The 57,671-nt window shown below is 35.3% G+C and carries 69 protein-coding genes (1 of these 69 running past the window's edge); 56 read left to right on the forward strand and 13 right to left on the reverse strand.

Going from position 1 to position 57,671, the window contains the following annotated elements; all coding sequences use genetic code 11:
* Positions 1–181 precede the first annotated feature (181 nt).
* Positions 182–2,137, forward strand: coding sequence for a T9SS type A sorting domain-containing protein (locus tag F0000_RS15955; protein ID WP_149625731.1), 1,956 nt, complete (start codon positions 182–184; stop codon positions 2,135–2,137).
* 398 nt (positions 2,138–2,535) lie between these two features.
* Here F0000_RS15955 and F0000_RS15960 read toward each other — a convergent pair whose 3' ends face one another.
* From F0000_RS15960 to F0000_RS15975, 4 genes are read right to left on the reverse strand one after another with little or no spacing between them, the layout of a single operon-like run.
* Positions 2,536–3,939: a TolC family protein gene (locus F0000_RS15960; protein ID WP_149625732.1), complete on the reverse strand. Its 1,404-nt coding sequence runs from the start codon at positions 3,937–3,939 to the stop codon at positions 2,536–2,538.
* The gene (locus tag F0000_RS15965; RefSeq protein WP_149625733.1) at positions 3,936–5,300 is read right to left on the reverse strand and encodes an HlyD family secretion protein; all 1,365 of its coding nucleotides are present in this window, start codon (positions 5,298–5,300) and stop codon (positions 3,936–3,938) included. Before F0000_RS15965 ends, F0000_RS15960 begins: the two co-directional genes overlap by 4 nt.
* Positions 5,301–5,305: 5 nt before the next feature.
* A complete protein-coding gene (locus tag F0000_RS15970; RefSeq protein ID WP_149625734.1) occupies positions 5,306–6,979 on the reverse strand; it encodes a peptidase domain-containing ABC transporter in 1,674 nt (557 codons plus the stop codon).
* Positions 6,979–7,659, reverse strand: coding sequence for a TetR/AcrR family transcriptional regulator (locus tag F0000_RS15975; protein WP_149625735.1), 681 nt, complete (start codon positions 7,657–7,659; stop codon positions 6,979–6,981). Before F0000_RS15975 ends, F0000_RS15970 begins: the two co-directional genes overlap by 1 nt.
* A 529-nt stretch (positions 7,660–8,188) precedes the next feature.
* Here F0000_RS15975 and F0000_RS15980 point away from each other — a divergent pair.
* Positions 8,189–9,244 carry a serine hydrolase gene (locus tag F0000_RS15980; RefSeq protein WP_149625736.1) on the forward strand — a complete coding sequence of 352 codons (1,056 nt, stop codon included), beginning with the start codon at positions 8,189–8,191 and terminating at the stop codon, positions 9,242–9,244.
* Positions 9,245–9,343: 99 nt separating this feature from the next.
* Here F0000_RS15980 and F0000_RS15985 read toward each other — a convergent pair whose 3' ends face one another.
* Together F0000_RS15985 and F0000_RS15990 are read right to left on the reverse strand one after the other, a co-directional pair.
* On the reverse strand, positions 9,344–10,108 hold the full coding sequence (locus F0000_RS15985; protein WP_149625737.1) for an ABC transporter ATP-binding protein: 765 nt from the start codon (positions 10,106–10,108) through the stop codon (positions 9,344–9,346).
* Positions 10,108–10,845, reverse strand: a complete 738-nt coding sequence (locus F0000_RS15990) for an ABC transporter permease (protein WP_149625738.1) — start codon at positions 10,843–10,845, stop codon at positions 10,108–10,110. Before F0000_RS15990 ends, F0000_RS15985 begins: the two co-directional genes overlap by 1 nt.
* Positions 10,846–10,961: 116 nt before the next feature.
* Here F0000_RS15990 and pafA point away from each other — a divergent pair, with 116 nt between their 5' ends.
* A complete protein-coding gene (gene pafA / locus F0000_RS15995; protein ID WP_149625739.1) occupies positions 10,962–12,608 on the forward strand; it encodes an alkaline phosphatase PafA in 1,647 nt (548 codons plus the stop codon).
* Between the two features lie 6 nt (positions 12,609–12,614).
* Here pafA and F0000_RS16000 read toward each other — a convergent pair whose 3' ends face one another.
* The 5 genes from F0000_RS16000 to F0000_RS16020 form a co-directional block, all read right to left on the reverse strand.
* Entirely contained in the window at positions 12,615–13,463 is an 849-nt protein-coding gene (locus F0000_RS16000) for a glycosyltransferase family 2 protein (RefSeq protein WP_149625740.1), read from the reverse strand.
* Positions 13,464–13,484: 21 nt separating this feature from the next.
* Positions 13,485–14,006 (reverse strand): class I SAM-dependent methyltransferase, encoded by a 522-nt coding sequence (locus F0000_RS16005; protein WP_149625741.1) that lies wholly within the window; start codon positions 14,004–14,006, stop codon positions 13,485–13,487.
* 122 nt (positions 14,007–14,128) lie between these two features.
* Positions 14,129–14,830: a hypothetical protein gene (locus F0000_RS16010; RefSeq protein WP_149625742.1), complete on the reverse strand. Its 702-nt coding sequence runs from the start codon at positions 14,828–14,830 to the stop codon at positions 14,129–14,131.
* A 272-nt stretch (positions 14,831–15,102) separates the two neighbouring features.
* On the reverse strand, positions 15,103–15,489 hold the full coding sequence (locus F0000_RS16015; RefSeq protein WP_149625743.1) for a group III truncated hemoglobin: 387 nt from the start codon (positions 15,487–15,489) through the stop codon (positions 15,103–15,105).
* A gap of 84 nt (positions 15,490–15,573) precedes the next feature.
* On the reverse strand, positions 15,574–15,840 hold the full coding sequence (locus F0000_RS16020) for a hypothetical protein (protein WP_149625744.1): 267 nt from the start codon (positions 15,838–15,840) through the stop codon (positions 15,574–15,576).
* A 112-nt stretch (positions 15,841–15,952) separates the two neighbouring features.
* On the opposite strand from F0000_RS16020, the gene F0000_RS16025 reads away from it, so the two are divergent.
* From F0000_RS16025 to F0000_RS16040, 4 genes are all read left to right on the forward strand, one after another.
* The gene (locus tag F0000_RS16025) at positions 15,953–16,318 is read left to right on the forward strand and encodes a hypothetical protein (RefSeq protein WP_149625745.1); all 366 of its coding nucleotides are present in this window, start codon (positions 15,953–15,955) and stop codon (positions 16,316–16,318) included.
* A 1,645-nt stretch (positions 16,319–17,963) separates the two neighbouring features.
* The gene (locus F0000_RS16030; protein ID WP_149625746.1) at positions 17,964–18,149 is read left to right on the forward strand and encodes a hypothetical protein; all 186 of its coding nucleotides are present in this window, start codon (positions 17,964–17,966) and stop codon (positions 18,147–18,149) included.
* Positions 18,121–18,918 (forward strand): hypothetical protein, encoded by a 798-nt coding sequence (locus F0000_RS16035; RefSeq protein WP_149625747.1) that lies wholly within the window; start codon positions 18,121–18,123, stop codon positions 18,916–18,918. The genes F0000_RS16030 and F0000_RS16035 overlap by 29 nt, the downstream gene beginning before the upstream one ends.
* On the forward strand, positions 18,915–19,154 hold the full coding sequence (locus F0000_RS16040; protein WP_149625748.1) for a hypothetical protein: 240 nt from the start codon (positions 18,915–18,917) through the stop codon (positions 19,152–19,154). Before F0000_RS16035 ends, F0000_RS16040 begins: the two co-directional genes overlap by 4 nt.
* On the opposite strand, the gene F0000_RS16045 is transcribed toward F0000_RS16040, so the two are convergent.
* Positions 19,151–19,564, reverse strand: a complete 414-nt coding sequence (locus tag F0000_RS16045; protein ID WP_149625749.1) for a helix-turn-helix transcriptional regulator — start codon at positions 19,562–19,564, stop codon at positions 19,151–19,153. The genes F0000_RS16040 and F0000_RS16045 overlap by 4 nt on opposite strands.
* Positions 19,565–19,731: 167 nt before the next feature.
* On the opposite strand from F0000_RS16045, the gene F0000_RS16050 reads away from it, so the two are divergent.
* The 17 genes from F0000_RS16050 (at position 19,732) to F0000_RS16130 (ending at position 36,368) form a co-directional block, all read left to right on the forward strand.
* Positions 19,732–19,923, forward strand: coding sequence for a hypothetical protein (locus F0000_RS16050; protein ID WP_149625750.1), 192 nt, complete (start codon positions 19,732–19,734; stop codon positions 19,921–19,923).
* A 42-nt stretch (positions 19,924–19,965) separates the two neighbouring features.
* Positions 19,966–20,307 (forward strand): hypothetical protein, encoded by a 342-nt coding sequence (locus F0000_RS16055; RefSeq protein WP_149625751.1) that lies wholly within the window; start codon positions 19,966–19,968, stop codon positions 20,305–20,307.
* Positions 20,308–20,441: 134 nt separating this feature from the next.
* On the forward strand, positions 20,442–20,696 hold the full coding sequence (locus F0000_RS16060) for a hypothetical protein (protein ID WP_149625752.1): 255 nt from the start codon (positions 20,442–20,444) through the stop codon (positions 20,694–20,696).
* Positions 20,697–20,893: 197 nt separating this feature from the next.
* On the forward strand, positions 20,894–21,175 hold the full coding sequence (locus tag F0000_RS16065; protein WP_149625753.1) for a hypothetical protein: 282 nt from the start codon (positions 20,894–20,896) through the stop codon (positions 21,173–21,175).
* Between the two features lie 277 nt (positions 21,176–21,452).
* Positions 21,453–21,947 (forward strand): hypothetical protein, encoded by a 495-nt coding sequence (locus F0000_RS16070; RefSeq protein WP_149625754.1) that lies wholly within the window; start codon positions 21,453–21,455, stop codon positions 21,945–21,947.
* Positions 21,948–21,952: 5 nt separating this feature from the next.
* Positions 21,953–22,201 (forward strand): hypothetical protein, encoded by a 249-nt coding sequence (locus F0000_RS16075; RefSeq protein WP_149625755.1) that lies wholly within the window; start codon positions 21,953–21,955, stop codon positions 22,199–22,201.
* A 385-nt stretch (positions 22,202–22,586) separates the two neighbouring features.
* Complete coding sequence (locus F0000_RS16080) at positions 22,587–24,425, forward strand: type VI secretion system Vgr family protein (RefSeq protein WP_149625756.1); 1,839 nt, start codon at positions 22,587–22,589, stop codon at positions 24,423–24,425.
* A gap of 1 nt (position 24,426) precedes the next feature.
* Positions 24,427–24,912 (forward strand): PAAR domain-containing protein, encoded by a 486-nt coding sequence (locus F0000_RS16085; RefSeq protein ID WP_149625757.1) that lies wholly within the window; start codon positions 24,427–24,429, stop codon positions 24,910–24,912.
* Between the two features lie 10 nt (positions 24,913–24,922).
* Positions 24,923–28,993 (forward strand): hypothetical protein, encoded by a 4,071-nt coding sequence (locus F0000_RS16090; protein ID WP_149625758.1) that lies wholly within the window; start codon positions 24,923–24,925, stop codon positions 28,991–28,993.
* A gap of 3 nt (positions 28,994–28,996) precedes the next feature.
* On the forward strand, positions 28,997–29,455 hold the full coding sequence (locus F0000_RS16095) for a hypothetical protein (RefSeq protein ID WP_149625759.1): 459 nt from the start codon (positions 28,997–28,999) through the stop codon (positions 29,453–29,455).
* An 11-nt stretch (positions 29,456–29,466) separates the two neighbouring features.
* Complete coding sequence (locus tag F0000_RS16100; protein WP_149625760.1) at positions 29,467–29,961, forward strand: hypothetical protein; 495 nt, start codon at positions 29,467–29,469, stop codon at positions 29,959–29,961.
* A 273-nt stretch (positions 29,962–30,234) separates the two neighbouring features.
* Complete coding sequence (locus tag F0000_RS16105; RefSeq protein ID WP_149625761.1) at positions 30,235–30,822, forward strand: hypothetical protein; 588 nt, start codon at positions 30,235–30,237, stop codon at positions 30,820–30,822.
* Positions 30,823–30,890: 68 nt separating this feature from the next.
* A complete protein-coding gene (locus F0000_RS16110; RefSeq protein ID WP_149625762.1) occupies positions 30,891–31,151 on the forward strand; it encodes a hypothetical protein in 261 nt (86 codons plus the stop codon).
* 289 nt (positions 31,152–31,440) lie between these two features.
* Positions 31,441–33,009, forward strand: coding sequence for a hypothetical protein (locus F0000_RS16115; RefSeq protein ID WP_149625763.1), 1,569 nt, complete (start codon positions 31,441–31,443; stop codon positions 33,007–33,009).
* 1,179 nt (positions 33,010–34,188) lie between these two features.
* Entirely contained in the window at positions 34,189–34,485 is a 297-nt protein-coding gene (locus F0000_RS16120; RefSeq protein ID WP_149625764.1) for a helix-turn-helix domain-containing protein, read from the forward strand.
* Positions 34,486–34,573: 88 nt separating this feature from the next.
* Positions 34,574–35,524 (forward strand): DUF1376 domain-containing protein, encoded by a 951-nt coding sequence (locus F0000_RS16125; protein ID WP_149625765.1) that lies wholly within the window; start codon positions 34,574–34,576, stop codon positions 35,522–35,524.
* Positions 35,525–35,528: 4 nt separating this feature from the next.
* Positions 35,529–36,368: a hypothetical protein gene (locus tag F0000_RS16130; RefSeq protein ID WP_149625766.1), complete on the forward strand. Its 840-nt coding sequence runs from the start codon at positions 35,529–35,531 to the stop codon at positions 36,366–36,368.
* 142 nt (positions 36,369–36,510) lie between these two features.
* On the opposite strand, the gene F0000_RS16135 is transcribed toward F0000_RS16130, so the two are convergent.
* Complete coding sequence (locus tag F0000_RS16135; RefSeq protein ID WP_149625767.1) at positions 36,511–36,681, reverse strand: helix-turn-helix domain-containing protein; 171 nt, start codon at positions 36,679–36,681, stop codon at positions 36,511–36,513.
* 197 nt (positions 36,682–36,878) lie between these two features.
* Here F0000_RS16135 and F0000_RS16140 point away from each other — a divergent pair, with 197 nt between their 5' ends.
* The 32 genes from F0000_RS16140 to F0000_RS16285 all read left to right on the forward strand — a co-directional run.
* Entirely contained in the window at positions 36,879–37,340 is a 462-nt protein-coding gene (locus F0000_RS16140) for an LEA type 2 family protein (RefSeq protein WP_149625768.1), read from the forward strand.
* Between the two features lie 50 nt (positions 37,341–37,390).
* On the forward strand, positions 37,391–38,320 hold the full coding sequence (locus F0000_RS16145; protein ID WP_149625769.1) for a hypothetical protein: 930 nt from the start codon (positions 37,391–37,393) through the stop codon (positions 38,318–38,320).
* Positions 38,317–39,570 (forward strand): hypothetical protein, encoded by a 1,254-nt coding sequence (locus tag F0000_RS16150; protein ID WP_149625770.1) that lies wholly within the window; start codon positions 38,317–38,319, stop codon positions 39,568–39,570. The genes F0000_RS16145 and F0000_RS16150 overlap by 4 nt, the downstream gene beginning before the upstream one ends.
* A gap of 20 nt (positions 39,571–39,590) precedes the next feature.
* A complete protein-coding gene (locus F0000_RS16155) occupies positions 39,591–40,187 on the forward strand; it encodes a hypothetical protein (protein WP_149625771.1) in 597 nt (198 codons plus the stop codon).
* 114 nt (positions 40,188–40,301) lie between these two features.
* Positions 40,302–40,925, forward strand: coding sequence for a hypothetical protein (locus F0000_RS16160; RefSeq protein ID WP_255452769.1), 624 nt, complete (start codon positions 40,302–40,304; stop codon positions 40,923–40,925).
* A 50-nt stretch (positions 40,926–40,975) separates the two neighbouring features.
* Complete coding sequence (locus F0000_RS16165; protein WP_149625773.1) at positions 40,976–41,380, forward strand: hypothetical protein; 405 nt, start codon at positions 40,976–40,978, stop codon at positions 41,378–41,380.
* Positions 41,381–41,424: 44 nt separating this feature from the next.
* Positions 41,425–41,949, forward strand: coding sequence for a hypothetical protein (locus F0000_RS16170; protein WP_149625774.1), 525 nt, complete (start codon positions 41,425–41,427; stop codon positions 41,947–41,949).
* Between the two features lie 11 nt (positions 41,950–41,960).
* On the forward strand, positions 41,961–42,239 hold the full coding sequence (locus tag F0000_RS16175) for a hypothetical protein (RefSeq protein ID WP_149625775.1): 279 nt from the start codon (positions 41,961–41,963) through the stop codon (positions 42,237–42,239).
* Positions 42,240–42,324: 85 nt separating this feature from the next.
* Positions 42,325–42,660 carry a hypothetical protein gene (locus F0000_RS16180; protein WP_149625776.1) on the forward strand — a complete coding sequence of 112 codons (336 nt, stop codon included), beginning with the start codon at positions 42,325–42,327 and terminating at the stop codon, positions 42,658–42,660.
* Positions 42,644–43,480, forward strand: coding sequence for a hypothetical protein (locus F0000_RS16185; RefSeq protein WP_149625777.1), 837 nt, complete (start codon positions 42,644–42,646; stop codon positions 43,478–43,480). Before F0000_RS16180 ends, F0000_RS16185 begins: the two co-directional genes overlap by 17 nt.
* 113 nt (positions 43,481–43,593) lie before the next feature.
* Positions 43,594–43,776: a hypothetical protein gene (locus tag F0000_RS16190; protein WP_149625778.1), complete on the forward strand. Its 183-nt coding sequence runs from the start codon at positions 43,594–43,596 to the stop codon at positions 43,774–43,776.
* Positions 43,777–43,779: 3 nt separating this feature from the next.
* Positions 43,780–44,205 carry an annexin gene (locus F0000_RS16195; RefSeq protein ID WP_149625779.1) on the forward strand — a complete coding sequence of 142 codons (426 nt, stop codon included), beginning with the start codon at positions 43,780–43,782 and terminating at the stop codon, positions 44,203–44,205.
* Positions 44,206–44,210: 5 nt separating this feature from the next.
* Entirely contained in the window at positions 44,211–45,236 is a 1,026-nt protein-coding gene (locus F0000_RS16200; protein ID WP_149625780.1) for a peptidoglycan-binding protein, read from the forward strand.
* Between the two features lie 46 nt (positions 45,237–45,282).
* The gene (locus tag F0000_RS16205; protein ID WP_149625781.1) at positions 45,283–45,675 is read left to right on the forward strand and encodes a hypothetical protein; all 393 of its coding nucleotides are present in this window, start codon (positions 45,283–45,285) and stop codon (positions 45,673–45,675) included.
* Positions 45,672–45,866, forward strand: a complete 195-nt coding sequence (locus tag F0000_RS27800) for a hypothetical protein (protein ID WP_188112148.1) — start codon at positions 45,672–45,674, stop codon at positions 45,864–45,866. Before F0000_RS16205 ends, F0000_RS27800 begins: the two co-directional genes overlap by 4 nt.
* Positions 45,867–46,452: 586 nt before the next feature.
* Positions 46,453–48,255: a reverse transcriptase/maturase family protein gene (locus F0000_RS16215; RefSeq protein WP_223148911.1), complete on the forward strand. Its 1,803-nt coding sequence runs from the start codon at positions 46,453–46,455 to the stop codon at positions 48,253–48,255.
* On the forward strand, positions 48,252–48,623 hold the full coding sequence (locus tag F0000_RS16220; protein ID WP_188112149.1) for a CHAP domain-containing protein: 372 nt from the start codon (positions 48,252–48,254) through the stop codon (positions 48,621–48,623). Before F0000_RS16215 ends, F0000_RS16220 begins: the two co-directional genes overlap by 4 nt.
* A gap of 44 nt (positions 48,624–48,667) precedes the next feature.
* The gene (locus F0000_RS16225) at positions 48,668–49,327 is read left to right on the forward strand and encodes a hypothetical protein (RefSeq protein ID WP_149625783.1); all 660 of its coding nucleotides are present in this window, start codon (positions 48,668–48,670) and stop codon (positions 49,325–49,327) included.
* Complete coding sequence (locus F0000_RS16230) at positions 49,327–49,509, forward strand: hypothetical protein (RefSeq protein WP_149625784.1); 183 nt, start codon at positions 49,327–49,329, stop codon at positions 49,507–49,509. Before F0000_RS16225 ends, F0000_RS16230 begins: the two co-directional genes overlap by 1 nt.
* A 93-nt stretch (positions 49,510–49,602) precedes the next feature.
* Entirely contained in the window at positions 49,603–49,734 is a 132-nt protein-coding gene (locus F0000_RS28310; RefSeq protein WP_255452770.1) for a hypothetical protein, read from the forward strand.
* The gene (locus tag F0000_RS16235) at positions 49,724–49,990 is read left to right on the forward strand and encodes a hypothetical protein (RefSeq protein WP_149625785.1); all 267 of its coding nucleotides are present in this window, start codon (positions 49,724–49,726) and stop codon (positions 49,988–49,990) included. Before F0000_RS28310 ends, F0000_RS16235 begins: the two co-directional genes overlap by 11 nt.
* 11 nt (positions 49,991–50,001) lie before the next feature.
* Positions 50,002–50,136, forward strand: coding sequence for a hypothetical protein (locus F0000_RS28315; RefSeq protein ID WP_255452771.1), 135 nt, complete (start codon positions 50,002–50,004; stop codon positions 50,134–50,136).
* Between the two features lie 11 nt (positions 50,137–50,147).
* Positions 50,148–50,570 (forward strand): hypothetical protein, encoded by a 423-nt coding sequence (locus tag F0000_RS16240; RefSeq protein WP_149625786.1) that lies wholly within the window; start codon positions 50,148–50,150, stop codon positions 50,568–50,570.
* Entirely contained in the window at positions 50,551–50,757 is a 207-nt protein-coding gene (locus F0000_RS16245; RefSeq protein WP_149625787.1) for a hypothetical protein, read from the forward strand. Before F0000_RS16240 ends, F0000_RS16245 begins: the two co-directional genes overlap by 20 nt.
* A gap of 9 nt (positions 50,758–50,766) precedes the next feature.
* On the forward strand, positions 50,767–51,147 hold the full coding sequence (locus F0000_RS16250; RefSeq protein WP_149625788.1) for a hypothetical protein: 381 nt from the start codon (positions 50,767–50,769) through the stop codon (positions 51,145–51,147).
* Positions 51,148–51,154: 7 nt separating this feature from the next.
* Positions 51,155–51,376 (forward strand): DUF4248 domain-containing protein, encoded by a 222-nt coding sequence (locus F0000_RS16255; protein ID WP_149625789.1) that lies wholly within the window; start codon positions 51,155–51,157, stop codon positions 51,374–51,376.
* 49 nt (positions 51,377–51,425) lie between these two features.
* Positions 51,426–52,343 carry a phosphoadenosine phosphosulfate reductase family protein gene (locus F0000_RS16260; protein ID WP_149625790.1) on the forward strand — a complete coding sequence of 306 codons (918 nt, stop codon included), beginning with the start codon at positions 51,426–51,428 and terminating at the stop codon, positions 52,341–52,343.
* Between the two features lie 59 nt (positions 52,344–52,402).
* Entirely contained in the window at positions 52,403–53,308 is a 906-nt protein-coding gene (locus F0000_RS16265; RefSeq protein WP_149625791.1) for a hypothetical protein, read from the forward strand.
* Positions 53,309–53,391: 83 nt separating this feature from the next.
* Entirely contained in the window at positions 53,392–54,066 is a 675-nt protein-coding gene (locus F0000_RS16270; RefSeq protein WP_149625792.1) for a RadC family protein, read from the forward strand.
* Positions 54,063–56,171, forward strand: a complete 2,109-nt coding sequence (gene dcm, locus F0000_RS16275) for a DNA (cytosine-5-)-methyltransferase (RefSeq protein ID WP_149625793.1) — start codon at positions 54,063–54,065, stop codon at positions 56,169–56,171. Before F0000_RS16270 ends, dcm begins: the two co-directional genes overlap by 4 nt.
* 38 nt (positions 56,172–56,209) lie before the next feature.
* Positions 56,210–57,454: an antirestriction protein gene (locus F0000_RS16280; RefSeq protein WP_149625794.1), complete on the forward strand. Its 1,245-nt coding sequence runs from the start codon at positions 56,210–56,212 to the stop codon at positions 57,452–57,454.
* Positions 57,451–57,671 carry the 5' portion of a hypothetical protein gene (locus F0000_RS16285; RefSeq protein ID WP_149625795.1) on the forward strand. Its footprint extends 211 nt past the window's final position, so only the first 221 of its 432 coding nucleotides appear in the window; its start codon is at positions 57,451–57,453; its stop codon lies beyond the right edge, outside the window. Before F0000_RS16280 ends, F0000_RS16285 begins: the two co-directional genes overlap by 4 nt.

A 57,671-nucleotide genomic window follows, 5' to 3' on the forward strand; every position in this document is an offset into this window, starting at 1 on the left:
ATCGATAACTTTCTGAAAATAAAGAAGTTGTTCCTGTGCGTTTGTAACTATTCATCTCACCTGTGTTTAGTCAGTAAAATACTATAACTATTTGATTAAAAATAAATTAATTTTAGAGGTAACCTAATGTATATTTATACAAGTTAACCAATTGCTTATTCCATAATTAAAAACTCTTAAAATGAAAAAAACTATTATTGTTTTGAGTATCTTCCTATGTTCAATTTTTGGGCTTCACGCTCAAATAAGTCAAGGAGGGAAGCCTTTATCCTGGACTGAAACTTTTTCAAAATCCACTAAGATTCCCACAATAAAATTAGCCAATATTGATATTGAAAAACTACATAAAGAAGATGCTGAAGAAGTTTCGAAAGACGTTCCTCTAAGATTTGCATATGCTCACGAAGTGAACTACAACCCTAACAATTCAGGTACCTGGTCTACAACCACTAATGGGGATCGTATTTGGATGCTGAACATTGAATCAAGTGGGGCAAAATCACTTAATTTCACTTTTTCTGACTTCTATCTTCCAGAAGGTGCTAAGTTGTTTGTTTACAATGAAAACAAAACAGATGTTAGAGGCGCTTTTACAAATACTAATAATAAAGAGTCCAGAGCATTTGGTATCGCCCCTATCCAGGGAGACAAAGTTACTATTGAATACTATCAGCCTGCATCTGTTAAAGAAAAACCAGCTTTACAAATAGCAACAGTAGCGCATGATTACAAAGGTATATTTAATATTGCCAAAGGTTTTAATGACTCTGGTAGTTGTAATAATAATGTAGCCTGTAGCGTAGGTGACGATTGGAGAGATCAAATAAAATCTGTCGCTCTAATTACCTTGGCTAATGGTACCAGATTTTGCACGGGAGCATTAATAAATAATACAGAAAATGATGGAACTCCTTATTTTCTGACTGCCAATCACTGTACAGGAAGCAGCACAGCGAACTGGGTATTTGTATTTAATTATCAATCTGCCAGTTGTAGCAATGTGGATGGATCCTTAAGTCAATCTGTTTCGGGTTCTACATTACTAAAAAAAGGTGCAGCAACCGATTATTCATTGGTGCAACTTTCTGCAACACCTCCGGACAGTTATAATGTTTATTATTCTGGATGGGATGCTACAGGAACTCAGCCTACAAATACTACGGGAATACATCATCCTGCTGGCGATATCAAAAAAATATCTTTTGATTATGAGGCGCCATCCATTTCTGGATATGGAGGAAGCAGCAATACACATTGGAGAATAAACGACTGGAATGATGGTACTACAGAACCGGGATCATCGGGATCTCCGTTATATGATCAAAACAAAAGAATCATTGGTCAGCTACATGGTGGTTCTGCTGCTTGTGGAAATAATGGATATGATGCATATGGGCGATTTGATTTATCATTTCCTAATCTAAGTCAGTGGTTAGCTCCTGGAAGTAGTTTAAAAAAAGTAGATGGTTATGATCCTTCTGGTGGAGGTACTCCTCCAAGTGATTGTGAAGATGTTACTTTAACGTTCAATTTTGATAATTATCCTGAAGAAACTAGCTGGGCCATCACCGATAGTTCTGGCAACACAGTTGAATCTGGAGGGACGTATGGCGGACAGGCTGATGGAAGCACACTTGCTATTGATCTTTGTTTGGAGGAAGGTTGTTATCAGTTAACAATCAGTGACTCCTATGGTGATGGTATGTGCTGTGGTTATGGATCTGGCTCGTATCTATTAGCAGATGATACTTCTGCGACTCTTGCTTCTGGAGCATCGTTTGGAGCTTCTGAAACAACCGATTTTTGTATTGGAACCAGAAGTAACGAAAACGTCACGTTTGTACAGAGTACATCAAAAATCACTAAAGACAGACACTTAGAAAATATCATTTTATATCCTAATCCAGCCAATACTATTTTGTATATACAAAATTATAAAATAAAGAAAGCTTCTGATATCAAAGTAGCTATTATTGATATTACAGGACGTACTATAAAGACAGAAAGTTATATCGGTACTTCAATAACTTCGAATACAGTCTCTATAGATATTAATGAGCTACCTAAGGGATCTTATTTTCTAAATATAACAGAAAACAATACCTCGGTGGTTAAAAGGTTTACAGTATCAGAATAGTCAAGTTGACGATAATACCAGATATTCTTTGAATTAAATAACAAAAAAACAACTAATACGATTTATAACTAAAAATTTCGCATATTCATCGTTTCTTTTTCCTTTCTACTTCGTTTAAAAAATAAACCGTAGCTATAGCTATGCTTGATTTTTTTGCCTTGCATAAAGAAAAAATAATTCAATGAATTTATACGAATTTTTTAATCACAAATCGTATAAAACCAAAGTAAGCAATTGGTTATCATTAATACAATTAGAACAACATGACGTAATAGATCACACTTGTTCTCAGAAACAGTAGGGGTTGATGCAATAAATTATCGCATCAACCCTTTTTATATCTATAAATCTTGATTTTAAAGCAGACTTGTGTACTGAAATAGTTTACCCTTTTTCAATCATAAATTCTCTGGATTTGTTGCCAGACTATTAAAGAGTTTTGCTTTTGTCATAAAATACTTATTCTGCACCTCAATACTTTTTAATTGTGCATCAATCAATTTATTTTCTCTGGAATTGATTAGAAACAATGAACTTTCTCCTAAACTAAACTTACGCTCCTCTGCTTGTAACAAAGTAGTATAGTCTGTCACAATAGATGCAATAAGCTCATTTTGAGTTTTAAAAGAATTTAATTCTGTATAAATAGCTGTTACTTTGTTTTGGATTTGCAATTGCACACTTTGCAATTCGTACTGCGTATCCTGTATTTTATAGGTTGCAAGTTTTACATCACCTCTTTCCTTCCTCAGAAATAATGGAAATGAAAACGAGATACCTCCTTTATATTCTTCTGTATTAAAAGATCTGGCGATTTCTGGCGATCCGGTTATAAAATTATACTCTAAGTTGATTTTTGGAAGTAGCTTATTGGCTTTTAATCGACGATCCACTTCTAATCCATCAATTTTATAGCCCAAAGATCTTACTTTGGGATGATCCTCTATGGCAACGCTAGATAATAGGTTATCATCCAGCTGTAGTGTATCATCTATCAGCACATCAACATTATCATCAGGTATCACATTGGGTTGTAATTCTACTGGAATGGTGTTACCAATCCATAAAAAATTAGAAAGCTCCAGTGCAGACTTCATCAGTTTCACTTTTGCCTGCTCTAAACCGAGTTGGCGATTCTGCACAGTTATTCTTGCCTCAACAGTATCTATTGTTGCCTTATCTCCAGCCAAAGCACTTTTTTTAATCCCTTCGAATCTAATTTTGGCATTCTTCAGAAAATCACTGTAGATCTCTTTCTCATTATATGCTTTTAGCCAATCAAAGTATGCTAATGATGCATCGTACAAAATAGTATTTACCAGAATATCTCGATCTGCTTTGGTTTGCTCTTTGAAAAACCTGGCTTTTTTGAGCGTCGCCATTCGATCATTTATCAATAATCCTTGTGCAATAGGCACGGAAATACCGGCACTAAAAAGCCCTTGATCAGGTACATTTCTCTCTGCATTCAGAAATTCTCCATCATTCTGTTCAAAATTAGCTTTTAGTTCTACACCATACCAGGTAGGTATTTTGAAGGTAGCATCCAACAAATCATAATATTCGATCCCCTTAAACTGCTTTCGATCATAATCCACTTCAATTTTAGGATCGAAACCTCCTCTGGATTTCATAAGATTTGCTTCTCCTTTGCTAATCGTAAGTTCAGCTTGTTTTGTGATTGGGTGATGTTTTTTTACATATCCCAGATATTCTTTAAAATTAAGAATAACCTCATCATTTACCTGAGCATATGTTATCGAAGTTAGCAATAAAAAACTATACAACAAATACTTGTTCATGGGCTACTTTTTTTAGTGCTGGCTATTTTACTTTTACTTTCAGGTTGATAATAATTAGGAGGGAAACCATTTAACTGTCTCCACATTTCGAACCAAATAGGTACATCCTCTAATAGTGCCATTGTATTTGCTCCTGACCCTACTCTAACCCCTTCTGGCCAGGCATGGTCGTTTTTATCCGGTGAGATTAAGATTCTATATTTACCATTATCACTAATAAATGTTTCTACTGCAACAATTTCTCCCCCATAAGTACCGTAAGACACATTGGGCCATCCGCTAAAAATGATTGCAGGCCATCCATCAAACTGTACTCTAACTTTTTCTCCTAAATGCACTAAAGGAAGATCTATAGGTCGCACATACATTTCTACAGCCAGATCATAGTGAGATGGCATAATATTTACCAGCTTGTCTCCTTCTTTAAAAGTTTCTCCTATCCCGGACTGTATTGCCTTATTGATATATCCATCTTGTGGAGCTTTAATAAAATACAGATCATTACGAATCTCATAATTAGTATATTGATTTTCTAATTTTGTTACTTGCGCTTCTGTATCAAACTGTCCTGACTGAGCGGTAAATTTATTACTTTGGGCTTTAGAAATTTTTTCAGAATATGTAGCTTCAACCCTATTAATCTCTATCTGGGCGTTGAGCACTTCATTTTTACTTGCTAATAGTTTATTTTCTTGAGAAATAAGTTTTGCCTGAGTTTCCTGTAGTTTTAATTTCTTTTCTTCTACATCGGTTACTGCTTTTAATCCTTCTGACTCTAATTGTACAACCCGATCATATTGGCGTTGTGCGATACTTATATTGGTATTTGCAGCCTGTAGGTCTATACTATCACTTTTTACCTTTAATCTGGATTGTAATAATTTATTTTTAGCTTGTTTTAGTTTCAGAACACGCTCATTGCGCAAGGCTTGCACCTGGCTTTCTAATGCCTTGACTTTTCCCTGATACGAGGTGACAGACATTTCTTTTGCTTTGATTTGCTTTCCAGTTCTCTCTACAAGATTCGGGTCAAAATAATCATTTTTTATTTCAGATATACGAAGTATGGTATCGCCTTTCTTTACGAGATCTCCTTCTTGTACATGCCACTCCTCTATTCTTCCCGGGATCGGTGATTGAATTGTTTGAGGTCTTTGATTGGGTTTTAAGGTAGTTACAAAACCATTTCCTGATATGTTTTGTGTCCACGGAAAGAAAAGCACTATAATCACAATGATTGTAAACCCTAATAAAAAACGATTAAAATGCTTAAAATGCCTCTTATGAAAGACCTTCTGAAACGCTTTATAATGAGAAATATCAATTGTCTTATTTAATTTATTATTAGAAATATTTAGCATCTCTCTTACTTTTTCTGTTCTTTAATTATCTTCCCTTCTTCTATGGTAATGACTCGCCCACATCTTTTTACCCATTCTGCATTTTGACTTACGACAACAAGTGCCCATGGGTTTGATGGTTCTACAAGAAAATCCATAATCTGTCTGGCTTCTGTTTCTCCGAATTGATCCAACGGATCTTTAAGAATCAGTAGTTTTGGTTTTCTTACAATACTTCGTGCCAATACTATCTTCTTTGCAATCGTATATGGTATTTGCTTCCCCTCTGGATACAATACTGTTTGTACTCCTTTATGTTGTTCTTTTACAAACTGCATCAACCCTACTTTTTCTATAGCCCAATACAAATCATCTCTGGAAACTTCAGGATCTCCAAAAGTGATATTGTTTAGTATGGTTCCCTCAAAAGGAGATTCTTCTGTTAATGATTGTCCGAGATACGACCGATAATAATTAAGATGTACTCCCTTTAATGCAACATTATTCACATAGATACTTCCTTTATCCGGCTCTACAAGAGCTGCTATCAAACGTAGGAGTGTAGATTTTCCTGATCCGCTTGATCCCTGCATCAAAATTGTACAGTTTTCTGTAATCGTAAGGTTGATATTCTTTAAAATATTCTTATTAGAACCAGGAACATTATAAGATACCTGATCAAGCTCTATAGTAAAACTCTGATTTTCTGTAAAAGGTTTTTCTCCTTTCTGAGGTTCTAATTCTTTATCCACAACCTGCCCTAATTTTTCGAGAGATGTGAGCACATCGTAAAGAGATTCTAAACCTACAATTAGTTTTTCTACAGATCCGATAACCAAAAGAATGATAATTTCTGCTGCTACAAATTGACCTATATTCATTTGTTGATTAAGCACCAGGATTCCTCCTATCAGCAAAAGACCAGCGGTCACCAATACTTTGAAACCAATCATTTGTATAAATTGTATGATCAGAATCCTGAAATGGCTCTCACGCGCTACCAGATAATCATTAACTAATGTATCATTTTTATCCAGTGCATGGCTGGTACTACCCGAAAGTTTAAAACTTATAATAGAACGAGCGACTTCTTGTATCCAATGTGCTACCTTATATTTATTTTTAGATTCTTTAAGACTGGTTTCAAGCCCTTTCACCGCAGTATATTTAAAAACAATATAGATTAGAAGTAATAACAAAAAACCATAAATAATAAAAAAAGGATGATAAAAAGATAAAAGCATCAATCCAAAAATAATCTGTAATAATGCTGCAGGAAAATCTACCAGTATTTTTGCTAATCCTTTTTGAATCGTTAGCGTATCAAAAAATCGATTTGCAAGTTCTGGAGGATAAAAATTCTGTAACTCACTCATTTTTATTTTAGGAAAACGGTATGAGAATTCAAAAGATGCCCTTGTAAATATTTTTTGTTGTACATTTTCTATAATCCTAATTTGCATTAGTTGTAACAATCCAACAAAAACAACACCTAATGTTACTAAAACTACTAATATAATCCAGGAAGTACTGATCTGAGCGCCTTGCAACAAATTAATTATTGCCTGAATTCCCAGAGGTAATGAAAGATTCACCAATCCGGCAAAAATAGCATAGTAAAATGTTTGAAAAATATCTCTCTTATCTAGTTCTAATAAACTAATAAGTCGCTGCCAGGCAGTCAATATACTTTTTGCCATTAGTTATTATTATTTATAGAATTAAATACCAAATCAACAAAATAGGCAGTTGGTGAAGAATCCTTATCACAATCTGTTAAAGAGGAAAAATGATCCTTAAGAAAATATTGGTGCAGCGCTCCTTCCATAACCGTGCTTGATAGACTCGAAGGGTATTTATACCCAGGGTTTACATTAATAATCATATCTTTTATTCTGGTTACTAACCTTTTGTATATTAAAAAATAACCTTCCTTATTTTCTTTATCCACCTCTTTTGTTAAGTATGACTTAGAATATTCATTAATGACAATCTTATGTAATAATACCTCATTAATATGTGAGAATGAAGAATCTTCTTTGACGGTCTGTGTTATAATTTCAATAGTTTTTTTAAGTTTTTCTGTAGGGTTAGATATACTATTTGTCATAAATACCAACTGATATTCTAACCAGCCCCAATACCAGGAAGCAAGGTATAGAAGTAATTTATGTTTGTTTTCAAAATATCGATAAATAGAACTTTCGTTAGAACCAATCTGTTCTCCCAATTTTTTAAAGGTAAACCCTTCAAACCCTATATCATTAATTAGGAGGATACTATACTCTACAATTTTTTTACCTAATGTAGAAGACTCTGGATCTTTAAGATATATTTTATCATTAATAACAACTTTTAAATCTCTCAGTAAATATTCCATTTCTCAAAATTTTAATGCACCTCAATAATATGAACTAACCGGATAAAGATGGTTTTAATTATTAAAGTTTATCTAACCACTTAATATATATGATCACAAATATAATAGTAATACTATCATACGTAGATATGTTAACTATTATTTAACGATAATTTATACTTTGTCGTTAAACCATAAAATAATTTTATGTTTTGCATATAATAAATTAATATCTAGCTAAAAAACTCATCTTGAGTAACGGTTTTCAATCGCAAAGTTTGGCTTTTGTACTATAATGAAGTAGCTTTTTTCAGCGTAGCCATAGCTACAGTTAAAAAAACCAACAAAATTAGCATGCAAAATGTAAATTTTATAGGTCAAAGCTTTACTCAAGATGAGTTCATTTATTAAAGTCGTACGTAGTTATGGTAAAAAGTCGTACTTTTTTTCTGTATTAATGCGTTCGACTTTTTTTAATCGGTCGCATACACGTAATTACTTTCTCAGATTTGTAAAAGAATAAATTTTCAATAATTTAAAACTTGATACAATGAGAAATGACTTTACCCTTTTTACAATGCTTCTAATAGTAATTACAACTTCTTTTAGTCAAAATATAGTAGGCATTGATTCTATAGTAAGAAGTCACTATAATAAAAATACTGATGTAGCAATTAGTGTGGGTTTAATGTATAATGAAGATCAACATTTTTTATCATATGGAACTGTAAGCAGAGAAGAAACTACTAAAGTGGACGAGTATTCGATATTTGAAATTGCTTCTATAACTAAAATAATGACTTCTAATTTAATTGTTCAGGCAGTTTTAGAAAATAAAATAAAACTAACCGATTTTATAGATAGCTACCTGCCAAAAGAATTTATACTCAAAAAAGAAATTCAGCACAGGATCAAAATATCAGATTTGGCATCACACCAATCAGGTTTACCCGATTTGGATTTTAGAAAACTAATTCAATCAAATGCGCAGCAACCTACAGCTGATATAGATTTAAAGGTATTAACTACAATGATCAATAATTGTATAGAACTTATTGATTATGGTAAATATCGATATTCTACGATAGGTTATATCTTGTTAGGTCAGATTTTGGAGACTGTATATGGAGAAAATTATGATGATATTATTAGAAAAAAGATATTGTCACCCTTAAAAATGAATCATACATTAACAAAAAAAATAGATGTAGAAAATAAAGTTACTGGTTATAACCCCGAAGGAGGTGAACAGCAATTTTTTGAATGGAATATAGCAGCCCCCGCAGGATTGATAAAATCTAATACACATGATATGCTAAAATTTATAGATGCTATACTGAGTAAAAAGAATGTGGTGTCAACAGCAGCTTTGGAGACTGAAAAAGTCTTTTACAATGATGCTAATAGAGAAATGGGGCTAGGGACGAATATTATAAAAGATGAAAAAAATACAATTTATCTAAAAACAGGTGATTCTATGGGGCAGTCCTCTATTTTAGCATATAACAGAGATAAAAAGTGGGGGATCGTTATTTTTATTAACCAAAGAAATCATAAGTTGAGAGGAGCTTTGCTTAATGATATTTATGAAACGATATTGAAATAATGAGTGGTGAAATTTTGTAAATAAAGGTGTTGTTGTAGAAACTTGAGAGATTAATTGAAAATGATGTGGTGATACAATTTATAGTAATGACAAAATAGTTTACAATCCTTTCAGTTGTGCATTACGAACTTTCTTAAATAAATTTGAAGAATACACAAAATCTGTTACGGCTTCATTATCTGTTTTGAATATTTGAGATTTATCACCTTCCCACTCTAAGTGACCATAGCGTAGAAAGATAATTTTTTCACCAATTTCCATGACAGAATTCATGTCGTGTGTATTGATTATTGTTGTGATGTCATACTCTTCGGTAATTTCTTTAATCAGGTTATCAATTACGATAGCCGTTCTCGGGTCTAATCCAGAGTTAGGTTCATCACAGAACAGATATTTTGGGCGGGTAACTATAGCTCTGGCGATAGCAACCCGTTTTTGCATACCACCACTAATTTCTGAAGGCAATTTATTATTAGCATTTTCCAGATTTACACGGGCTAATACCTCATTTACACGAGAACGCATTGCTTCTTTTTTTTGCTTGGTGAACATCATTAATGGAAACATTACGTTTTCTTCTACAGTCATAGAATCAAAAAGAGCACTCCCCTGAAATACCATTCCCATCTGTTCTCTTAGGTTTCTTTGATCTTCTAAGCTGAGTTCAGAGTAGGTAGCACCATCATAACAGATGGTACCTTCTTCTGGAGTAAAAAGGCCTAACATGCATTTTAGAAAAACAGTTTTCCCACTACCACTGGTTCCAATAATTAGATTTGTCTTTCCCCGCTCAAAAGTGGTTGTGATTCCTTTGAGAATTTCTTCACCATTAAAACTTTTATGAATATCTTTTACTTCTATCATTAGCTTAATAATAATTGAGTGAGTATATAATTAGAAGTAACAATCACTACAGTTGTCCATACAAAGGCAGAAGTACTGGCTTTACCAACCCCCAATGCTCCTCCAGTCATATAATACCCATGAAATGAAGGTATAGTAGCAAGAAGAAAAGCAAAAATAAATGTTTTTAAAAAAGCATATACCAGATGATAAGGTATAAATTCTTCTCTTAATCCTGTTAAAAACTCTGAGCTAGAAAGAAAGCCTCCATATACCCCGGCAATATAAGCACCAAATACTCCTACAAACATTGCAATTGCAATAATAAAAGGATACATGAGCATCGCAATGATCTTAGGAAATACTAAATAATTTAGTGAATTAATCCCCATCACTTCCAGCGCATCAATTTGTTCTGTAACTCTCATAGTTCCTATGCTGGATGTAATAAAAGAACCTACTTTACCCGCCATAATTACAGAGAGAAATGTAGGGGCAAATTCCAGAATCATTGATTGCCTGGAGGCAAAACCAATAATTTGTCTGGGAATGATAGGATTCGTTAGATTTAACGCAGTTTGTATAGCGATTACTGCTCCGATAAAGAACGCCAGAAATACCGTAATTCCAAGAGAACCGATGATAAGGTCGTCTATTTCTTTAAAAATCAAACTTCTAAGAACAGATCCTTTAGTCATTCGACTAAAAACTCTTTTTAACATTAAAAAATAACGACCAATATCGTCCAGATAAAACATATGTCCTACATTAGAAGGGCTAAAATAGAAAAAAAAATACCGACAGCATTTAACCTTCTATTAAAGTTTTGCATTTGTATTAATACTATTTTTGAAGTTTTAAACATAAATAAGTAATGACAAAGAAAATATTCCTGATCATCTCAATTATTTCTATATCTATCAGATGTACCGCTCAGGAGGTTGGTAATACGGCAATCAATGCGAATCCTAAGCTCGTAGTAGGAGTGGTTGTGGATCAAATGAGATATGATTATCTAACACGTTTTTATAATAGATTTGGGGAAGGTGGTTTCAAGCGTATGATGAGAGAAGGATATAATTGTAAGAACAATCATTTTAATTACGTTCCAACGTATACAGGACCAGGACATGCTTCGATATTTACAGGAACCACTCCAAAAAATCATGGTGTTATTTCTAATTACTGGTATGATAAGTTTAGCAAAAAAGTAGTGTATTGTGCCAGTGATCCATCCGTAAAAGCAGTTGGATCTGATAGTGAGTTAGAAAAAATGTCTCCACGTCGTATGAAAACAACCACTTTTGCGGATCAGAATAGATTACATACGCAGCTCCAGGGAAAAAGTATTGGGATCGCTATAAAGGATAGAGGGGCTATTTTACCTGCGGGTCATGCAGCCAATGGTGCCTACTGGTTTAGAGGTAAAGATGAAGGTAATTGGATTACCAGTACTTATTATAGAGATAAATTACCCGATTGGGTGAAAAAATTTAATGACTCTGACCAGGCAGCTTCATATCTAAAGATATGGAATACATTATATGATATCAAAACATATACAGAAAGTGGTGCAGATAAGAATGTTTATGAAAGAGGGTTCAAAGGAAAAAAAACCGCAGCATTTCCTTATGATCTGGAGACATTAAAGGATCAAAATGACGGCTATGATATTATAAAAAGTTCTGCCTATGGCAATAGTCTTACAGCAGATTTTGCAATAGCAGCTATAGATGGAGAAGACCTGGGAAAAGATGCTATTACAGATGTCTTAACTGTGAGTTTTTCCAGCACAGATTATGTAGGACATAATTTTGGAGTTAATTCTAAAGAAATTGAAGATACCTATTTAAGGCTAGATAAAGATTTAGAACGATTTTTTATCGCATTAGATACCAAAGTTGGTAAAGGAAGTTATACAGTTTTTCTTACGGCGGATCACGGAGCAGTGCACGTTCCTTCTTATCTGAAATCCATTAAAATACCTTCGGGCTATTTTGACATAAAAGAATTATCTGCCAAGATCCAAGCTTTTGTAAAGGATACCTATAAAATCGAAGGATTAATTGAGAAGATAGATAATTATCAAGTATTCTTTGCCTATGATGTTTTAGCAGAAAATAAAATAGATGCCGGGGATTTAGAAAACGCTATAGCACATTATGTATTGCAGCAGGAACGAATCGATAAAGTATTTACCAGACAGCAGTTGATGTCTGGAAATTATACGTCAGGAATCGCAGCATTATTACAAAATGGATATAACCAAAAAAGAAGCGGAGATATTGCGATAGTATTAGATCCTGCTACGATAGTATATTCATCCACGGGATCTACTCATGGTAGTGGTTTGAATTATGATACACATGCACCTCTTTTATTTTTTGGTAACGGGATTAAGCACGGAAGCACTACCCAAAAAACTGAAATTCCTGACATAGCACCTACAATTTCTGCCTTATTAGGTATTACCTTTCCGAATGGAGCAACCGGTAATGTTTTGTCTTTTGTGTTAGAATAGATGTTATCAAAAAAATTTATGAGCAATTTTTTTCCATCTCAGTTTTCTGATAAATTTCCCTTCAGCTTTGGTAACCAGATATGATTGGTGTGTTGTTTTTGCTTTTAAAAATCCAAGGATATAATTTTTAAAAAGTCTGGGTTGTTTTTTTAGAAATGCCAGTTTTGCTGAAGCAATTAATGTGAGTATAATACCATACCGCATTTTATAAAAAGCTTCTCCTTGTTTGTATTTTGCTTTGGCATTATAGGTCTTCCCTGTTGGTTTTAGATGCTGTACCCTAAGTGATGGATCTGTTTTGATTTCCCAATGATGGTATTGTGCTAATAATTCATCAATTGTATCCCATCCCATGGCTGGTTTTAATCCTTTAATATCTTTAAAACATGCTTTTCGATATGCTTTTAGTGCTCCGCGGATATGATCTTTGTTGGTCAGATTCTCCAAAACCCATTGCTGCTCTTTTTTTATATAGCAAAAACCACCAACCATTCCTATTTTTTTATTTTCTTTAAAATGTTTTACAATTTGCTCTAGATACTTATTTGGAAAAATAAGGTCAGCATCAAATTTGCAAAGTATGTCGTAGGATTCATCCAGTGTTTTATATCCTTTATAGAAGGCATTGATTACCTTGCTTCCGGGCATGTGGGCTTTAGAAGAATCAGAGTTGACTACCGATATAAAATCATAGTCGATACTAAATTGATTAACAATGGCTTCTGTGGTATCTGTAGAATTATCATTAACGACTACTATTTTTTTAGGTAGTACCGTTTGCTTAACTAAGGATGCCAATGTTTTAGCAATTGACAGTTCTTCATTGTGAGCGGGTATGACAATATAGATCTTCAAGATAGTAACGATTGGTTTAAGCTATTTCCGTTCTGCATAAATAATATAATATCTCGGTGTAAAATATCTCAATAAAGGGCGAAAACCAATTTTGCGTATTGGGTGCGTCCATTTTTTTCTAGCTTTTATTTCCCAACCTGCTTTTTCCAGTAACCAATCAAACTGCCAGTCTTCAAATTCGTGGTAGTGCCGATCCCAGGGATCACTTTTGCTCTGATACGCGGGAGAAAACCAAAGCCTTAATGGGATTGATGCAACTAATTTTGTTGCTTTGATATCTCTTAGCACATTAAAAGGAGCGATCAAATGTTCAAAAATTTCAAAAGCAGTAACCACATTTGTTTCATTCGTTTTTACGGCGGTTGTATCAATATCAAGATCTTCTCCCGATGTATTATGCACAGTATAGCCTTCTTTTTTCATAAATTCTACAAAAGGATTGTGCACGCCGAGATCCAGAATTGTATTTGGAGTAGGGATATGTTCTCGTAAGAATTCTAAGGTTTCTTTATATCGTTTATGAGGAAAAGTTCCTTCGTACATAGTTTATTTTCATTAATACTGTGTAAAAATATAAATTCATATATACATTGATACTACTTTCTTGTATAAAAAAAGGCTATCCGCAGTGTGATAGCCTCTTCCTATATTTTTAATAAGTATTACTACTTACACAATTCATTATATTCGAAAACGTGAAGTGCAAACTGAGACCATTTAATATCTGACCCATATTTCTCAATAATGGCAGGGCAGTCTCCGAAGAATAATTTAAATTCCTGATCATAATCCTTTTTCTTTAAGCGGATAGCAATTTCATCACCTTTTTTGACATAATAGGATTTTGCAATACCTCCGGCTTTTAAAGGACCTACACCAATACTTGTTGTTTTTTTGGCATAAGGATCCTGATATACCTTAATTTTTTCACTAAATGAGGGATTGATTAATTGCACCATTAGTGTCTTTGTTTTCTTTTTTACACGTACATCGGATTTCTCAAAGTAAGCATATCCATCTTTAAAAAGATTTTGGTCTAAGTTCTTGTTATTCCATGTTCTGGCATCTCCGATCATTTTGTCAAAGTTTGCAAGTTTAGCAAGTCCACTTGGAGGTAAGTAAAGAAAATTGATGTCTTTTGGCTTGATTTTTACTTTTTGATCTTTTAGATCTTTTATTTTAATTTCTTCCAGAAGACCTTTTTCATATTTTAATTTTTTTAGATTTCCTTTAACAACTGTGCCATCACTCATGTGAAGATAAGTAGTTTTCTTTTTTGAAAATCCATTAAATCCAGGAAGAAAATCCTGTGCTTGTATATTGCAAATGAAGACTATGGCGATTGCCGTAAAAAAATAATTTTTCATCAATACTTTAAAATTTGAATTATAATGAAGCGAATGTACAATTAAATTTTAAGATTTCCTTAACTACTTTTTTGGTGCTTGTGAATTAAAAACCATGAGTTCAATAGTTTTGATAAAGGAAAAATGTATCGAGAATAGGTTTTTTAATCCAAAAGGCTTGTATTTCGATACAAAATTCGTGTCAGAATTTCAAACTGACGCGCTTGAGATTGATCGAATTCAGTTTAAAAAAAAGGTATTTTGTTCTAATAAATTCATTGAGATAAGTGATCCTATTTAATCTTTAACTGAATAACTGTGGCAATAGACAGCGCCCGGGTTTTCATCAAATTAGCTTTTTCTCCTTTAAAATAAAGATTTACAGTAGTATTAAATAAGGAAAGCCAGGTTTCAAAATGAACCTTTCTCATTAATTTTTTTGAGTGTAAGTCTTGATGAATTTGTAGTACATTCTTTTTGTATGTGCCTGTATAGAATAATTGTTGTTCCCAGAAGTCTGTTATTTGCGGGATATGGGTTTCTAGATTAATGCTGGTAATTTCGGTAAAGAAGGGGCCTATTTCAGGATCTTTTAAGGCTTGCCCATAGAATTTTTTGAGTACATGTTCAATATCTTCCCTTGAGGTTATGTCTTTTAAAACTAAACTATTCTTGTCCAAAAATATTTTTTTGTTACGTGATTGTAATGCAAAACTACTTAAATATATGTAAGATATTATAGAAAAGGTGCAGTTATCGTACCATTATTGATTTTGTTTAGAAACGATCAGATCACGGACCTCTTGTTGCTTTTCTTTTTCGATCATTCTTTGATGTGCGTATGCAAAAATAGCATTTTCAACAATTTCATTTTCTCGCTCTCCGGAAAGTATGTAAGATATAATAGCCTTAGAATACTGTTTTTTATGGGATGTTAGTATCTTATTCTGGTTTAAATAACTCTGTATTTTTTTTACATGTTTAGTTCCGATGATCTTTAAGATTGCAGACCGTTCTTCAGCAGTGATCATAAATAAGTTGGCTAATGTTATTAGTATAATTATCTTTGTGAACGAATTGTTATCGTTTTGTTATACAATATTAGATAAAATATTGTATAAAAACAAATAAATAGTTACTATTTTGGATAAAAAGAATAATATTTTAGACAGAGTTATTGCATATGCTGCTCATTTAGGGATCAGTCTTAGAAGTTTTAGTCTATCTATAGGAGCCAGTGCCGGTTATTTACACCGATTGCAATCCGCTAATAGTAATATAGGAGGGGATTTTATCGAAAAGATTATACAATTGTATACAGAATTAAACCCTACGTGGTTGGTGACAGGTGAGGGAGATATGCTCAAAGAAGGATATAGTGTAGAAGAAAATGGAGAACAATACGGCAGAAAAGATTTTTTTAAGCAGGCTCTTCTCAATTATTTAGATGATGAAGAAGTAAAAGGAAAGCTCCGGGAGACGGTAAATAATAAGGAGCTTGATTTTTAATAAGCACTTAGATGGATGAGTAGACGCATTAAAGATCTATTGGTAATTGCTTATTTTTAATTTAGTTAATCCAGGCTATTTGTGATCGATATGTCGATATATTGAACTCATCTTGAGTATTGCTTTGACCTACAAAATTTACATTTTGCGCGCTAATTTTGTTAACCGTAATGGCTGTGCTCAAAAAAACTACTTCATTATAGTACAAAAGCCAAACTTTTCGGTTGAAAACCACTACGCAAGATAAGTTCATTTCATTAAAAGGGCATTGTCAAATTTCATAGAGTTTTTGGGAAAGGTTTTTGTATTTTCAAAAAAACTTGATCGAACATCTATGATCTGTAATTGAGAAACTTTCCGGTAATTTTTTTAGCCTTAATCCATTATATTAATTAGTACCGGGAGAATATCCAATAGTAACCTGCTCAGAAGAAATTCCAAACTGCTTCAGAAAACCTTTAGATCTAATTTCTTTTAATCTCGGTACAGAAATTCCAGAAATTCCTTATTCCATTTTCTAACTTAGGGGTAATACGATTTATAACTAAAAATTTCGCATATTCATCGTTTCTTTTTCCTTTCTACTTCGTTTAAAAAAATAAACCGTAGCTATAGCTATGCTTGATTTTTTTGCCTTGCATAAAGAAAAAATAATTCAATGAATTTATACGAATTTTTTAATCACAAATCATATAAAAGGTATAGGTAGATAATCATCTAATACTTTCTTGTCTGCCTTATAGATATTCTTTCTTCGGTCTATGATTCCTGGTTTTCATTTATACAAAATGATTTTGAATAACAATCTATTGTGCAATAAAATTGAATGAACTCAAGATGAGTTCAAATAAGTATTTATTTTATGCACTTAAAATTCTGATATACAATTATTTATAATTTTATTATTTTTTAACGTTTCAACATAGGTAAAACACATGCTCTTTTTCTTCATAATTCCCCGATGGCTCTTCCACGGGGATTATTTATTGATATAAAATATTTTAATAAGTTATAAATTTTATATAGTCTAATCAAACCTTTACTATACAAATGGAATTCACTAACAGTTTATGATAGGTTTGTTTGGTATTGTAAGAAATTTTCATGAATACTTGTCAGGAGAGAAAAAACTTCCCATAAATAGGCAAAACAATCCCTTGATTGCAAAACAGCCAAAAACTTCAAGAGAAATAAAGGTTCAGGATATGATTATTAAAATAAGAATTAACGATATAAATATAAGTTATAAAAATGTAGTGTGAAGCCGTTTAATTTTAAACTTTTAGTTAGGGAGAACTCCTTTTTTGACGTTTTTTATTTTCCTAAATTTTCAACTTCAATAAGTATATTTTGTGAAATTGTGCTTTTTGACACAATTTCAGGTTTCTTTATAACGCTTGAATCATAGTACATTTGGGAGTTAACAAAGATTCTTGTGAATTTATAAGCTATAGCTTTATCAATAAGCAAAGTGATAAAAAAATGAGGTAAAACCGTACTTTATTTTCGATTTTATATATTAATTTTACACTATAAACAAAGTGTAATAAGCTATAGTTTAATTTGAATTAAAAAATTTTCAAAACACAGAGATAAGCAAGGACTAAATTTTATCTTTAAGAGAAATAATCTTAAAAATTTAGTCATGAAAAATGTTTTTTACGTGTTAGTTGTTTTAATTTCAATTGTTGGATTATCAGGTTGTGAATCTGATTCTGTAGAAAATGAAATTGATCAAATACAACAAGAAATTGAAAATATTGATAATTCATCTTTAAATATATCTGCAATGGATAAAGGAGATGGACAAGCTGTTGGAACAAGATACTAAAAGAAGTGTCTTTAAAATTTTAAATACGATTAAAATAACTACGATTTCAGCATTAATACTTGCAGTTTTTCTAGTTGCATTCTTACAAGTGTACTTTGATAAGGAAAGTCCAGCAGTAGTAAAGGCTCAAAAAGTTTATACTACTGTTGAGAATGCGAGAATAGTAGTAGATGAAAACTTAAAAACCTGTTTAAATGAATTTCAATCTGGTAAGATTTCCGAAGAATATTTACATTCGGAAATAGCAAATCAAACAATGCTGCTTTTAAATTTAGAAAAGGAGTCAGCTTCTTTTAAAGAACAATTAGAACTTGTAAAACAAAAAGATAAGGTATTTGGTTTCAGGAGTATTAAAATATTCTTTGGTCATCTGGGAATGCCAGCAGTTGCGTCCATGCTTGGGCTATATCTTCTCATACTATTCTTTAAGGAAGAAGATCTCTTTTTTAAAAAAGTTACACTTTCTTTTAGTATTGCAGGATTAGTTACCGGGCTGTTTTATGTGACTTGGGTTTTTTATCCTTCTCCGGATATTCCTCAATGGGCATACATCTTACTATTACTTCTATTTTCTGTTTCAGGTACAATTTTAGCTTTCTTTGTAGGAAGCTATTTATATAAATTATCCCAACTTAGCCTCGTTATTAAGATTCAAAACTTATTGAGCTATATTACATTTGATATCAAAAGAAAATACATTAGTAAACAGGATCGTCAAGAGTATATTAGTGATTACTTAGGAGAAATAGAAAAATTATCCAAAAAATGAGGAAATACGAAGAAGGTAAAAAGATTTTAAAAAACGATTCTGCTGGTGTATCCTTCGTTAAAAACAAGGTTAGAAAGGAAATAGAAAAGGATATTGAAGAATGTCTAAAAAAACAACAAAAAGAAATTGATCAAATCGTTGATGAATTAAACATAGTTATAAAAGTTAAGTTCAATTCTATATCTGATTTTAAGTTATTCATTGTCAATAATTTTTGGTTTAATACCGCATCTTAGTCAGGTAATTCAATACCTCCCATTCCTTTAACCATTTTCAGTACTTTGTAAGCAGCATTTTTATCAATAATATTTGAGAATGTTTTTATCTTCATAAGCTCATCCTCATGATTAGAACAAAAAAGAGCTAGTTCCTCTAAGCTTTCAAAGTGAAGCTTTCTGTCAATTTTTTTTCTATTTAACTCAGCCATTTTATCATCATCCAACAACATTTGTCCTACATCCCGCAACAGCCAAAGAGGATTAATTTCATCAAAAGCTTCAAGGATTCCATGTGTTACTTTATCACCAGCATTTCTTTTATCTTTTAAAATATCGCTTACTGTTTGAGGAACTACTTTGATTTTTTCAGCAAACTCTTTCTGATTAAAATCATAGTAATCCATTATTTCTTTGATTTTTTCCTTCATATATATATATTTTGCTTAAAAAAAAGCAATTATAGCTTATCAATAAGCTATAATTTTACTATATTTGACTATCTATAACAAATATATGAAGTATATCAATAATCTGAGTTATACAAATAAAATAATATGTGGATATTTCCACATGTAAAAGTTACAAATCAAAAGTTTTGAAACCTAAAGGAAGAAATAAAATAGAAATCTGGCTTATTACTTATGAGGATATATTGAATATTGCTGGATTAGAACGTAAAATTGATATTAAAAGAGGAACTATTCAAAAATTTATTAAATATAATCGAAAGCTAAATGATTTAGTAATAGAAAAACTTGAAGAATTTATAAAAGATAATCTCTGTTAAATTAAATCAAGAAAATATTAACTCCTCAAAACCCATAAAACGATGAATATCGAAAATGACGAACAACATTATAAATTTTGCCTTCTTATACTGAAAGCATTTCATCTTGAACCAACCCTATTCTTTAGTCGGATTGCCGATAATGAATACTATGAATGCCTGATCTATTCGTGGGTCAATCAATTATATGAAGAAGAAAGATCAATTGCATATAGTATTGAACAGATACACAAAGCAAGGCATCAATTATTTTTTAGCGGAAAACATATCATAGCACTTCCTAAAAAAAAGAATGATTCAAACACCTGTTGTATTCTTGAAGAAACGTTGCATTACACGATTAAAAATATAGAACAAACATCAATAGACAGTAAAGCATCTTAAAAAGAAGCTACGACCACTTTCATAACCCCATACGACACTAAACTATACTCATAAAGAACCCTAAAGCAACGATTAGGGACAAAATTCTTATGCTGTATTGTATCCTGAACATCTCATTTTTAAAACACAGATCAATGTTTAAGAATCCTCAATATTTCAATATGTTATCTATAGAAAACCAACAATTAGTACTTCAAAAAATTAATAATAGACTGGTGTTTCCCAACTTTTCTGTGGACGATCTCAGCAAGATGCTGAAGAAACTAGATCCCCCTACGGAACTTCGTAAAGATCATACCTTGATTATTAGCGAATACACCATAGATCGAATAAAGAATGAAATTCATAAACAAAATAAAAAAAATTATAGTACCCATAAAATGACCTAAGTATTGATACCCCGAAATTATGAAGATATCACAGGTACTTTACTCAATCAAGTATACGTTGGTTTTTTATGATAGTATCCCAATGTACTCTCATATAAATTTCTTCACACTCTTTTGTTTTAACTGTTCTAAGAGTATGTATAAGAGACAAGTGCCTGGATATCTTTTTATCCAAAACATAAATTCAAGGAATCTCTATGCAAGATCCGCAAAGCATCTATAACAAATTAAGTAAAAAGGAAAAGAAAGAGATTAACCGGAAAATAGATCTAATGATGGATATGAATACCTCTGTAGAACAATCCAAAGAAATAGAAGATCAGTTATTTGAAACCCTATTTTCAATAGAAACAAGAAAAGGATCAAATGTCTTATATATTGAATCAGATGAGAAAGAATCTTATTTCAAAAGGATCATTGAACTAGCGGGCAAATATGGTCGTTGGTTACAAAAAAAGATCATAAAGTGTATGGTTTGAGTTTTTGAGAGTGCAAAGATGTCGGGTGTGTATTTCAGGATATATGGTTTTGAGTTTTTCCTAGAATAGTAACCCATCGTTTTGGATACCCACCCCGGTGTCTTTGTTACATTTTTAAAAAAAATAGTGATTACTATGATTAAAACCTATAGAATGAAAAAAGAGTGGTATCAACCCGATGTAGACTATAGCTGTATAATTACAGATACGAAACTAAAAAATCGTACTGTCGAATTCATTAACCAAAAAGTAACATAATACATAATACAATTAGCTTATGCTCCCTTACGAAGACGATATTTTACAAAAAGTACTCCGGCAACTTGATGGAATTACCAAACTGGAAGCTCTGGATATTCTGCATAAAATCGAGATCCTGCTAAAAGATCAAAGATCCCCTATAGAGTACAGGAACCTCAAACAGGCACAGAATCGATTATTTCTGAAAAATGCCATGATTCCTATCGGAAAAAATGGGTATTGTTACCTAATAGACTATTGCCATTTTATCAAAGTATATCAGTTCCAATCGATATTCCCCTGTTTTCACTCTATGAAATCTCTGTATTATACGCAGTATAATGAACCTACCGTACAGTTTTTGAATAACAAAAACATAGAAGAAACCTTTAATGGCACACATCTAAAATATGTGATCCGGGAATTTCTAAAAGATAACAAGGCAAAAGACAGAAACTCAAAGACCAATCGGTTACTCCTTTTAGAATTATTAGATCAGGTAGATCCAGCACACCGAATTTGTAAAAGCTGAAAACGATGGATGATATCTACAAAATAATAGGAACGTTTCTCGTTTTATTTGGGATTGTTTACTTCCTATGGAGATTAAGAAATGAGTGCAGGAAAATTAATGAAAATGCAGCACAACAAATAAAAAAACTGCAAGCGTGGCATAATCAACAGAAAGAGATATTAGAGAACGAAAAAATGGAGAGTAAGGAGATGATTGCGTATATAAAAAATAAAATTAATGATAGAGAATCACCTAATAACAATAGTTCATAAAAAAATTACCCCTGGAATACATACAAATTTGGTTTGGTTAATTTTTGTGTAGTTCGTATGGGGTGCTTGATTGATAAGGAAACATCGACTTTTATTATTTTGGGAAAATAATGATTCCTTTTTCAAGTGCCCTGTACGTTTTTTAAAAATAAGAAAATAGAAATTAAAAAAATACAAGATATTTTGACGAAGAAAGATCCTATGCTGTCAAACAAACGCTTAAACCATTATAAAAAACAGGCTTTATCCCCTGTGAGTCCCATTGCACACCAACAGATATTAATGTATGTTTGTGATCATTTTAAGAAAAAATGAGAAAAAAACAGGTAACAAATAACAAAATTAACACACTATTAAGTAGTAACCCCTATAAAAACACTTCCCTATGGCATTACAAACTACAGTAGAAATCAGCCTGGCAGGCACTATCATAAGTGCCTATAAAAGCATATCCATCAAGCAGGAGTTGGCTTCTCATCACAAGATGGAACTACGCTGTAGAATGGATGTTCTGGAAGATATGAAGGAAGATCTGGCAAGCTCCTCTAAAGACTTTTTAGGAGAAACTGTCATTCTACGAGTCGCTTCTGCTAGCGAACTGCTAGATTATCAGGAGCTTCGTTTTAAGGGATTGGTTACTTCTGTTAATATGACCAAAGGGTTTCACCAGCAAGGAGGAGATCTGGTAAATATAGAAATCAAAGGCTGTAGTATTCTTGCTGATGATGGAGCACACTTTACCTCCTTTTCCGAAATGGATCTGACGACCATACTCAACAATACTTATACCGGATATGATGTTGGTAAGCTGGAAACCAGCTTCAATCCTTCCCTGACCGAAACCTTACTCTATAGTGTATGCTCCAATGAGAGCGCCTTTGCCTATACCAGAAGGCTGGCAACACAATATGGAGAATGGTTTTATTATGATGGAAAGGCATTGGTATTTGGATTACCGCAAGAAGCAGCAGATCCTATCACCTTATCCTATGGAATCAATCTTATGCAATTTTCTCTGAACCTACAACCATTACCCAATAGTTTTAAATATGTGACCAGTGATTATATTACAGGTGATTTTCACCAATCTGGAACTAAAGAAGTCGCAAGCAACACACAGGGACATGTGAATTACACCAGTGGCAAGAGCGAAGAGATCTTCGGTAAAGAATCCACCGTATTCTTACACGGCTATGAAGATGCGCAATCCAAACAAAGGCTGGACAATCAGGTAGCTAAACAAAAGAATGCCAGAGAAAACAGCCAAGTAGTCATATCCGGAGTAAGTGATAACCCAGGTGTCCAGTTAGGGAGTGTTGTACAGGTCAAGGATGATACAAAAGGCTACGGTAGTTTCAGGATTACAGAAGTTTTTCACGAGTTAGGAGAAGGAGGTCGTTATTCCAATACTTTCAAAGGAGTGAGTGCCGATATTTCTGCCTATCCTTTGACTGATATCCTGGCATCCCCCAAAAGTGGTACTCAGGTAGCCAAAGTATATGATAATGCAGATCCAGAAGGGCTTGGTAGGATCAAATGTCAGTTCTTTTGGCAACTTGCCACAGGTCAGACAACCCCGTGGATACGTGTTCTCACCCCTCACGCAGGAGCAGACAAAGGATTTCATATGCTACCCGAAGTTTCAGAAGAAGTTCTTATAGGCTTCGAGGGGAATTCGGCAGAACGCCCCTATGTGATGGGATCGCTCTATAATGGAGCTGCTTACCCATCTGAATGGCAAACAGATAAAAACAACCTAAAAGTTCAAAGGACGCGAGCAGGTCATACGATGATTTTCGATGACAGTGAAGGAAAAGAAGAACTTACGATCTATGATAAAGATCAAAACAGTATCATCAAGTTTAAGAGCCATACCCAATCCTTAGATATTTTTGCCACAGAAGACCTGAACCTTACTGCCAAAAATATCAACATACAAGCAGAAGAAAATATCAATATTCAGGCAAAGCAAAACGTAGAAACAGCTGCTGAAGGTGATATTAAAACGCTGGCACAAGGTACTATTGCTTCGCAATCGGATGGAGATACGCAGATCAAAAGTAAATCCAACATGGATATTGAAGCAAGTTCTGATACTAAAATAACGGGGACAAACGTTGTTTCTGAAGCAAAAAGCAAAGCAGAATTAAAGGGCGCACAAACCAAGGTAGCCGGACAGATGACAGAGGTCAAAGGTGCTGCCTTCAAAATAGATGTAAAATAAGATGTCAGGAAAAGCAATAGCCACCGTAGGAAGTATGCATGTCTGTCCGATGTGTACCGGAACAGTCCCTCATGTAGGAGGTCCTGTCTCTGGTCCGGGGGCAACCGGGGTAACCATCAGTGGAAAACCTGTAGCACTTATGGGGGATATGTGTGTTTGTGTAGGCTCACCAGATATGATTGTACAGGGAGATCCGGGAGTATCCATCAATGGAGTACCCGTGGCCACTATAAATTCAATGACTGCTCATGGAGGGATGATCACTTCCGGAGAAGTTGGGGTCACCATCAGCCCAAATACAGAAGCTCCGGCAGCTCTCGTCACCATGCATATTCAGGAGATTCCATTTCCAGAGATTTCTATCGTAAACAAAGCACTTGCAGTATTTACAGGAAACTCTAATAAAGAAGCAGAAAGTAATCAAGAGCAAATAAAGGAAGAAGCTAAGAAACACGGATATCTTAGTGATTTCTCTTTTAGTCAGTAAACAATAGCGTATGAGAATAGAAGATCCTATCAAGATTGACTTTGCCAAAGATAATGAGGACTATACCAAAGCCAGGATAGAAGCTCTGTATGGTCACGCCAATCATATGGGCTTTTTCCCAATAGGAAGGCTTAATTTTTGGCACGGAGGTGTGCATATTGATGGAAACCATGCCATCACTGCCATCGCTGATGGTCGAATCATAGCCTATAGAATGGCTACGGATTATACCGAGGAAACCTTTCGGGAAACCACCAGTAAGTATTCTAATGGGTTTATGCTGATCCAGCACTATTATAGAAGCCCGCAAGGAAAAACTCTGCGCTTTTATAGTTTGTATCATCATTTGATGCCAAAGACAGAAATGGAAGAAGAAGCTGGAAAAAATGTACCAGAATTCTATGCCAAACATACCATCACAGTCAAAAAAGGTAAAACAGACCAGTTACTTGGACTTGCAGCCAGATCATCAAAATCCTCTTCCATCAAAAAGAAAGGGCAAAAAGTACATCTTATCCCTATAGGACATACGTTTACATTAGATCCAAAAAAAGAAAAAAGATCTGTAAATCCTGTACCTTTACCAGTAGAAGCGACTACTGTCAAGCCCATTATCAAACCTAACTTTGATGGAGAATGGGCAAAAGGAACCAATTATAAACGTATTAAATTTACAGATATCGATGGTGTAGAACACCGCAATGTATACACTTATGTAAACGCTGCCTATAATACACCTTTGGGAGGTGGCGTGTATAAAGTCATATATCCTACCCATGATCAACCCGATACTATTTATATGATCAAAGGGAATACCAAAACAATTCAGAAAGGAGCATTGATCTATGACAAACCAGATCATAAAGGAAAAGGAAAACTACTGAAAGTAGTGAGCAAAGGGACATCCGGAGAAGCCAAAAAAGTAAATAAGCACTGGTACAAGGTAAAGGATAAAGAAGAATATATCCAGGCAAAAGATGTAGATGTTGTCACCACCCTAAAAGATGATATTGTATATGATACAACCACCGATGTAGATGTACCTGTTAAAGCCGGAGATATCATCGGGCATACAGGAATGTATGGATATCGGGGAAATGAAAAATATAGAGCAGTACATCTGGAAGTTTTTACTGATGATCCTGATCTGGAAGAGTTTCTAAAAAACACACAGGATAATGACCGTACTCGTTATAAAACCAAAGCTAATATAAAAATATGGAACTCCAAACCACTAAAGAAACCCCTTCCTAAAAAAACAAAGGTCAAGGTATACCAACGTAAAGGAAATTTTGCACAGATCGGATTTGAAAATTTTGAAAGAGATATTCCTACCGATGGGATACTATGGACACCCAATCGTGATGGCAAGGAAGCTGGTCAAATCGGATATTCCAAAGAAAAGGGGTATGCCGTATTAGATGAAAAAGCTGCCAATAGCTATCTGGATAATGCCTTAGAAAAAGGGGTGAGCAAACTAATCTACAAAGCTAAAATTAAGATAAACAATCAAGATGGTAGAACCGTCACTTTTACGCATCCGCGGGCAGGACAAAAATATTGGGTTGATGGAGCGTTAATCCCGGAAGCCACCCCTGTAAGAAAAAAACTAGAACCTATAGCCCTTCAGCCAAAAGGAGTAAAACTATCATTTGGCACAGAAATATTAAAAGAACCACAAGAAGAAGAATCAAGTGCGGAAATGACAACTACGCCTGTAGCAGATACTCCTGTACACTCCGGGGAGGAACAGCAGTGGTTAGAAATATCCGATACCATAGAACGGGTGTATGAAAAAGAACCGGATGATACCACTATTGAATTTGAGGAGTTCAAGCCAGAAGTTGAATTTAAAACTCCAGTAAGCAGTGTTGAGCTAGATGATATCCTCTGGTGGAAGATCAAAGGAAAATACAGGAATGAAGAGGATAACCTGTTATCTAAGGAAGGATGGGTACAAAAAGCCAAAGAGGAAGAAGGCAAGCCTAAACCTACTACAGAAGAAGAACCGGACTTACAGGTTTTAAACCCGTATAATTGGCTTTCCTATGGATGGAAACAGTATGATAATACAGATGGAACGTATATCTACGATTTTAAAGATGAAAAAGATGCCCCTGACTTTATCAAAGAAGTATGGGAAATGGTAGATCTACCGGAAACAGTAACCAATCAGAATGGTACGGTAGAAGAAAGACGAGATCGGGTACTTAACAGATATGAACTACAACAGGCAATGCGGGTCAAGAAAAAAGTACGGGCATTATCGCATATGATTATCAAACATCCCAGTGAATGGGATTATAAGGGAGATAGGTATGCTTCGTTAAAGGCAGAAGTAGAAGAGTTGTATAAAAAAGGGATTGATCAGGAGGAGGATGCTGAACGCAGGCAGGAAATGGAGCAGATACGGGATGAGAAATTAGCGTTGCTCGAAGAAAAAATAAATGCACTTTGTTTCTGGAAAGAGATCAAGGATATTGAAATCGCTAAACCTGAAGAAAAAAAGGAAGAAAAGAAACCTAAACTATCAATGCTCCCAGAAGGATTTGTAGGACTTGTTAGTGAGCCTAAAGTTGAAGAGCCAACTTTTAGTTTAGAAACCGAAGAAACCACAAAAAATAGTAAAGAAAAACGTACCTTTCCGGTCAATAATAGTAATGTATGGCATTTTCATCCGATTGCTTTTGTTGAGCATTTTAAAATGTTACAACAAAATAAATCAGGGGAGTGTTATTGTAATAGAGAACTTACCGTTGAAGAATTTAAGAATATTTTTACCCGTATTCGTAAAAGTGAAAAATTAGGTAACGATATTTTGAGTCATAGCAATTGTAGTATCCCAAACGAGGATAAAACCTTTGATAGGCTTACAGAAGAGTTTAATAAAACGACCAAAAAGTATGGAATCAATCAATGTATTCAGAAAATGCACTTTATAGCACAATTATACTGGGAATCAGCAAGATTTACAACTGGATTAGAATTTGTGTCTGGAGACAATTATAACCCAGGAAATCATAAAGATGCAAAATTATTGGGTAATACATTGAATGGAGATGGTCCGAAATATAAAGGACGTGGTTTTATGCAGTTAACTTGGCGAAATACACAATTAGAGTATTTAAAGTATGCTGCGAAACACAATCAAGGAGTACTAAAAGACAAAACCGATATACAGCTGGAAAAACGTAGTAATAGTTATGAGATATATATATCAGACGATTTAGCATATGCGATGGATTCAGCAGGATGGTTTTGGTCCAAGTATAAGAAAATTGCGTTTAAAACTAACTCTAGCAAAACCAAATATTCTGATATACTGGGTGAAACGTTAAACGAAGTGGCTTTAAAAGGTGATAAATATATCAATATTATATCAACCTTTGTAAATGGAGGTGGAAATGGAAAATCAGAAAGAAAAGATTATTATAAAATTTTAAAAAATATTTTTAAGTATAATTATATCTGCATAAATAATGAAAACAAACGAGAAATCGTAACAGGAGATGAAGCTCCTTGGGTAAAGTATGTCTACCAAGAATTCATAGAGTATCAAGGAGTGAAAGAAGACCAGTCTCCTCTAAAAGAAAAGATTAAAGAGTACCATAATTCATCTACAGCTAAGGGTAAGAATTATAAAATATCTTGGTGTGCTTCATTTGTAAGTTGGTGTTTTGAGCAAGCTGGATATAAAAATATCAATTCTGGGTCAAATTCATTTGCATTTGATTGGGCTCCTGAAGGAAATAGACTTGCTAAAGAAAAAAGTGATTCTTTTAGAACACCTGATCCCAATCTAACTGGTTGGATTGAAGGAGAGGAATGCAAACCTTTTGTAGGCGCAGTTATAGTTTTAAGTTACTCCCATTGTGCAGTAATAGTAGGTAAAAACACTAAAGAGAATAAATATGTGTATATAGGCGGTAATCAAGGGAAAGGGATACAAGAAATAAAATATGGAACAGTAAATATTGGTAAAGAATACGCGATAATGAAACCTATTAGATATAATCCTAAATCTTTTGAATTACTTGAATTAGATAAAAACGAAGATGGTAATTATTTCACAACACATTAAAAAATGAAAAAAACAATAATTCATACTCTAATATTATTTGTAGTATTTGCTTGTAAACAAGAAAAGAATCAAATTGGCACTAAAATTATAAACATCACAAGTAAAGCTGTTATTGAAAACTCTAATTGTTTTACAAAACAAGATATAGATAAAATAAGTAATCACTATAAGTCATTAGAAAAAGCCATAAAATCTGGTGCTATTTATGATTTTTCAAATTCACCCATAGTATATTCAGAAAAAGATATTGAATGGTTAAAAAAAATGCTTAGTAAAAATATTTGTAAAGGAAGCTTAAACGATTTTTCTGATAAATGCCCTGAAACCCTGACCTATAATATTGACTGTAGTAAGGTGCAGATTATTGATGGTGAAGAACAGTTTTCAGAGCAAGACTATTGGGATGTTTTGGCAAAAAAGAATGGAAAAATTTTTATTTTAGAATCAGGTAGTGCCGGATAAAAAACATTAAGATGAGATATTTTTTGTTAATTTTTGTTTGTTCATTTTTATCTTGTAAGAGTAATGTTAAGCAAGACTCTTCTTTTAGTAAAGAGAATTTAATAACAAAAAAAGAAACTTTAAAACTAAAGAGTATTTCATTTGATGAAAGAAACTTTGAATTTGTTATTTCTTTATCTAATGGTCAAATCAATAAATTTGAAGCATTAGAATTATTGGTTGATTCAGTAACTAGCTTTAAAAAAATAGATTCAAATTCTTTTGAGTTTGGTAATGGAGATCATTATGGCAACCATATTTCTATGTTTTTTTATTTTAATATTAGTGATAAAACTCTTTACCTTAAAAAAATTGACGCTTTCTTTCCATTTAAACAAGACACTTTAGGGCGTAATAAGTATTGTACAATGGATAACTTAAATATTGATATTCGCACTATTGATAGTGAACAATTATTTGATGAGTTCAATACAGATAAATATTGTGAATTAAGAAAAGATAATTAATCCATCAGCTGAAAATCGTCGCTTATTCAGAACTTTGTGTAGCTTGATAAAATTAATTTGATAACTACACAAAATTAAATCGAAAAGTACAAATATTATATTCGAATTAGGAACGCCCTACCTATCTTTTGCTTTGGGATCTAAAATCATAAAATTAAACCTAATAGTATTAATAAGAGTAAACGAAAAGTTTTATATTACAGTAATTCTATGATTGCTCTGCAAGAATTAGAAAACATCTGTATAATCAAGTTACTAAATTAAATAACACACTTGAAACCAACGGCTCAAAATACCATACAACAACTGCTAAACCCTGAGTTCAAATGCTATATAAATACCGATGTCCGAGACTCAAAAGTTCTCTATTCATCTTTTATACATTGCACCACTAAAAATATTACTCACAGCTTAGAAGGAGGAATAAACTCCTGTTTGTTATGTGTTGGAGAACGATTATACCAGTTAGATATGGAGTGTAGTTCGATACTTGTATTTAATGAAGAGCGTAAGATTACTTGTAATGAAAATTTTACAGTTCATAGAATTGACCATAAGTCAGAAGATGCTATTAAAAAATTTCATCCGGATTATGTGTTTCGTTTTTTGTATCTAAAAGACTCAAAAACATTCTTTTATTCTGTTCCCAAAAAAGGAAGTAAGTATACTGCGGATGGTATCGGAACTATTGTGGATGACATCCCATTAGCGATTCAAAACAAATTTGAAATATACAAGTGCTGTACTAAGATTATGAAAAACCATCATCTTTTCAAGCCTGATATCAAAGAACATAAAATTGACTATAGAATCCACGAAGTCGATTTTAAGAATAAACAATGGAATATCCATACCTATTGACAAAGAAAATTCTAATTATTTTCATACATCGGTAATTATAAAAATTCAAAAAATAAGATTTCTGATCAATGAAAGTCATTCATAAAATCATCAATCCGGATGTTAGAGGGCGTATCTTTACCCAGAACCATCACTACAATTACAGATCAGCCTTTGCTTTAATTCATAGAGAATCCGGAGATATGATAATGGATTTCGGAACGCTGGAGGATTGTATAAAATCTGTAAACATTCTGGTAACACAGCACAACTTACCAGATCAAAAAGTATCCCTTCAGATGTTTACAATTCAAGGGAATATTCTCCATAATTCATTCATTGTCTTATAAATACCCCATGCGGAGTACGTGTTTTTTTTGGTAATCTTATCCCATACAGACACCATATTCCTTGAATATTTTGTTAAATAGTCTAAAAATTGTGGTAAAACAGCAGTATTATGCTGTTTTCAGGGTAACAAATTCCGGTTTCCAAACACTTATTACTATTAGGATCTTTTTGAAATAGTACTGTTTTTTTTCAGTTCGCTATTTTTTTTAGTTTCTATACTCAGGTATACAAGTCCCATTGCAACTTAACCAGGAAATCAAAACAGTATAAACCAACAACCGTTATTGAATGGAATACCTAGATGTATTGCGTCGCATCTTTGATGAAGACATGAGATTACTAGATGTAAATTTTTTTAAAACTCAAACCTATAGAGAGTACCTACAGCAAGAAGGTACAGAATTACACACCCATTATTCATTTGAATTTACGAGAAAGGATTCGGAGATATGGTTACTCCCCTGGCATAGGGAAACTCCATTTTTAAAACCCGATCCGGGTACGATATCCAAAAAACCCAGAGTCCCTCCTTTTGAAGAAGTACACACAGAAATCCATATGATTCTCGAAGAAGAGCTGGAGCAGCATATACGCTATGACCAGATACAAATCAATGAGATAGCATCCTCTGTTTTTGTAAACATCAATGCCTGGATAGCTTTTGATACCATGTCCGATCAAACCCTTTGTTACTACTATTACTACAAGGTAATGGCAGATATCCGACCACGACTCACCAGAAAATTGAATGCACTATTCTTTGATGATCAGAAAACAGAACAGGAACGCTCGGATCAAATCCGTAAATACCAATATGCGCTGGAATATTACCTACAGGAATTAGAGAAGCGTTTTGGTAAGTCCGACCAGAGATTCAATCTAAAAGCTATTGGAATCCGTAAATCCAAGGAAGATTCCCTTAAAGCCATATACCTTGCCCTTGAAGAGATCATGCTATTTATAGAACGTTACTTTTCTGAGGTCATTGATCGAAAACGAAACCTTCCCTATCTGCAACGAAGGAGTTTTATCAACTGTTACTATAGTGATGCCGAAAATTTAGCCGTCCTTTTTAAAAAGCAAAAGCTCCCTCTAGCCATTGAAAAAGCAGTTTGCAAACCCTTACAATCTATTATGGATGACCATTTCAAAGCATTCACCTATCTGGACAGGCAGTATTATATCACCTTTATAGAACTCTTTACAAGATTACTCAAAAAAAGTAACAAACCCCATCACGATGCTATTTACAAATTACTGATCGCCCTTGATTTTAATACACATACAGTATACAAAGCATTAGAGGAACAATTACTGGTAGAAATGAATCAGTTCGAGAAGCATATCGAGAAAAAAAGTTTTCTCTATAAACGTATGGTTCATATCAAAAGAATCGTAGTAACCGCTCCTTATCGATATAACCGTGAATTCCCAAGCCTGAAAACTTCCCTTCTGGAAATGATACTTTCTACAGTCGACCTGATAGACCAGCAAATGGAACTGGAAAAGTATCAACAGGAAAAAGTGCCAGACACTGGTATATGCCGATCAAAAAGTGTGGATGGCAAGGTCAAAAAAAACAGGCTCAATATGAGTGTTCACGAAATATCCCTGCTGGCACGTTTGTTTTTTGAAACAGGGGTAGTGCCTTTAGAACACGGGAAGCAACAGTATTTTAATTTCCTTTCCAGCATCTATAAATCCAAAGAGTCGGATGTAATTTCGGAGCACAGTATTAAAAATTCTTTCTACAGTCCGCCAGAAGAAGTATATGACCCTACCGAAGACCTGCTGGTCCGTATGATTAGCAAACTACATAAACTCCGGGATTCAACGGATCTAAGAAAAAATGGCTAAGAGCTACTTTTTATTGGTCCCGCCAAAGGGTATAACACCCCAAAGTAGTTTACTTAAAACAAGGTCAATATAACTTTTGCTCCCCCATCTGTACCTTCTAAACAGATTCATACAGCAATAAAAAAACACCTTTGTAACAAAGGTGTTTTTCTTAATCCAACTTTAAATATTCAACGGGGTAATCTCATAATCTACGACTGCATATTATTTACCAGCGGTTGATCATAAACTTTTCAGGTTCGGTATATGTTAAAAAAATAGTTACGGATTTCATAGGTATAGGTTTTAAACTACACTGTAAAGGTGCTAAAAAACCATAAACAAGTTAGATAAATATCGTTGAAATGAATTTTTATGCCGATAAACAGCAACTTCCTTTAGATTAAAAAATTTTATACATTTTTAAAGCGTACTATGTATGCAATTGAATATAAGCTGATTCGTTTTATTGGCACCTCCAAAGGGTATCATAACCCCGAAGTAGTTTACTTTTTGCTAAGTACAAGACCAATAAGTCCTCCGACAAAAAGAAATGAACAAATGACTATTTCATTTATATAGACCCCGGAATACGGCGGTTTTGTATAGTATACCCAACACAAAAAAATAGTAAAAGGTAAAAAGAAGAACATCCCAATAAAGTTGTTTTTTTTCCTGTTTTTTTTTGTCTTTCATCTATGACAGCTGAAGATTGCAAATCATTATCGTACTTACTGTCTTTTAAAGCTACTAAAAGCAGGAATAAGTGTTAAAAAATTAACATAACCCTGCAAGCCCTCTAAAACCAAGCATTGCACTTTAGTACAGTCGGTTACCTGTTTACAAGGGATTGACAAGAATTTTGACAGTTCCCAGAACATAAAACCCCATTATTAAAAAAATACACACTTTTTTTATAAAAATTAAAGCGCACACCATCAACACCTTACTCATTCATTACATCGGGGTTGCGGTAGGGTTGCGCACGGAGCTGCAACCCTAAACGCATTGTTTTTTTCGGTTGTTTTACCACGGGATGTTGGAGCTGTCTTTCCAGGGCGTACGACACGAAAGACAGATTACAAAATTTCAGTCCATTAGGATCTTAAAGTTGCAACGCTGATTCGACTGTTTTTTTTAATCATTTTTCCACATCCCTCTAAAACAATGTAGAACAATTTAATACCAGTATATACAGATATGGAATTGATCGTATTTGAACAAGAGAGTTACTATAAAATGATGGAAGAAATGATGACGATGATGTACAAAGTCATCCGTCTGGAAAAAGAAGCGACCATGCAAGGCTTAGAAGAAGAGGACGATTATATCACTACAGAAGAAGCCCTTAAACTGCTAAATCTAAAAAGTAAAAACAGGCTTTATCAACTTCGTCGTGAGAATATCATCGATTTCTTCCAACACGGACGTAGAGCCATTTACTCCAGAAAAAGTATCATCGCCTATATACAGGCACATAAAATTTCTAAAAAATAACAATACTGAAGTACAAGGATGGGGATATGAAGGTCTGTTTTATAATCCCCATTTTTTCTACTATAAATACAAATAAAAAACAATACTTATGAAAAAAGATCCGGCAGTATTATTTTATACAAAAGATTGGTTGGAAGGAACCGTTGACATGTTTCCAGAAGAAAAAGGGGTATACATAGACCTCTTATGTTATCAACATCAAAAAGGTTTTTTACCTCAAAATGAACGAAGATTAGCCAAAATAACAGGTATTTCAGAAGAAAAGTTTACAAAAATATGGCAAGAAATCCGTGGTAAATTTATCGCGATCGAATCGCTCGCTCCCTCACTAAGCGAACCGCTAACAGAGTGGCAGCACAAAATGTGTAGTGATGGCTTTGGTGAAGGTCTTGTGAACTTTAGGATGCTAACTGAGACAGTTACCAGACGGAAAACAACAACCAAGAAATCTATCCAAGCCTATGTCACGAACTGGTTTCGATATGATCCACTTGGTAAAACCATCAAAAAATCGCAAAAATTAATGTTGTTAAAAAAGATCGATTATAAAAATCTAATGGCTCAGAATTCTGGAAAAAAAGAAATCTATTTACATTTACAAGCACTCGCTCAAAGGTTTGCGGAGCAATTGCATATAGTAAATGGAAATGGAGATGGAAATGCAAATAATACTATTAATTTTATTAATAGTTCTGCAAATGAAAATGAAGATGCAAATGCAAAAAAAAATGTCGCTGCTTCAAAAAAAATTGTCGATGTAAATTTTCAAACGCAGCTGTGTGATTTTTTCTCGATGACAGGAAAAAATCATTTGCAGGTTGTTGAGCAAACGCTCCAGAAGCTATCGCTTGAAGAAAACTACCGGGAATTCAAAAATCAAACCACTGCCTATATGCAATACAAAACCCTATCAGCAGAGCGCAGACACCTCTGGGAAGGCTATCTTGACCAATGGCAGAAAACCGATTGGAAGCATAAGCTGGAGCAATTTTCTTCTGAAAAAAAGCCAATGAAAAAGAAATTTTCCATCAACAGGTAGCCAGATGACCAAACCCAAAAAAACAATTCCATCTCCGCCAAAACGCATGGCTGGGGTGGATGAATTTAAATCGATTTTAAGCAATAAAAAAATCGATAGCTACCAAGTGCTAGATATTGATGTTAAACTTCAGGAAAACACACTTAAAACGTCAAAAAACGATATGAAAGTTATCATCACCAAACCTCTATTGTGGAAATTATTTAAAAAAGCGTATCGAATTTTAAACAAAAAGGATTTTGTAGAAACCAAAAACACCCTTGCCAACATCGCTCCATTGATCGATTATTTCGCCAAAGATCCTACCTTTTTTCATCGAGATCGACTGATTACCCATACGGGCAATCTAACACTTTCTCCCAGCTTTGAGAAAGGCTTGCTGATCATTGGCGCATATGGGAATGGAAAAACCACAGTGATGGAAGCATTTCATCTGATCTTTGAATATTACCAAATGCCGATGCGATTTAAAGGGTGTAAAGCCCACGATCTGGTAACGGAGTACGAGCGAATCAGTGCAGATCTCACCTATCGGGAAAGCTCCAAATATCAATTTTACCAACGCCTTACCACCGTAAAAGGATTGTATCTGGATGATGTGAAAAAAGAACGAGAAGCCTCCCATTACGGCAAAGTAAATCTCATTCGGGATCTTCTGGAGAAACGCTATGATTACAAGAAGGGGAAAACCTACATTACCTGCAATTATCGCGAAGGAGATGAAAACGGTGATCTGGAGGATGCTCTGGCAGAATTCGGGGAAAAATATGGAGGTCATCTCTATGACCGTTTGTTTGAAATGTTCAATATCATCGAATTTAAAGGCTCTACTTTTCGGAAGTAACAAAAACATGGTACACCATGGTTTACCATTATGGCAAACCATTTTCAAAAATCGATGTAACCCCATCGTATAGAAGGGCTATCAAGGTTTGTGCTTTTGGTAAACCATTTCAGTTTTGTTAGCACTATGGGGTCTGTTTTCTCTACTGATCAACTCCAAAAAATTTATAGATCAATCGTACCTCGTGAGGGTATAATAATTGTCGTCTTCCTGTATCCAATTCTTTAATTTCTTTCAGTTTTCTGCGTAAGGTCTGCCGACTGATGCCTAAAAATTCGCTCAATTCCTGTTTTGTGGTGAAAGTAAATCGCATATTCTATGGTGTATTAATGTCCTTTAATGTGGATTAGTGTAATCAAGAGTTACAGCAAGTAAAATTGCACTACAAAACCCTCCGTACCTCCCTAAATTACTACAATTTTTATAAAAAACAACTTTTATTTTCCAAAGGATATCACCCCCTTTTCCGGCTTGTTTTTTCCTCTTTTCTTTGCCTCAAAATCAGTACAAATGTTCACATGGATTGCAGGCGGATTAGCCGCTTTTTTTTCGATACGATATTTATCCCGCTTGCAACAAGCTGGTACGAATATCACCTCCAGAATACGGGTTCAAATCCATAAGGTTACCCTTACAGGTATTGAACTCAAAGCCACGGTGCAGTTACAGAATCCTAATCCTGTAGCCCTGCGTCTGCAACATCCTTTTGTCAAGATTTTACACAAGAATACCTTACTGGGAAGTTCTGCTGTAGAAAATAGAGTCATAGAGATTCCCGAACACAGCCAGAAAACCTTTGAATTGCATATCCAATCTGCCGGGTGGTTGACCCTGATCCAGCTACTGGGAACCAGAGTGGTGAGTGATATCCGTTCAGGAAAACCCTTGGAGCTGGATATACAAACACAGGTGATTACCCGCGTTAATGGATTACCCTACCAGCAAACTGAAAATATCATATTACAACTCTGATGAAAGCACAAAACAAGCGACATATCCGTGCGACCCGTAGCTTTGATCATTTGATCCCTCAAAGTATCCAGAAGGATACGGTGATTGTAGGCTCTGGGAAAGCCAAGCTGGAAGATACCCTGCAACTGATGCAGCTGGTCATACGAGAGACTACAAAGGACACCGCTTTACTGGCAAAGCAGCTACAGCATAAAAACCGCTACGACACTTGTCGTAATATCTGGAATTTCGTGTATCAGCATATCCAGTATACAATGGACAAAACGGGAATCGAACAAGTCCGCAGACCCTCACGTAGTTGGGCAGATCGCATGACAGGTGTCGATTGTGATTGTTATACAGTATTTATCGGTAGTATCCTGACCAATCTGAAAATGCCATTTACGATTCGGATTACCAAATATGGAGGGAAACATCATTTTCAGCATGTCTATCCGATTGTTCCTATGGCTAACGGTCATATTACGATGGACTGCGTAACAGATCAGTTCAATTACGAGGTTCCTTATTCCGAAAAAAAAGATATCCCGGTCATTGGTTCCATTGGTACAGATAGTTTGGGAACAGTAAGCGGAGTAGATATGGCAGCTATTAGTCTGGATGCCTTGGAAGCATCACCGATTCCTTTACGAAAAATCATAGTGCCTAAAAGAAAACAATCACGCTGCCTGAGTCCTTCTGGAAATATAAAACGGTCTATGACCGAGAAATCAGGACGCGTCCTGTCTCCTTTTCGATTAGAGGATGGAAAACAGATCAAAACGATCCCACCAAAAAAGGATTTTAATCTACTGAATTTTTTAATCCTTTCAGGGATATCTGTAGCAGCAGGAATCGGAGTCCTAAAACTCCTCTCCACCACAGGCACTCGTAACCCAAGAGGCACTCTTAGCACGAGAGGCAAAAATGATAACACTCCTGGTACTGACAACGCCAGAGGTAAAAATGATAAAAAAAATAAAACGAAAAAAGGTCTATGACCTTGACCTTAAATAAGAATGATATGGAATTACACCGATTAGACGGCTTCGATGCCACAGGATTAGACAGCTTGGATATCACAGATTCTCAGAGTACGAGTGAAATAATAAATGGCATCAATGATGCCCCGGAGATTGCTTATGAGATATTAGATGATCAGGGCAATGTGGTGATGTATGCTGATCTGGATGAAAATATTTATGTCATTGATGGACTGGGAGGTTTCTTTAAAAAGATCGGAAAAGGCTTAAAAAAGTTTGCAAAAAAAGTGGTGAAACCTGTGGTAAAAACTTTTAACCGTTTTTTAAACCCTGCCACCATCCTGCTTAGAAATGGATTTCTACTGGCTATGAAAATCAATATGTTTAAAGTAGCAGAGAAACTACGTTTTGGGTATCTCAGTGATGCCGAAGTTCGAAAACGTGGTGGGGATATGCGAAAATTTAATAAGATGCGAAAAGCTGTCGGGAAAGCGGAGAAGATTTATGAAATGGCTGGTGGTAAAAAGAAGAATCTAAAAAAAGCCATTCTCAAAGGAAAAGGGAACAAAGACAGACAAGTACCTCTGAGTGGCTTCGGGTTAGGAAATGCTTTTGATGATGGAGACCCCGATGTTTTTAATGATCCCTTTGAAAAATTTATAGTAGAGTCAGATCCTGATGTAGTAGAGTCTTTTATCAATAATGACATCCAGATAGAGGGATTAAGTGGAGTGGCTACAGGAACGGCTATTGCAGCAGCGACCAGTGCCGTAGCAGGAGTAGCTGCACTGGTAGGGAAGATCGGGAATATTTTTACAAAAGGAAAACAGGTCAAAGAACAGGCAGCAACCCTTTTTCAGAAACCCAACCGATTACCACCTGTAAAATTTGGAGATCCCAGAACGCAACAATTTCCTGTGCAGCATTTTAACCCTTCTTTTCCGCAGACTGTCTCCAATAAAGCATTGTTTCAAAACGCGGATGCTGAAAAACCAAAGGAAAGCTTTTTTGAAAAACATAAAACACCCATTTTGATTGGAGCTGGGGTATTGGTGGTAGGAACAGGAGTCGCTATTGCCATGCGATCTAGTAAAAAGAAAACAGCAAAGCCGATTTCGGGAGTTCCCAAAAAGAGGACACGAAAAAAACCCTCCCTGCAAAGGGATGAACTGGGACGATTTACCAAAGGTTCCGGAATCCGGAGTGGTCACAAAAAAAGCTCCTCCAGAAAAGCTCCTGAGAAACTCATACCAAAAGCATTATTGTAAAACAGAAATTAAAATTTATTATGAAAACAAAAGGAAATACAAAAGATAGTCTTCTGGAGGTTGGGAAACATCTCAGTACAGGAGTCTTAGGAATGGTGGCAGGATCAGCCATAGGAAGGTACTCCCTCGCTGTTGGTGCGCTGACCATATTTGGGGGAGCCTACTATGGTAAAGACTGGATCACCTCCGCAGGAGTAGGCATGGCATTCTCTAATGGATTCACAGGAAAACCACAAAATACTAATGGAGTTGATGGAATTAAAGACAATTTAGATGATGCTAAAGACAGAGCAGTTACCTCCCTGAAAGCCATTGGTAAAAAGCTATTCCTTGATAAATTATCTCCTTCCCTGGCGCAGAAACTGGCACTGGGAAATATAGAAGATCGCCCTTTAGTATTTATGGGATCAGAGGTAGCCGATACGGGAGATTTTGATACCAGCGAAGTAGATGAGATTATCCGAAAGATTGAAGCCGGGGAACAATTACCCACCATAGATATACAACAGGATTTTGCAAATGGATTTGAGGGAAGCATGACAGAAGATATCAGTGGAATCGATACCATGCAATTAAACGGAGCTGAAGATATAACAGAACTCAATGCAGTAGCATAGTTCTTTATAGTACAGAGTATACAGTACAGAGTACTAAAAACAATTACTAACTACTAACTACTCTGTACTTACTACTCTTTACTAAACACTTAATACTAAAAAACAATGGAAATGATGAAAAAAAGCTCAAGATCGCAATTTCTGGAAATTGTGAATGCTCATATCTCTTTAAGGGATCAGACAAAAAAGTATGACCCTGCGATGGTTAAAGTAGCCACAGGGATCAAGGAAGGAAGATTACAACTAGCTGATACGGCATATTATGCCATCAAGTTTGCAGGCAACAAAGCCAATATTGATATGTTTGAAACTCAGGATGCTAAAGAGATCGGGATTACCAATGTCACACAGGCAAAGCTTCAGAAGGACAGGTTATTTCTATGCAATCGTATCATCCTGTTGGCAGCAGAAATCGAAGGAGATCTTCCAGGAAGTGATTCTGAACTCAAACGAGTGATCAAGCAAACCAATTTTGATAGCATCAAAAAGGTAGGCGGATTACAGAATGGCGTCTTCTCCCTGATAGCCAATAAGAAAATCATTATCGATGAGCGTCCGATGCAAGATTTTGCCACCGATGGCAATACCACGCTTAATTTGGGTACCTACTTTTTAGAAAGCCCAAGATTCATTCGGGATGATGAGGAATTCGAATTCAATATCGAACTCGGTGATGATGCCCCGGAGAAAGCACTCATTAAAGTAGTACTGGCAGGAACCGCAACAGTCCCTGCTTAGCCGGTCGATAATCGACATTTATAAACATAGTAAATGTGAAAACTTATTAGATGAACATAGAAGAAAAAGAAAACACCAAAGAAACCAGAGTGGTTTTTTCCTTTAAAATGGAAAAACAGAACGGACTGCTTACCGTTGATAATTTCGAACTCCCAAAGCATACCCAACTGGTGAAAGGCATACAATTGATCTCGGATTATCCAGATCGCTTGTACTACCGGGGGAAACAACGTATTGAAATTGGAGGGGAAGAACTTTTTCCCGATAGTTTTGAGAGTAAAATTCTGATGTCTTCCTTAAGCGTAGCGCCCAGAGAACGCTTCTTTGAATTAGGGGATGTATTACCCGGGGATTTATCGGTGAAGCTACGCTTTGAAGATAAAGACCATAGTAACGCTCCTTTTGGACAGGGATATAAAGTCACCCTGGTCATCCTTATCCAGGAGAGGGTTTAAGACTCCATTTAAAAGCCCATCATTGGGTATTAAAACAATTAGGTATGAAATGTATTATCCATAATGAAAATAATAAAGGTGGCAGTGCCACTATAGTGCGGAGGAAGTTTGTGCCCATAAAATTTACAATCGAAAGGGAAAACCAATTTTTAAACGCAGCGGCCAAACTTCCTTTTACTACAACCAAAGTCAACGCACTGCTGACTACCTCAGAGGTTCAAAAACCCTGTAATGATACTCCCTTACCTACCCGATATTATTATGGGAGTACCCCCGGTAAGATGGAAGATACTTCTTTTCTGGAAACAGATACGGGAACCGTTTATAACACTCCCTACCCTCCTGATGGGTTTTCTAATGGAATGCGTGGGATGTGGTGGTACTATGTACATCCGATAACAGACCGTTTTCCGGTACATCTGGAGAATGGCATTCTGGAAACCCTGGCAGCTCCTATTACGGTAAAGATCAAACAGGAAGGGCAATGTACTGCGGATGGGTATTACCTCTGGAGTGGGATACTTCCGGTAACAGGTTTTTCACTGGTCACTTTTTTTCCACCCGCCTAACAGCTATCGCTATGATATTAGGAACACTATCATTATTTCAGAAACGTGGGATTTTCTATAAGGAAGAGCAGTTACACTGGGAGGATACCTTTTCAAAAGTGATTGAAAAGGAACTGGGCTCCGATCAGGAATTAACACCTTTGAAGGTTGCAGCCAAACAGCAACCCATCCCGGTGGATGAATCAGGGCATACGGATTATATCACGGCTTTCTATCAGGATGAAGGACAAGCCACTTATCCATATGAGATCACTGTATGGCTACTTATAGAGTCGGTAAGCGACATTTAAAATGAATTATTAATCAAGTATCTCACCTAAGAGTGAAATAACAAATCACCCTATGGGTGTGAGATACTAAAACACACAATGTGTGATGCGTGAGGAATTTGCACTGCACTATGCAGAGAGAAGAGCTAAAGAGCGTGGGTATGATTCATACAGAATCGTATATAGAGAATTTATGATCCCATCAGGTGGGATGCTAAAGTTTCAGGCTACTAATGAAATCTGGCTAATTACCTATATCGCCTGGGGACTAATTGTGAAATCAGATTATGGACGCTATGATAATTGGTATACGCAGGGGATTATTGAGAATGCCCATGAACATGGGGATCGTATTGAAATTATCAATACTAGAAAATACCAACGCACTATTCGTTTTTTACAAGTGATATTAAAAACAGAAGATGATGGAAGCAAGCGATAGACAAACGGGGTCGGTACGAATCAATAAAGAGATGCGTGTAGAAATGAATGCATTGGGTATCTCCAATGCAACGGAATACATAAGGTATAAAATGGAACAAGGCGCATCAAAACAGAAAGCCTTAAAAACCCTTCCTGAAAAAGATACAGTACGGCAATTACCTGTTTTAGAGACCTTAAAGAATGTAGATCCTCAATTAAAAGATCAGCTCACCATTCAACGCCTGTCACTTGAAAATCGAGGGCTTCAGAAGAAATTGGAAGAGATTACCCGAAGTAATGAGGATACCTTAAATGGGGTACATCACAAAGTACATAGTATGCTTCAGGAAGAACTCCAGAAACGAGACTTCGAAGCCCTTAAAAAATTAAACACCGAACAGAAAAAAGAACTGGAAGAGTTACAAAAAAGGCTCGATGAGTCCAAAAAAGAAACCAATACCAAACAGGAAGAAATTGAAGCTTTGGTCAAAAAATTAGGATTCGTAGAATTAGGAAAAGCCCTCCTCCCTGGAGCAATCTCAGGACTTGCCAAACAATACCCAAATCAGATGAAAGGGATTGCAGGAACACTAGGGAGGTTAGGTCTTAATGATGCACCTGAAAACCAAATGGATGATGCTAATGAGCAAGAAGAACACTTGTTACAAATTATGAATTATCTCCAGGAGGTATTTACTGAGGAGCAGTTCGAACAAGCTATACAACTAATGATTCAGTTAGGAGATCAAATCAAGGAGGATCAGGGGCTGATACAGAAAATAACATATTACCTAAATCAATTAAAAGAGAAAAAAGTACAGAGTGACAAAGAAGTATAAAGTAGTAAGTACAGAGTACAGAGTACAGAGTACAAAGAACTCAAACAAATTACTTAATACTTAATACTTTGTACTAAATACTTAATACTTCAAAAAAACTAAAAGAAGAAATTATGAAAGCACAGGTTACAGTAAACATAGAAGTTAAAGACACTACAGAAGTACAACGGGTACAAAAAGCTTTTGAAACGATGCATAAAAATTTTGGAGCTAAAGGCATTATAAAAATGGAGCAAATGTTTCTAAACGATGCTTTTATCCGAAATCTGGTGAAAATTAAAATTAGAAAAGGATAATCTATGCCACTTCCAGCAGCTCTTGCATTGCAAACTATAAAAAACAAACCAAAAGTGACTGTTGGTAAACGAACCACTAATGTATTATTGGCTACAGGATTGGGAGTAGTTGCTTTTTGGGGAGTTAAAACCTTATGGCGAAGATTCAAAAGGGATTTTCGGGAAGGACAGGCATTACAGCAAGGAAACCCTGCCAATTTTGCTATTCGTATTGCACTGGCATTTGAGAATGATAGTGCTTTTGGATGGGGAACCGATGAAGAAGCACTATTCAGAACTTTAGAACAAATCCCAACTGCCAATATGATGCGAAAAGTGGGGCATGCTTATAAGGATTTAGAAGGTAGAAATCTGGCTGCGGATCTGAAAAGTGAACTTACTACCGAGGAGTTTGCCATTGCTGATGAAATTATAAATTCAAAAAGATAATTCTTATGAAACGAAATACAACAACTGTTTCGCGCAGTAAAAAGAAAGTCCGAGGCGGACAGCCAAAAAATAAAAAGAAACCACTTACCCAAAAGCAGATAGTAATGATCGGCTTAGGAGGAGGTGTCGCTTTGGGATTAGGATTTCTTGCTTATAACCACTTCAAAAATAAAGCTGCTACAAGGCGTAGCTTACTAAGTGATCCCATCACCATTCCATCAGAAGATATTGTTATAAAACCTAATCTGCCCGTCGCGGCTCGCGACTTTCCTTTGAAAAGAGGGGTTAGAGGTGCATTGGTAGTAATGCTACAAAATGCACTCTTAGCCAAAGGCGGACAAGCAGCTATGATCATTAAAGAGACTAGTTTCAGAAATGGGCGTGTGGATGGCATTTTTGGAACAGGAACAGAACGCGCATTACAAGCTGCTGGATTCCCATCTGTTATCACACAATCTAATTTTACCACCTTGGTCGGCAAAAATAATAAAGCTACCTCTGGAGGTTTTGATCCTGGAGCAATCGCCAAAGAAATTATCAATGCTGCCAATAGAAGAAATCTATTTGGAGTCCTCAGTGGGCTGAAGAAGATTGATTCCGTAGATCAGTACCAACAGGTTAGTACTTTTTTTCAGGGCGTTAGGATTACAGGGATTCGAGTAACTTCTTTAGTCAATGCCTTACTCAGTGTGGCATTTAAACAAAAAGAACTGGAGAAAGTAAAGATTAGAGCAGAATTCAGACGCATGGGACTCAAACAAAACACCCGTGGGGTATGGTTTATTCCCGGACTCGGTGAGGTCACAGACCTTTTTGAAAATAATCAGGAGCAGATACACCAGGAGTGGAATCTGGCTATTGCAGTGAAACCTACCTTGCTCAAATCAGCAGATGGTTCTTTTATAGTTCCTGAATTAGCACCCAATACCGTAGTGGGATATATCACAGGAATGGAAAATGGTACTACCCGAATCCTAACGCAATCAGGAGAAACCGTCTTTGCACCTACCAGAAACCTATCCTCTATATAAAAGCTACAACTGAAACATTATAAATATAAAATCTAAAAGTATAACAATGAAAAAAGTAATAAAATGGTTACAACCGATATTTGATAAGTTTACGCCTCTTTGGAGTTATTTTAAAGTATGGCGTGAATTGTCCTCATTAGCAGTAGGATTGATGCTTTGGATACATAGTGCGGTATTCCTTCGATGGATTGACCCCACGGCAGGAACCTATGATGCAGGGGTATTTCAGGTATATCTATTTGCGATCATAGGCATTTTTATTCTGCACGGAATTGTACGAATTCTAATGAAACTTATCTGGCCCACTTCAGAACATTATTTGGATCATCATTTTAGAAACGATTTTAATACCATAACACCATGGCAAAAGCTAAAATTATCCACCTTTATATTCTTTGCGTTCTTATTTGCAGTAGCACTTTTAGCCAGGGCTCTATGAGCCTAATAAATAATCAAAACGATGAAGAACAATACACAAGAGAGTGTGTAAAAGAATTGTATGATTCGCAGGTAGGCGTTCGTGAAACTGGAGGTGCTAATAGAGGACTTCAGGTAGAGAGGTATCTGGCAAGTGTGGATTTAGGTTCTGGATATGCATACTGCGCTGCCGTGCGCCGTGAAACGCACTAAAGAATTTTCACAAAGTGAAAGGTGTTCAAAGCAGATGACACCTAGACCAACGCCTTACCTAAGTCTGAAAAGATAAGGGGACAACAGCATGGTTGTAAAGCGGAAAATTGAAGAAAATATGTACTCAATGGCTCTGCAAGGTCTGTCCGATATGATTAAAACTAGACTGTTTGAAATCCAATTTCCAGTGATGATACAGTACATCCACCGGAAGCATATTTGAAAACGGTGACAGTAGTAGACAGGGAATAAAGCAGCTTTCTTGTTACGCTTTGACTACTGTAACGATGCCCAGTGAGGGCATTTAAGGGGATGAATAGATAATCTAAGTCGGACTAACGTTCTTTAGTGACGGAACACGGGATGGTCTAAGGAGGGAGACCTCTATGATCACGGAGTTCTCATAGTAGTCGTGAGGGTAACGTCTCACCAGGGCGAACGATAACGCCGTTCACAGGGCGAAGGGGAACAGGTAGTTATTAATGTATTAAAATGAGAGGTACGCAAGATGCGAAAAGCTGAAACATTATTAAACATTGTACGAACTCGCTCAAAGCGAGGCTTAACGGTAAACAATGTTTACCGAATGCTCTATCAGAAAGATTTATATCTGATGGCTTATTCCAAGTTATATAGGAATGACGGAGCAATGACTAAAGGAGTAACTAATGAAACTGTAGACGGAATGTCAATGGAAAAAATCGAAAAATTGATTGAATCATTAAGGTTTGAAAGATACCGATGGACACCTGTGCGACGTGTTTATATTCCTAAAAAGAATAACAAAACACGACCGCTTGGACTTCCTACTTTCAGTGATAAGTTACTTCAGGAAGTAATCAGGTTACTATTGGAAGCCTTTTATGAACCTCAATTCAGTGAATCATCACACGGTTTTAGACCCAAACGTGGTTGCCATACTGCATTGCATTTGGTAGGACAAAAGGGGCACGGAACTAAATGGTTTATTGAAGGAGATATCAAAGCGTGTTTTGACAGAATTGATCACACAGTTCTTATAAACATACTTAAAAAGGATTTCAAAGATAACAGGTTTGTCTCTTTGATTGAAAGACTATTAAAAGCAGGCGACCTTGAGAATTGGGTATATAACAGGACATATAGTGGAGTTCCACAAGGCTCAATTGTAGGTCCAATCCTTACTAATCTAGTTCTAAACAAACTAGATCAGTTTATGGAAAAGGAAATCATCCCCAATTTCAACAAGGGAATCATTCGAAAAAGAAGCTCTGAATATAAACGGATCTCTGAACAGATCAGTTACTGGAAGCAGAAGGGCGAATGGGACAAAGTCAAGGCACTTCGAAAGGTCTCTCAAGCGATGCCTTCCGTAGAACCAAACGATCCTAACTTTAAAAGGGTATGGTATGTAAGGTATGCTGATGACTGGCTTGTAGGGGTAACGGGTACAAAAGTAGAAGCGGAAATAATCAAGGATAGGATGCGGGAATACTTACAGCAGGAATTAAAGTTGGAACTCAGCGATGAGAAAACTTTAATTACACACGCTAAAAGTGAGTCGGCAAAATTCCTTGGTTACCATATCCGTACATTACACTGTAATACTAAAATGCACAAAGGCAGACGTAGTATCAATGGCGTAATCAGCTTTAGTATCCCTCCAAAGGTAATTAAAGAGAAAAGGGCTAAGTATACCAGAAATGGAAAGATTATACACCGTCCTGAGAGGATAAAAGATGAACCATATAGTATTGTAAGCCAATACCAATCTGAATATAGAGGTCTGGTACAATACTACAAAATGGCTCAAAACCTTAGTAAACTAAACTTGTTAAGGCATACTCTGGAAACATCACTTGTAAAAACATTGGCAAATAAGTATAAAACTACTTGTTCCAAAATTTACAAGAAATATGGTGCAACCATTACCATTGCCGAAGGTAGTTACAAAGTATTACAGGTCATTGTTTCCCGTGAAGGAAAGAAATCCCTTAAAACTCATTTTGGAGCGATCCCGTTGATATTCAATAAACGGGCGAAGATCAATGACAAAAAGGAGTATTGGACTTGGAACAGCCGTACTGAAATAGTAGAGCGATTATTGGCAGATAAATGCGAACTCTGCGGTAGCAAAGAATCCATAGAAATGCACCATATCCGAAAATTATCGGATATAAAGCCAAAAAATGGAAAACCTGTTGCCGAATGGAAATACTTTATGAATGCCAGACAACGAAAAAGCCTTGCCGTATGCAAGAAGTGCCATAATAAAATCCATAATGGAGAATATGATGGTACTTCACCGAGACGTAAAACTACTGGAGAGCCTTGTGACTTGGAAACTGTCATGCAGGGTTCGGAGAGGGACAGTTGGAAAAGTAATCAAAACTTAAAATCAGAATTATGACGATAAGAATTGATCAACTCGCTGGCTGTCTACTCTACTTTGTGTCCTGGGTTTATCAGCATGCAGATGTTCAAACGCCACTTAGTGGCTGGGTGCCGAGTTATGCGCTGAAGCGTAAACGAATCTATCACAGAGGAAAGTTTGAAAAGAGAACTCCACAGACAGGAGATGTATTTATGGTCTGGTATCACAAATTAAAGCGTCCTGCGCATATCGGATTTGTAGATCAGTGGGGAGAGAAATGGATTATTACTGTAGAAGGGAATACCAATGATAACGGATCAAGAGAAGGTGATGGTGTCTATAGAAAACGAAGACTGAAAAAACAAATATGGGCAGTATCCGACTTCGTTGGCAGTGCCAACTGACAAAAATACTATCAGCAAATAACTAAAAACGATCAACTATTAAAATGCTATCCAAGAGTTTACAAATATTACGAAGCAAAGGATACAAAATCTATAGGCAACCGTACAGGCTAAATATAGTAGGATATCGCAGTCGCTTTATGGGGAGTAATCGCTTTGATGATGAAATCCATGTATTCTATACCAATGATAAAGGAAAATGGGTGTATCATATCTTCAGGGCAACTACAGATCCGGGGCAGTATTGGCTGGAAAACCCAATGCACCCAAAAGGAACTGCTTTTCTGAAGAAAGGGCAATATGTAGATGCCTATAGCTTGGGATTACATCGCGGGGTGTATCAGGCACTCATACAAAAAGCTCCCGTAAGTGTCATTCGTAACTATGAGCGAAAAGGGCTCTTTAAATGGTTCGAATCTGGATTTCAGGATACAGGAAGATTTGGAATTAATATCCACCGGGCTAGAAAACAGGGAACCACTAAAGTAATAGATGACTTTTCTGCTGGATGTTTGGTGTTTGCCAATGCAGAAGACTTTGATCGTTTTTTAAAACTATCAAATCAGCATCGAAAACGATATGGGAATTCTTTTACAGTTACCCTGGTAGATTTTAGGGATGAGCGAAGGAGAAGATTACAACTAGCAGCTTGGGGATCAATAGCAGCAGCTAGTGGGTTATTGTTATTAAACAGAATGAACTGATGAAGGTTTCTAAAAACACAAAAAAAGCAGGATGGACACTCATTGGAAGTATGCTAGGATTTATTGTAGCTAAAAAGTACTCCCCTAAAGAGACCTACCCATTTATCCTGATAGGTGGTTTTATAGGAACTTGTCTTGGTGAGGAACTGATTAATGAACCTAAAGAGGAGAAAATGTTGTAAAGACATTACGAAAATCTTTGATAACATTCAATTGAATACTAGAAATGAATGGATTAGGTTCGTTGGGTGCATTAATAATTTTAAAAATCAGATATGAACACATCAGAAAAAGACAACAAATTACCGAAGAGAATCTTAGTAGAAGAACTTCCTATAATTTTTAGACATCACAATATTGATGTTACTGCCACTTATCTTAAAACAATCAAAGGAAATGAAAGTTAATACTGAACGATTATATCTGGTAAAAAAACCGTATCCCGAATTATTGGATTTTAGGGAGATTTTTGTGGATGCCGAATTTAATCTTCGTGACCTGGAAGAATTATTTTCTCGCGGTTTTGGATCTGAAAGCTTATTTGGGATATACACCAATCGCGAAACTGCCCTTAAAGATGCAGAAATGTTATGGAGAGATTTTGTACGACAAAAAAAATGCATCCCAATAAATACAGAAAAGAACGCTTTCGGGAATTTGTAGATGAACTGGAAATGCTTTCTAACAAACACAATATTGCCATACAGTCCATAGGAGGTATTTATATTTTCGATGAACCCATGATCATCAGTTATGATGCAGATGAAACTTCAGGAGATTTAATTTCCAATTGGATAGAATCCTTATAAAAAATGATCATATGAAAATCAATTTAAATAAACTCTATATTGTATATAAACCCACAAAGTATTCAGAAAGAGTTGATGTATTTAGTGGGCGATCTAATAATATAAGCGGTTTGCGAAACCAGTTCCGAGGGGGATTGGAACCAAAAGAAATACACGGAATTTATACCACTTTATCTGAAGCTAATCGGGTTACGGATACATTGCTAAAAGGCAAAGTGAGAAAAAAAAGTACTAAACGAAAAAAGAAATCCACTAGTGGATATGCCTTGTTTAGTGATGCAGTAATGGCTAAAGATAAGTATAGGGTGACAACTCCTCCCAAAGTCATTTATCCTACCAGAAAAGCTGCACAAAAGGAAGTAGATAAAATTCGTAAAAAGACGGGAAGGAATCCTGAAATAAAAATTATGACTTATGACAAATCAAAACGATAAAGAAAAACGGATTAAGGAGTTTTTGAGAGACCTTAAAAAAATATCCATGCAGCACGGAGTCGCCATTGAAACCAGAACACCTCCTTATGCATTAAATGTTAGACAGAATATCACCTATATCGTAAATCCTAAAACAAAAACGGTATTTCCTGTATGGTTGAATACCGAAAAGGATCCTTTTATTTAAAACGTTGATATGAAAAAGAATAAACTATATGCTATTGCCGATTTAGATGGGGCTTTTATAAAGAAAATAAGAGTTAATTCTCATAGTGAGGTTCAAAAATACATTGATAAAATGCATTTAAAAGGAATTTCGTTATCTGCTTGGGAATTAAGCACATCAAAACGTAGATTATCCAAAAAGCTATTATCAGAGCTTGAAAGTTTGATTTCAAATAATAGTCATAAACTTAATAAAACAGACCTTTTAGCTTTCAAAAAGTTACTTGACAAACTAAAAAAATATCCGGCAGCCGATGGAATGATCGTTGTCAACCAATACTTTGATACTTTTTTAAGAGAACTTATTCCCTCTAAAATATGGGTTGCAATGGGAGGAACAATCAATAAATAATAATGTTATGGAAAAACAAGGAATATATTTTGAAGGGGAATACAGAATCAAACCAAAAGCGTATTATAAATATGAATTGGCAGCATTGTATAATGTTTGCACCAAAACCTTCTCTTCCTGGATTCATATGTATACAGAAGAATTAAAACAGTTTGGCTATAAAAAAAGTACAAAATTACTTCGTCCTGAAGTGGTACGGTTTCTATTCGAAAGATTAGGAGAACCATAGTCGAGCCGAGAATCGGCAATTAAAACAAATTTTTTTTACATTTTATATTATGAAAATTATCGTACAATTCAGCGGTGGCAAGGATAGTCATGCGTCATTATTATGGGCAGTCCATAGATATGGTGCTGAAAATATTCAGGCAGTTTTCTGTGACACAGGTTGGGAACATCCGCTTACCTACAAGCACATACAAAATGTCGTCAAAAAATTGCGTGTTACCCTAACAACCCTTACTTCAAAAAAGTATAACAACTTTATAGATTTAGTTGCTAAAAAAAAACGGTTTCCATCTACCAAAGCTAGATTTTGTACCGAGGAACTTAAAGTAAAACCTTTTGTGGATTACATTTTAGATGAAGTACAAGATCATTTTATTGCAGTTCAGGGAATCCGACAAGATGAGAGTACTTCCCGTTCTAAAATGACTTCTATGTGCCGTCATTTTAAATTCTATCTAGAGCCTTATGGATATACAAAAGAAGGAAAACCCAAATATCATACGTATCGTAAAAAGGAAGTACTCGAGTATATAAGGAGCTATGATGATAGCATCTTGCGTCCAATGTTTAAATGGACAGCTCAAGATACCATTGATTTTATCTTAACCAATGGGCATATTCCAAATCCATTATATCTAAAAGGATTCTCCAGAGTAGGTTGTTTCCCTTGCATCCAATGCAGCCACACGGAAGTAAAACAACTCCTGAAATTCTATCCCAATCGGATCAAAGAATTAGAAGCATATGAACAGGAGCTGCAGACCTCATTTTTTTCTCCGGATTATATTCCGAAACGATTTTGTTCCAAAACTGCTATTGTGAAAAAAGGAGCTAAAAAAGACAGAATAGTGGCTTACCCTACTACTGAAGATGTTACTAGTTATATTCAGAATAAAAATGCTACTGGAGATTTATTTGAACAGGAACTGCCCATTAGTTGTATGAGTTATTATTCTTTGTGTGAATAATTTTAACGTTTTCATAGAATATGTTTTCGAACCTATTCAATATTGTTATTTTTATAGTTATGAAATTAAATCCGCTAGAATTTTTTGACACTTATGAATTAATAGCAAGCCCAAATACGTATTCACCCATTGTTCCTAATGAATGCAGATATTGCGGAGAGAAATCAGAAGTTTTATTTAAAACCGATTGCCATTTGATTCCAGAATTACTTGGTAGGAATCATTTTTTAAGTAGGGATGAATGTGATAATTGCAATCAATTATTTAGTAAATGGGAAAGTCACCTAGCTATATTTGCAAGACCCTATTTATCCTTGTCAAATATTAAAACTAAGAATAAGGTACCTATTTTTCAATCAAGAACAGATTATAAGGATCAACCCAGAACTAGTATAAAAATTGAAGAAGGAAGCACCAAAAGATTGATTCATTCGAATCTTGATGATTTCATATTAGATACAGAAAAAGGGCTTTTACAAATAGCTACTCGTAATCCAGGGTTTATTCCAAATCATATTTATAGAGCTTTGTGTAAAATAATGCTTGGGATGATGCCATCTAAGGAGTTTTTTGAGAATAAAGACTTTTTTAAATGGCTCGAGGGGACACAAGAATTACCAGAGATTTGTCATGGGTTTCAATATAAATCACAAAAAAAATATTATAAAACTCCTTCAGCACAGCTATACAAAGCAAAAAAAATAGTTGTTGGTAACATAGCATATCCTGAATTTGTTGGTATAATTAGTTTTGCTAATACAATAGTGCAATTCTACTTACCTCTTTCCGAAAACTATTTGATAAATCATTCTGATCAGAATAGTATGAATTTAGTAGTCTATCCATCATTTGCATTTGATGGAGATATGAAACAAAATCAAAAGTTTAAAATACGCCACATTACCAATTTTGATCAAAAGGAGCCATATAAATCTGATGAAAAATTCACCTTTAAAGTAAATTAAAAAAATCTATTAACAGGAATCAAAACGATTAAACCCGAAATCATTACTACAGGCATTCATATCATTACTGCAAAGAAAAAGTAATGAAACAATCTACTGCAAAGAGAAAAGGAAAATCTAAAAACACAAACAGGGTAACACTAATCAGCAAAAGAGCCAAACAGATCCGAGGGAAAGGAGAAAAATGGACAAACGCTATTAAGAGAGCTACCCTAGAATTAAAAAAAGAAGGAGCGCTGAATGGTACTGCAAAAACAGCTAAAAAGAAAGCTCTTACAAATAACACTTCCCTGTACGGTGTTAAAGGACAATTTAAACCAGAAATCGTTCCGGAGATTAAGCTTACCTATACCAGAGGTAGACGATTATTAGGTAGTGCAGGATCCCCTGATCAGATTGTGGATTTTGTTAGAAAACAATTTAAAAAGGGAACGATAGAAACCCGAGAAAATTTTTATGTCATTTATCTAAATCATAAAAATACGATACTAGGATATCATTTGCATTCTACAGGAGGGCTTTCAGGTACAGTCATCGATGCAAGAATTATTTTTGCTATTGCATTAAAAAGCTTGGCTACCCAGATTATTTTATCGCACAACCATCCAGGGGGTGGTTTAAAACCGAGTAAGCAAGATATCGAACAAACCACTAAGATTGCTAACAATGGAAAGCTCCATAACATCAAAGTATTAGATCATTTGATTATTACCAAAGATGGATATTTCTCTTTTGCTGAAGAAAATCTAGCGCTATGAAAGAGATCACACTTTTAGACCTTTTTTCTGGAGTGGGTGGTTTTTCTTTAGGGCTTAGTCAAGCTGGATTTACCATCAAAAAGCATTACTTCAGCGAAATTGATCCTTTCGCCATTGCCAATTACAGATATAATTTTAAAAACTCTATCTATGCAGGACCTATCGAAAACATTAAAAAACAAAGCATCTCAAAGCCAGATATCATCTGCTTCGGTTCCCCATGCCAGGATCTTTCAATTGCTGGAAAACGAGAAGGAATCAAAGGGAGTAAAAGCAAGCTCTTTTTCGAAGCAATTAGAATCCTTGACCTCTATAAGCCCGGTGTGTTTATCTTTGAAAACGTCAAAGGACTTTTCTCCAGTAACAAAGGTAAAGACTTTGAAGTCGTACTTAAATCGTTCGCCCAACTTGGGCTTTATGACATACAATGGCAATTGCTTAATACTGCCTGGTTTCGCCCCCAGAATCGAGAGCGCGTCTACCTTGTCGGATCACTTAGAACAAAACCCCGACTCCAAGTATTTCCTATCGGAGAAAGCTGTCAAAAGACTCAAGATTGCGCTAGAAAAAAACTCTCGGAAAGGGGCATTGCTCCAACAATCGATACCAAAGTAGGAGATCACGGAAATTATGCACCTTATGTTTTCACAATTCGAAGTGGCAGAAAAGTACCTGGAGGATCAAAAGTGGAGTTTAGAAAAGATGGGAGCACCAATTGCATCACTGGAGTAGATCAAGATAATTTAGTAATAAATGGTTGGACTCCTCTCAGAGTAGAACGTACTGAAAAAGCGAAAAGAATACGAAGAGCAAACCAGAAAAAAGGAATTGATTATGCACCATTTCAAGAAAAACAGTTTGTTCCACGCAAGGATGGTAAAATGGGTGCTATAACAGCACATCCTCAAAATGAAAACTTATTATTCAATGTAGGGAATGTCCGCAGACTAACCCCTTTAGAATGTGAACGATTACAGGGGTTTCCTGATCACTGGACTAGATATGGTATTCAAGATGGTGAAAAAATTGAACTAAGTGATAGCAGACGCTATCAGCTGATTGGCAATGCCGTTAGTCCTCCAGTAGTAAAAATAGTTGGTAAGCGAATAAATGCTAGTAATATGTTTAAGAAGAGACCTTCAAACAGCAATCAGTTTTTAACTGTAGCTTCACCATTAGACGGATTTGGAAAGGTTGGTAAAACTCCTGTAAGTTATTACGGAGGCAAGCAAAATTTAACCAAACGTATCTTATCACTAATTCCTGAACATAATTTGTATTGTGAACCTTTTGTGGGAGGAGCTGCTGTATTTTTTGCTAAAGAATCGAGTCCCGTAGAAGTCATTAACGATCTGGACGGAAAAGTGGTTAATTTTTATAGGGTCTGTAAGCTACAGTTTTCTAAACTCCAGAAAATGATCCACTCCACTCCACATAGCAGAAAACTGCATGCAGAAGCTCAAATCATTCTAAAAGATACTACTGAAAAAGATACTGTTAAAAAAGCCTGGGCGTTTTGGGTACAAACTAATATGAGTTTTTCTTCCCGGATTTTTGGAGGCTATGCCTATGAAAAAAAGACCAACGGAGTATCTAAAGCTATACTGAATAAAAAGAATGGATTTACCAGAGATATCTGTGAACGTCTGGATCTGGTAGATATCGAGTGCAACGATGCACTCAAAGTAATCCAAAGCAGAGATACTAAAGAGAGTTTCTTTTATGTAGATCCTCCCTATTTCAATTCTGATATGGGACATTATAAAGGATATAGCAAACAGGATTTTACCAATCTATTGGAAGTATTATCCAAAATCGAAGGAAAGTTTCTGTTAAGCAGTTATCCTTCTGACTTATTAGCTGAATACACTAAAAAACATAATTGGTATCAACAGTCCATCCGGCAAACCGTAAGTGTGACCAAAGGCAAGCGGGATAAAAAGAAAACAGAAGTCTTTACAGCGAACTATAATATTGCAAAAATGGATACTTCGCTCAATGGCAATGATGATGTTTCAAAAACAAGCTTGTTTCTCAAATCTAAATCACTTCGACTTCGTTTCTCCTTTGGTAAAAATAGCCCATCGCGAAGTAACCCGAGCTAACCCGAATCCGATATCATTCCCATTTGTAGTATTACCAAATGGAAAAACAACATATTTCATTTGAGAATTACAACGATGCAATGCAGAAGTTTACTGTAGAAGCATTGCCAGAGATTCTGCAAAAAGGACACCTGTTCTTTCTGGAAGCGAAGGAATTCTATTTCCAGGAACCAGAGATTAAAGAAACGATAGATTTATATCTGGAGCAACTCAATGCTCATCTTTTTTCTGATGAAGAAATAAATGGGAATACAGCAAGTATTTCTGTTTTATGCATTCGGGATTTTTTAAAAATGCATCAGACTATTCGATCTAAGGATGATCTAAAGGAATTTATCTATACACTACAGCAAGCAGTTTCAAATAAAGAAATCACCAAAAATGATCTTTATGCCAGCCATATAGAAGAGATACAAGAAAAGCTTATTATGCAGCACAATAATATGAGCTTATTGGATCAGGTAAAGATTATGATCAATAGCAAATGGAAGTCAGAGCTAAAAAAGATCGTTTCCCAAACATCTATGCAGGGAATTGGTAGTCTGGATATCATAGCTTCTAAACAACAAGTTAAACCTCTTCCTGTTTCCCCTACCCAAAAGAATGTGCTTTTTACCTCATTTGATCAGCAACTCACTACAACTGGTGCATCCACCTTTCGATTGCCCGGATCAATGGGAGAATTATTAGGAGATTTAGAAAAGTTCGAACTGGCTATTACCATTGAGGGAGATCAGGGAGGCGGAAAAACACGTTTTACCTATCAACTGGCAGATGCTTTTGCAGATATGGGAAACCGTGTTGCCATTTTTACTTTAGAAATAGGTGGTAAATCAGATTTAATCAACCGTATGAGGGAAGAATATCTGAAACCACAGAACAGGAATCGTATTTCCAGAGCCGATCAGCTACCAGATGGTTATAAAACGATAGCTAATGCCACTGGTAGCTTTGATGTGATTATTATTGATAGCTGGAACAAGACAGGATTGCCATCACAGGATTTTGATCGATTACGCAAACAGTTTCCCAATACCATTTTTATTGTCATATTCCAGCGTACCACAGGGAAAACTATTCGCGGAGGAACAGCTCCATTATTTGATGCAGGGATTAATATAGAAGTAATCAAAGCGGATGATACTTTTAGAAATAATTATGCTGTCACTACCAAAAACAGATACGGCATTACAGGAATCAAATACAACATTTTTACAAAAGAAATTATAGGAGCAGTAGAGGATTCCTCAGTATCTAATCAAAATCAAATTGAAATAGCATGACATACTACATAGATATTATTAAAACCATTTGGAAATTACTGCCTATAGCTTTGCTCATTCTTTTAGGAATCCTTTTCTTTCATTGGAGATCAGAACGGCAAAAGGTCGCAGACTTTAAGGAAGTACAACAAGCACAATTTCAGGAGATCGAAAAATGGAAAGATCGGGCTGGAAAAAACAGAGCTAGAGCAGAGATTGCAGAAATCAATGCTAAAAA

Origin of the sequence: Aquimarina sp. RZ0, assembly GCF_008370685.1 — a bacterium.
Lineage (GTDB): Bacteria > Bacteroidota > Bacteroidia > Flavobacteriales > Flavobacteriaceae > Aquimarina.

Coding starts and splice junctions, on each gene's coding strand:
- F0000_RS15985 (WP_149625737.1), bottom strand. CDS start 10,108: ATGATAGAAGTAAAAGATATTCATAAAAGTTTTAATGGTGAAGAAATT.
- F0000_RS16100 (WP_149625760.1), top strand. CDS start 29,467: ATGAGATATTTTTTGTTAATTTTTGTTTGTTCATTTTTATCTTGTAAG.
- F0000_RS15965 (WP_149625733.1), bottom strand. CDS start 5,300: ATGCTAAATATTTCTAATAATAAATTAAATAAGACAATTGATATTTCT.
- dcm (WP_149625793.1), top strand. CDS start 54,063: ATGAAAGAGATCACACTTTTAGACCTTTTTTCTGGAGTGGGTGGTTTT.
- F0000_RS16265 (WP_149625791.1), top strand. CDS start 52,403: ATGAAATTAAATCCGCTAGAATTTTTTGACACTTATGAATTAATAGCA.
- F0000_RS16180 (WP_149625776.1), top strand. CDS start 42,325: ATGCGTGAGGAATTTGCACTGCACTATGCAGAGAGAAGAGCTAAAGAG.
- F0000_RS27800 (WP_188112148.1), top strand. CDS start 45,672: ATGAGCCTAATAAATAATCAAAACGATGAAGAACAATACACAAGAGAG.
- F0000_RS16215 (WP_223148911.1), top strand. CDS start 46,453: ATGCTCTATCAGAAAGATTTATATCTGATGGCTTATTCCAAGTTATAT.
- F0000_RS16070 (WP_149625754.1), top strand. CDS start 21,453: ATGCTCCCTTACGAAGACGATATTTTACAAAAAGTACTCCGGCAACTT.
- F0000_RS16240 (WP_149625786.1), top strand. CDS start 50,148: ATGAAAATCAATTTAAATAAACTCTATATTGTATATAAACCCACAAAG.
- F0000_RS16085 (WP_149625757.1), top strand. CDS start 24,427: ATGTCAGGAAAAGCAATAGCCACCGTAGGAAGTATGCATGTCTGTCCG.
- F0000_RS16160 (WP_255452769.1), top strand. CDS start 40,302: ATGAAAAAAAGCTCAAGATCGCAATTTCTGGAAATTGTGAATGCTCAT.
- F0000_RS16075 (WP_149625755.1), top strand. CDS start 21,953: ATGGATGATATCTACAAAATAATAGGAACGTTTCTCGTTTTATTTGGG.
- F0000_RS16150 (WP_149625770.1), top strand. CDS start 38,317: ATGACCTTGACCTTAAATAAGAATGATATGGAATTACACCGATTAGAC.
- F0000_RS16010 (WP_149625742.1), bottom strand. CDS start 14,830: ATGAAAAATTATTTTTTTACGGCAATCGCCATAGTCTTCATTTGCAAT.
- F0000_RS28315 (WP_255452771.1), top strand. CDS start 50,002: ATGCTTTCTAACAAACACAATATTGCCATACAGTCCATAGGAGGTATT.
- F0000_RS16220 (WP_188112149.1), top strand. CDS start 48,252: ATGACGATAAGAATTGATCAACTCGCTGGCTGTCTACTCTACTTTGTG.
- F0000_RS16120 (WP_149625764.1), top strand. CDS start 34,189: ATGGAATTGATCGTATTTGAACAAGAGAGTTACTATAAAATGATGGAA.
- F0000_RS16095 (WP_149625759.1), top strand. CDS start 28,997: ATGAAAAAAACAATAATTCATACTCTAATATTATTTGTAGTATTTGCT.
- F0000_RS16245 (WP_149625787.1), top strand. CDS start 50,551: ATGACAAATCAAAACGATAAAGAAAAACGGATTAAGGAGTTTTTGAGA.
- F0000_RS16270 (WP_149625792.1), top strand. CDS start 53,392: ATGAAACAATCTACTGCAAAGAGAAAAGGAAAATCTAAAAACACAAAC.
- F0000_RS15980 (WP_149625736.1), top strand. CDS start 8,189: ATGAGAAATGACTTTACCCTTTTTACAATGCTTCTAATAGTAATTACA.
- F0000_RS15990 (WP_149625738.1), bottom strand. CDS start 10,845: ATGTTTTATCTGGACGATATTGGTCGTTATTTTTTAATGTTAAAAAGA.
- F0000_RS16205 (WP_149625781.1), top strand. CDS start 45,283: ATGAAAAAAGTAATAAAATGGTTACAACCGATATTTGATAAGTTTACG.
- F0000_RS16190 (WP_149625778.1), top strand. CDS start 43,594: ATGAAAGCACAGGTTACAGTAAACATAGAAGTTAAAGACACTACAGAA.
- F0000_RS16020 (WP_149625744.1), bottom strand. CDS start 15,840: ATGATCACTGCTGAAGAACGGTCTGCAATCTTAAAGATCATCGGAACT.
- F0000_RS16250 (WP_149625788.1), top strand. CDS start 50,767: ATGAAAAAGAATAAACTATATGCTATTGCCGATTTAGATGGGGCTTTT.
- F0000_RS16125 (WP_149625765.1), top strand. CDS start 34,574: ATGAAAAAAGATCCGGCAGTATTATTTTATACAAAAGATTGGTTGGAA.
- F0000_RS16055 (WP_149625751.1), top strand. CDS start 19,966: ATGAATATCGAAAATGACGAACAACATTATAAATTTTGCCTTCTTATA.
- F0000_RS16185 (WP_149625777.1), top strand. CDS start 42,644: ATGGAAGCAAGCGATAGACAAACGGGGTCGGTACGAATCAATAAAGAG.
- F0000_RS16255 (WP_149625789.1), top strand. CDS start 51,155: ATGGAAAAACAAGGAATATATTTTGAAGGGGAATACAGAATCAAACCA.
- F0000_RS16130 (WP_149625766.1), top strand. CDS start 35,529: ATGACCAAACCCAAAAAAACAATTCCATCTCCGCCAAAACGCATGGCT.
- F0000_RS15960 (WP_149625732.1), bottom strand. CDS start 3,939: ATGAACAAGTATTTGTTGTATAGTTTTTTATTGCTAACTTCGATAACA.
- F0000_RS16155 (WP_149625771.1), top strand. CDS start 39,591: ATGAAAACAAAAGGAAATACAAAAGATAGTCTTCTGGAGGTTGGGAAA.
- F0000_RS16140 (WP_149625768.1), top strand. CDS start 36,879: ATGTTCACATGGATTGCAGGCGGATTAGCCGCTTTTTTTTCGATACGA.
- F0000_RS16030 (WP_149625746.1), top strand. CDS start 17,964: ATGAAAAATGTTTTTTACGTGTTAGTTGTTTTAATTTCAATTGTTGGA.
- F0000_RS16170 (WP_149625774.1), top strand. CDS start 41,425: ATGAAATGTATTATCCATAATGAAAATAATAAAGGTGGCAGTGCCACT.
- F0000_RS16110 (WP_149625762.1), top strand. CDS start 30,891: ATGAAAGTCATTCATAAAATCATCAATCCGGATGTTAGAGGGCGTATC.
- F0000_RS16225 (WP_149625783.1), top strand. CDS start 48,668: ATGCTATCCAAGAGTTTACAAATATTACGAAGCAAAGGATACAAAATC.
- F0000_RS16115 (WP_149625763.1), top strand. CDS start 31,441: ATGGAATACCTAGATGTATTGCGTCGCATCTTTGATGAAGACATGAGA.
- F0000_RS16080 (WP_149625756.1), top strand. CDS start 22,587: ATGGCATTACAAACTACAGTAGAAATCAGCCTGGCAGGCACTATCATA.
- F0000_RS16280 (WP_149625794.1), top strand. CDS start 56,210: ATGGAAAAACAACATATTTCATTTGAGAATTACAACGATGCAATGCAG.
- F0000_RS16045 (WP_149625749.1), bottom strand. CDS start 19,564: ATGAAGGAAAAAATCAAAGAAATAATGGATTACTATGATTTTAATCAG.
- F0000_RS16195 (WP_149625779.1), top strand. CDS start 43,780: ATGCCACTTCCAGCAGCTCTTGCATTGCAAACTATAAAAAACAAACCA.
- F0000_RS28310 (WP_255452770.1), top strand. CDS start 49,603: ATGAACACATCAGAAAAAGACAACAAATTACCGAAGAGAATCTTAGTA.
- F0000_RS16005 (WP_149625741.1), bottom strand. CDS start 14,006: ATGTACGAAGGAACTTTTCCTCATAAACGATATAAAGAAACCTTAGAA.
- pafA (WP_149625739.1), top strand. CDS start 10,962: ATGACAAAGAAAATATTCCTGATCATCTCAATTATTTCTATATCTATC.
- F0000_RS15970 (WP_149625734.1), bottom strand. CDS start 6,979: ATGGCAAAAAGTATATTGACTGCCTGGCAGCGACTTATTAGTTTATTA.
- F0000_RS16200 (WP_149625780.1), top strand. CDS start 44,211: ATGAAACGAAATACAACAACTGTTTCGCGCAGTAAAAAGAAAGTCCGA.
- F0000_RS16175 (WP_149625775.1), top strand. CDS start 41,961: ATGATATTAGGAACACTATCATTATTTCAGAAACGTGGGATTTTCTAT.
- F0000_RS15955 (WP_149625731.1), top strand. CDS start 182: ATGAAAAAAACTATTATTGTTTTGAGTATCTTCCTATGTTCAATTTTT.
- F0000_RS16090 (WP_149625758.1), top strand. CDS start 24,923: ATGAGAATAGAAGATCCTATCAAGATTGACTTTGCCAAAGATAATGAG.
- F0000_RS16060 (WP_149625752.1), top strand. CDS start 20,442: ATGTTTAAGAATCCTCAATATTTCAATATGTTATCTATAGAAAACCAA.
- F0000_RS16235 (WP_149625785.1), top strand. CDS start 49,724: ATGAAAGTTAATACTGAACGATTATATCTGGTAAAAAAACCGTATCCC.
- F0000_RS16065 (WP_149625753.1), top strand. CDS start 20,894: ATGCAAGATCCGCAAAGCATCTATAACAAATTAAGTAAAAAGGAAAAG.
- F0000_RS16230 (WP_149625784.1), top strand. CDS start 49,327: ATGAAGGTTTCTAAAAACACAAAAAAAGCAGGATGGACACTCATTGGA.
- F0000_RS15975 (WP_149625735.1), bottom strand. CDS start 7,659: ATGGAATATTTACTGAGAGATTTAAAAGTTGTTATTAATGATAAAATA.
- F0000_RS16135 (WP_149625767.1), bottom strand. CDS start 36,681: ATGCGATTTACTTTCACCACAAAACAGGAATTGAGCGAATTTTTAGGC.
- F0000_RS16035 (WP_149625747.1), top strand. CDS start 18,121: ATGGACAAGCTGTTGGAACAAGATACTAAAAGAAGTGTCTTTAAAATT.
- F0000_RS16165 (WP_149625773.1), top strand. CDS start 40,976: ATGAACATAGAAGAAAAAGAAAACACCAAAGAAACCAGAGTGGTTTTT.
- F0000_RS16260 (WP_149625790.1), top strand. CDS start 51,426: ATGAAAATTATCGTACAATTCAGCGGTGGCAAGGATAGTCATGCGTCA.
- F0000_RS16040 (WP_149625748.1), top strand. CDS start 18,915: ATGAGGAAATACGAAGAAGGTAAAAAGATTTTAAAAAACGATTCTGCT.